General features: G+C 59.4%; 58 protein-coding genes (2 of these 58 only partly in view). 37 read left to right on the forward strand and 21 right to left on the reverse strand.

Annotation, left to right across the window (positions count from 1 at the left end; genetic code table 11):
• The 3 genes from gshA to J5M66_RS15485 all read right to left on the reverse strand — a co-directional run.
• A protein-coding gene (gene gshA / locus J5M66_RS15475) for a glutamate--cysteine ligase (protein WP_207808029.1) crosses the window boundary here: on the reverse strand, positions 1–542 show its beginning. 1,042 nt of this gene lie to the left of the window's left edge; only the first 542 of its 1,584 coding nucleotides appear in the window; it begins with the start codon at positions 540–542; its stop codon lies off the left edge, out of view.
• Positions 543–811: 269 nt separating this feature from the next.
• The gene (locus tag J5M66_RS15480) at positions 812–1,195 is read right to left on the reverse strand and encodes a PaaI family thioesterase (protein WP_122611138.1); all 384 of its coding nucleotides are present in this window, start codon (positions 1,193–1,195) and stop codon (positions 812–814) included.
• Entirely contained in the window at positions 1,195–3,519 is a 2,325-nt protein-coding gene (locus J5M66_RS15485) for a Tex family protein (RefSeq protein ID WP_207808028.1), read from the reverse strand. The genes J5M66_RS15480 and J5M66_RS15485 overlap by 1 nt, the downstream gene beginning before the upstream one ends.
• Positions 3,520–3,877: 358 nt before the next feature.
• Between J5M66_RS15485 and ompR the strand changes: the two genes are divergently transcribed.
• The gene (gene ompR, locus J5M66_RS15490; RefSeq protein ID WP_016772186.1) at positions 3,878–4,618 is read left to right on the forward strand and encodes a two-component system response regulator OmpR; all 741 of its coding nucleotides are present in this window, start codon (positions 3,878–3,880) and stop codon (positions 4,616–4,618) included.
• A 114-nt stretch (positions 4,619–4,732) separates the two neighbouring features.
• The gene (locus J5M66_RS15495) at positions 4,733–6,046 is read left to right on the forward strand and encodes an ATP-binding protein (protein ID WP_016770645.1); all 1,314 of its coding nucleotides are present in this window, start codon (positions 4,733–4,735) and stop codon (positions 6,044–6,046) included.
• 85 nt (positions 6,047–6,131) lie between these two features.
• Here J5M66_RS15495 and rimK read toward each other — a convergent pair whose 3' ends face one another.
• Genes rimK through J5M66_RS15510 form a run of 3 tightly spaced genes read right to left on the reverse strand, consistent with a single transcriptional unit; the run spans position 6,132 to position 8,309 of the window.
• Complete coding sequence (rimK, locus tag J5M66_RS15500; RefSeq protein WP_024011184.1) at positions 6,132–7,037, reverse strand: 30S ribosomal protein S6--L-glutamate ligase; 906 nt, start codon at positions 7,035–7,037, stop codon at positions 6,132–6,134.
• Complete coding sequence (locus J5M66_RS15505; protein WP_172667902.1) at positions 7,034–7,495, reverse strand: ATP-dependent zinc protease; 462 nt, start codon at positions 7,493–7,495, stop codon at positions 7,034–7,036. The genes rimK and J5M66_RS15505 overlap by 4 nt, the downstream gene beginning before the upstream one ends.
• Positions 7,496–7,529: 34 nt before the next feature.
• A complete protein-coding gene (locus tag J5M66_RS15510; protein WP_122698818.1) occupies positions 7,530–8,309 on the reverse strand; it encodes an EAL domain-containing protein in 780 nt (259 codons plus the stop codon).
• Positions 8,310–8,425: 116 nt separating this feature from the next.
• On the opposite strand from J5M66_RS15510, the gene J5M66_RS15515 reads away from it, so the two are divergent.
• The gene (locus J5M66_RS15515) at positions 8,426–8,833 is read left to right on the forward strand and encodes a S4 domain-containing protein (RefSeq protein WP_039756436.1); all 408 of its coding nucleotides are present in this window, start codon (positions 8,426–8,428) and stop codon (positions 8,831–8,833) included.
• Positions 8,834–8,930: 97 nt separating this feature from the next.
• On the opposite strand, the gene J5M66_RS15520 is transcribed toward J5M66_RS15515, so the two are convergent.
• Positions 8,931–9,731 carry a phosphatase PAP2 family protein gene (locus J5M66_RS15520; protein WP_207808026.1) on the reverse strand — a complete coding sequence of 267 codons (801 nt, stop codon included), beginning with the start codon at positions 9,729–9,731 and terminating at the stop codon, positions 8,931–8,933.
• A gap of 107 nt (positions 9,732–9,838) precedes the next feature.
• Between J5M66_RS15520 and hslO the strand changes: the two genes are divergently transcribed.
• Positions 9,839–10,741: an Hsp33 family molecular chaperone HslO gene (gene hslO / locus J5M66_RS15525; protein ID WP_016772180.1), complete on the forward strand. Its 903-nt coding sequence runs from the start codon at positions 9,839–9,841 to the stop codon at positions 10,739–10,741.
• 181 nt (positions 10,742–10,922) lie between these two features.
• The gene (locus J5M66_RS15530; protein ID WP_016772179.1) at positions 10,923–12,464 is read left to right on the forward strand and encodes a phosphoenolpyruvate carboxykinase; all 1,542 of its coding nucleotides are present in this window, start codon (positions 10,923–10,925) and stop codon (positions 12,462–12,464) included.
• Between the two features lie 107 nt (positions 12,465–12,571).
• On the opposite strand, the gene nadS is transcribed toward J5M66_RS15530, so the two are convergent.
• The 3 genes from nadS to J5M66_RS15545 form a co-directional block, all read right to left on the reverse strand.
• Positions 12,572–12,859 (reverse strand): NadS family protein, encoded by a 288-nt coding sequence (gene nadS / locus J5M66_RS15535; protein WP_016772178.1) that lies wholly within the window; start codon positions 12,857–12,859, stop codon positions 12,572–12,574.
• A gap of 2 nt (positions 12,860–12,861) precedes the next feature.
• Positions 12,862–13,176 (reverse strand): type II toxin-antitoxin system RelE/ParE family toxin, encoded by a 315-nt coding sequence (locus tag J5M66_RS15540; protein ID WP_130910162.1) that lies wholly within the window; start codon positions 13,174–13,176, stop codon positions 12,862–12,864.
• A gap of 336 nt (positions 13,177–13,512) precedes the next feature.
• Positions 13,513–14,655, reverse strand: coding sequence for a hypothetical protein (locus J5M66_RS15545; protein WP_207808025.1), 1,143 nt, complete (start codon positions 14,653–14,655; stop codon positions 13,513–13,515).
• A 273-nt stretch (positions 14,656–14,928) separates the two neighbouring features.
• On the opposite strand from J5M66_RS15545, the gene J5M66_RS15550 reads away from it, so the two are divergent.
• The 3 genes from J5M66_RS15550 to J5M66_RS15560 all read left to right on the forward strand — a co-directional run bounded on the left by J5M66_RS15550 (position 14,929) and on the right by J5M66_RS15560 (position 18,736).
• Positions 14,929–16,863: an ATP-dependent DNA helicase RecQ gene (locus tag J5M66_RS15550; RefSeq protein WP_207808023.1), complete on the forward strand. Its 1,935-nt coding sequence runs from the start codon at positions 14,929–14,931 to the stop codon at positions 16,861–16,863.
• A 124-nt stretch (positions 16,864–16,987) separates the two neighbouring features.
• Positions 16,988–18,214, forward strand: coding sequence for a 3-hydroxyacyl-CoA dehydrogenase (locus J5M66_RS15555; protein ID WP_207808021.1), 1,227 nt, complete (start codon positions 16,988–16,990; stop codon positions 18,212–18,214).
• A gap of 102 nt (positions 18,215–18,316) precedes the next feature.
• The gene (locus J5M66_RS15560) at positions 18,317–18,736 is read left to right on the forward strand and encodes a thioesterase family protein (protein WP_071174077.1); all 420 of its coding nucleotides are present in this window, start codon (positions 18,317–18,319) and stop codon (positions 18,734–18,736) included.
• Between the two features lie 55 nt (positions 18,737–18,791).
• On the opposite strand, the gene J5M66_RS15565 is transcribed toward J5M66_RS15560, so the two are convergent.
• The 4 genes from J5M66_RS15565 to J5M66_RS15580 all read right to left on the reverse strand — a co-directional run bounded on the left by J5M66_RS15565 (position 18,792) and on the right by J5M66_RS15580 (position 23,774).
• Positions 18,792–19,277: a glycine zipper domain-containing protein gene (locus J5M66_RS15565; RefSeq protein ID WP_039756448.1), complete on the reverse strand. Its 486-nt coding sequence runs from the start codon at positions 19,275–19,277 to the stop codon at positions 18,792–18,794.
• 332 nt (positions 19,278–19,609) lie between these two features.
• Positions 19,610–21,958 carry an FdhF/YdeP family oxidoreductase gene (locus J5M66_RS15570; RefSeq protein ID WP_207808019.1) on the reverse strand — a complete coding sequence of 783 codons (2,349 nt, stop codon included), beginning with the start codon at positions 21,956–21,958 and terminating at the stop codon, positions 19,610–19,612.
• Positions 21,955–22,794 (reverse strand): formate dehydrogenase accessory sulfurtransferase FdhD, encoded by an 840-nt coding sequence (gene fdhD / locus J5M66_RS15575; RefSeq protein ID WP_071174078.1) that lies wholly within the window; start codon positions 22,792–22,794, stop codon positions 21,955–21,957. The genes J5M66_RS15570 and fdhD overlap by 4 nt, the downstream gene beginning before the upstream one ends.
• A 92-nt stretch (positions 22,795–22,886) precedes the next feature.
• Positions 22,887–23,774, reverse strand: a complete 888-nt coding sequence (locus tag J5M66_RS15580; RefSeq protein WP_016772169.1) for a LysR family transcriptional regulator — start codon at positions 23,772–23,774, stop codon at positions 22,887–22,889.
• A 138-nt stretch (positions 23,775–23,912) separates the two neighbouring features.
• Here J5M66_RS15580 and lysM point away from each other — a divergent pair, with 138 nt between their 5' ends.
• Entirely contained in the window at positions 23,913–24,362 is a 450-nt protein-coding gene (lysM, locus tag J5M66_RS15585; protein ID WP_123444070.1) for a peptidoglycan-binding protein LysM, read from the forward strand.
• Positions 24,363–24,456: 94 nt separating this feature from the next.
• Here the strand turns inward: lysM and yrfG are convergent, their stop codons facing one another.
• On the reverse strand, positions 24,457–25,119 hold the full coding sequence (yrfG, locus tag J5M66_RS15590; RefSeq protein WP_071174081.1) for a GMP/IMP nucleotidase: 663 nt from the start codon (positions 25,117–25,119) through the stop codon (positions 24,457–24,459).
• Positions 25,120–25,207: 88 nt separating this feature from the next.
• Between yrfG and nudE the strand changes: the two genes are divergently transcribed.
• The gene (gene nudE, locus J5M66_RS15595; protein WP_207808018.1) at positions 25,208–25,777 is read left to right on the forward strand and encodes an ADP compounds hydrolase NudE; all 570 of its coding nucleotides are present in this window, start codon (positions 25,208–25,210) and stop codon (positions 25,775–25,777) included.
• A 7-nt stretch (positions 25,778–25,784) separates the two neighbouring features.
• A complete protein-coding gene (gene cysQ, locus J5M66_RS15600) occupies positions 25,785–26,612 on the forward strand; it encodes a 3'(2'),5'-bisphosphate nucleotidase CysQ (protein WP_024011192.1) in 828 nt (275 codons plus the stop codon).
• A gap of 203 nt (positions 26,613–26,815) precedes the next feature.
• Here cysQ and J5M66_RS15605 read toward each other — a convergent pair whose 3' ends face one another.
• From J5M66_RS15605 to rfbC, 4 genes are all read right to left on the reverse strand, one after another.
• Entirely contained in the window at positions 26,816–27,271 is a 456-nt protein-coding gene (locus J5M66_RS15605) for a YiiD C-terminal domain-containing protein (RefSeq protein ID WP_207808017.1), read from the reverse strand.
• The gene (locus tag J5M66_RS15610; RefSeq protein ID WP_207808016.1) at positions 27,268–28,650 is read right to left on the reverse strand and encodes a sigma-54 dependent transcriptional regulator; all 1,383 of its coding nucleotides are present in this window, start codon (positions 28,648–28,650) and stop codon (positions 27,268–27,270) included. Before J5M66_RS15610 ends, J5M66_RS15605 begins: the two co-directional genes overlap by 4 nt.
• Complete coding sequence (locus J5M66_RS15615; RefSeq protein WP_207808014.1) at positions 28,647–30,455, reverse strand: ATP-binding protein; 1,809 nt, start codon at positions 30,453–30,455, stop codon at positions 28,647–28,649. Before J5M66_RS15615 ends, J5M66_RS15610 begins: the two co-directional genes overlap by 4 nt.
• Before the next feature lie 184 nt (positions 30,456–30,639).
• On the reverse strand, positions 30,640–31,185 hold the full coding sequence (gene rfbC / locus J5M66_RS15620) for a dTDP-4-dehydrorhamnose 3,5-epimerase (protein ID WP_016772161.1): 546 nt from the start codon (positions 31,183–31,185) through the stop codon (positions 30,640–30,642).
• Positions 31,186–31,346: 161 nt separating this feature from the next.
• Between rfbC and J5M66_RS15625 the strand changes: the two genes are divergently transcribed.
• The 9 genes from J5M66_RS15625 (at position 31,347) to J5M66_RS15665 (ending at position 41,198) form a co-directional block, all read left to right on the forward strand.
• Positions 31,347–34,259, forward strand: coding sequence for an aminotransferase (locus J5M66_RS15625; protein ID WP_207808013.1), 2,913 nt, complete (start codon positions 31,347–31,349; stop codon positions 34,257–34,259).
• Positions 34,260–34,564: 305 nt separating this feature from the next.
• Positions 34,565–35,443, forward strand: a complete 879-nt coding sequence (aguB, locus tag J5M66_RS15630) for an N-carbamoylputrescine amidase (protein ID WP_016772158.1) — start codon at positions 34,565–34,567, stop codon at positions 35,441–35,443.
• Entirely contained in the window at positions 35,443–36,549 is a 1,107-nt protein-coding gene (gene aguA / locus J5M66_RS15635; protein ID WP_207808012.1) for an agmatine deiminase, read from the forward strand. The genes aguB and aguA overlap by 1 nt, the downstream gene beginning before the upstream one ends.
• 245 nt (positions 36,550–36,794) lie before the next feature.
• A complete protein-coding gene (locus tag J5M66_RS15640) occupies positions 36,795–37,007 on the forward strand; it encodes a hypothetical protein (protein ID WP_207808011.1) in 213 nt (70 codons plus the stop codon).
• Positions 37,008–37,467: 460 nt separating this feature from the next.
• Positions 37,468–38,754 (forward strand): OprD family porin, encoded by a 1,287-nt coding sequence (locus J5M66_RS15645; protein ID WP_207808010.1) that lies wholly within the window; start codon positions 37,468–37,470, stop codon positions 38,752–38,754.
• 231 nt (positions 38,755–38,985) lie between these two features.
• Positions 38,986–39,732: a 2OG-Fe dioxygenase family protein gene (locus tag J5M66_RS15650; RefSeq protein ID WP_016772154.1), complete on the forward strand. Its 747-nt coding sequence runs from the start codon at positions 38,986–38,988 to the stop codon at positions 39,730–39,732.
• A gap of 79 nt (positions 39,733–39,811) precedes the next feature.
• Positions 39,812–40,189, forward strand: coding sequence for a GNAT family N-acetyltransferase (locus tag J5M66_RS15655; protein WP_003220700.1), 378 nt, complete (start codon positions 39,812–39,814; stop codon positions 40,187–40,189).
• A complete protein-coding gene (locus tag J5M66_RS15660; protein WP_207808009.1) occupies positions 40,186–40,902 on the forward strand; it encodes an AzlC family ABC transporter permease in 717 nt (238 codons plus the stop codon). Before J5M66_RS15655 ends, J5M66_RS15660 begins: the two co-directional genes overlap by 4 nt.
• Positions 40,881–41,198: an AzlD domain-containing protein gene (locus tag J5M66_RS15665; RefSeq protein ID WP_041477503.1), complete on the forward strand. Its 318-nt coding sequence runs from the start codon at positions 40,881–40,883 to the stop codon at positions 41,196–41,198. Before J5M66_RS15660 ends, J5M66_RS15665 begins: the two co-directional genes overlap by 22 nt.
• Here J5M66_RS15665 and J5M66_RS15670 read toward each other — a convergent pair.
• Positions 41,115–42,041, reverse strand: a complete 927-nt coding sequence (locus J5M66_RS15670; protein WP_016772151.1) for a LysR family transcriptional regulator — start codon at positions 42,039–42,041, stop codon at positions 41,115–41,117. The two genes, J5M66_RS15665 and J5M66_RS15670, sit on opposite strands and share 84 nt — an antisense overlap.
• A 312-nt stretch (positions 42,042–42,353) precedes the next feature.
• Here J5M66_RS15670 and J5M66_RS15675 point away from each other — a divergent pair, with 312 nt between their 5' ends.
• From J5M66_RS15675 to J5M66_RS15760, 17 genes are all read left to right on the forward strand, one after another.
• Positions 42,354–42,761, forward strand: a complete 408-nt coding sequence (locus tag J5M66_RS15675; protein WP_123444060.1) for an MbcA/ParS/Xre antitoxin family protein — start codon at positions 42,354–42,356, stop codon at positions 42,759–42,761.
• Positions 42,758–43,438, forward strand: a complete 681-nt coding sequence (locus J5M66_RS15680) for an RES family NAD+ phosphorylase (protein ID WP_207808008.1) — start codon at positions 42,758–42,760, stop codon at positions 43,436–43,438. Before J5M66_RS15675 ends, J5M66_RS15680 begins: the two co-directional genes overlap by 4 nt.
• A gap of 317 nt (positions 43,439–43,755) precedes the next feature.
• The gene (locus J5M66_RS15685) at positions 43,756–45,180 is read left to right on the forward strand and encodes a tyrosine-type recombinase/integrase (RefSeq protein ID WP_207808007.1); all 1,425 of its coding nucleotides are present in this window, start codon (positions 43,756–43,758) and stop codon (positions 45,178–45,180) included.
• 1,313 nt (positions 45,181–46,493) lie between these two features.
• Positions 46,494–46,661 (forward strand): hypothetical protein, encoded by a 168-nt coding sequence (locus tag J5M66_RS15690; RefSeq protein ID WP_207808006.1) that lies wholly within the window; start codon positions 46,494–46,496, stop codon positions 46,659–46,661.
• 1 nt (position 46,662) lies between these two features.
• Positions 46,663–46,962 (forward strand): helix-turn-helix domain-containing protein, encoded by a 300-nt coding sequence (locus J5M66_RS15695; RefSeq protein WP_243432909.1) that lies wholly within the window; start codon positions 46,663–46,665, stop codon positions 46,960–46,962.
• Positions 46,959–47,477: a Rha family transcriptional regulator gene (locus J5M66_RS15700; RefSeq protein WP_207808005.1), complete on the forward strand. Its 519-nt coding sequence runs from the start codon at positions 46,959–46,961 to the stop codon at positions 47,475–47,477. Before J5M66_RS15695 ends, J5M66_RS15700 begins: the two co-directional genes overlap by 4 nt.
• 472 nt (positions 47,478–47,949) lie before the next feature.
• Positions 47,950–48,195, forward strand: coding sequence for a hypothetical protein (locus J5M66_RS15710; RefSeq protein WP_192559522.1), 246 nt, complete (start codon positions 47,950–47,952; stop codon positions 48,193–48,195).
• Complete coding sequence (locus J5M66_RS15715; protein ID WP_207808003.1) at positions 48,192–48,524, forward strand: hypothetical protein; 333 nt, start codon at positions 48,192–48,194, stop codon at positions 48,522–48,524. The genes J5M66_RS15710 and J5M66_RS15715 overlap by 4 nt, the downstream gene beginning before the upstream one ends.
• 3 nt (positions 48,525–48,527) lie before the next feature.
• The gene (locus J5M66_RS15720; RefSeq protein WP_207808002.1) at positions 48,528–48,815 is read left to right on the forward strand and encodes a hypothetical protein; all 288 of its coding nucleotides are present in this window, start codon (positions 48,528–48,530) and stop codon (positions 48,813–48,815) included.
• Positions 48,808–49,035: a hypothetical protein gene (locus J5M66_RS15725; RefSeq protein WP_207808001.1), complete on the forward strand. Its 228-nt coding sequence runs from the start codon at positions 48,808–48,810 to the stop codon at positions 49,033–49,035. The genes J5M66_RS15720 and J5M66_RS15725 overlap by 8 nt, the downstream gene beginning before the upstream one ends.
• Positions 49,032–49,913 (forward strand): toprim domain-containing protein, encoded by an 882-nt coding sequence (locus J5M66_RS15730; RefSeq protein ID WP_207808000.1) that lies wholly within the window; start codon positions 49,032–49,034, stop codon positions 49,911–49,913. The genes J5M66_RS15725 and J5M66_RS15730 overlap by 4 nt, the downstream gene beginning before the upstream one ends.
• Positions 49,900–51,693: a DUF927 domain-containing protein gene (locus J5M66_RS15735; protein ID WP_207807999.1), complete on the forward strand. Its 1,794-nt coding sequence runs from the start codon at positions 49,900–49,902 to the stop codon at positions 51,691–51,693. The genes J5M66_RS15730 and J5M66_RS15735 overlap by 14 nt, the downstream gene beginning before the upstream one ends.
• On the forward strand, positions 51,690–52,052 hold the full coding sequence (locus J5M66_RS15740) for a hypothetical protein (RefSeq protein ID WP_207807998.1): 363 nt from the start codon (positions 51,690–51,692) through the stop codon (positions 52,050–52,052). Before J5M66_RS15735 ends, J5M66_RS15740 begins: the two co-directional genes overlap by 4 nt.
• A 307-nt stretch (positions 52,053–52,359) precedes the next feature.
• Positions 52,360–52,965: a hypothetical protein gene (locus J5M66_RS15745; RefSeq protein ID WP_207807997.1), complete on the forward strand. Its 606-nt coding sequence runs from the start codon at positions 52,360–52,362 to the stop codon at positions 52,963–52,965.
• Between the two features lie 110 nt (positions 52,966–53,075).
• On the forward strand, positions 53,076–53,426 hold the full coding sequence (locus tag J5M66_RS15750; RefSeq protein ID WP_207807996.1) for a hypothetical protein: 351 nt from the start codon (positions 53,076–53,078) through the stop codon (positions 53,424–53,426).
• Between the two features lie 3 nt (positions 53,427–53,429).
• Positions 53,430–54,029: a tail assembly protein gene (locus J5M66_RS15755; protein WP_207807995.1), complete on the forward strand. Its 600-nt coding sequence runs from the start codon at positions 53,430–53,432 to the stop codon at positions 54,027–54,029.
• 65 nt (positions 54,030–54,094) lie between these two features.
• On the forward strand, positions 54,095–54,448 hold the full coding sequence (locus tag J5M66_RS15760; protein ID WP_207807994.1) for a hypothetical protein: 354 nt from the start codon (positions 54,095–54,097) through the stop codon (positions 54,446–54,448).
• A gap of 165 nt (positions 54,449–54,613) precedes the next feature.
• On the opposite strand, the gene J5M66_RS15765 is transcribed toward J5M66_RS15760, so the two are convergent.
• Positions 54,614–54,805 carry the 3' end of a hypothetical protein gene (locus tag J5M66_RS15765; RefSeq protein WP_207807993.1) on the reverse strand. Its footprint extends 216 nt past the window's final position, so only the last 192 of its 408 coding nucleotides appear in the window; its start codon lies beyond the right edge, outside the window; its stop codon occupies positions 54,614–54,616.

The following is a 54,805-nucleotide window of genomic DNA, read 5'->3' on the forward strand; positions in this document are numbered from 1 at the left end:
ACCGACTGGAAATCGCGATCGGTGCCGACGAAACCTTCGGCCTCGCGCAGCAATGGCCAGAGTTGTTCCGGCAGGGAAAAGTTGTAGTGAATCCCGGCAATGCACTGCATGGTCTTGCCGTAACGCAGGGCCAGGCCCTTGCGATAGACGTATTTGAGCTGACCGATGTTGGAGGTGCCGTAATAGGCAATCGGGATGTCTTCCTCGGCCGGCAACGGGCACGGCATCGATGGACTCCACAGGTACTCGTTGCCGAGTTTGCTGTAGGCAAAACGATGAATCTTGTCCAGGCTCGCCAGCGTGTCGGCAGGATCCGGCAGGGCGGGGGTGATGAATTCCAGCAGCGACTCGGAGTAATCGGTGGTGATCTGTTCGTTGGTCAGCGCGGAACCCAGGGCTTCGGGGTGCGGCGTTTGCGCCAGGCGACCTTCACTGGTCACGCGCAGGCATTCACGTTCGATACCGTGGAGGCACTGCTTGAGCAGAGAGAGGTTAGCGCGCTCGCCAAGCAGAGCCAGGCGGCGGTTGAGAAGTTCGCTCAATTTGGATTCCTTCACGCGTCAGTCGCCCCAATATGGGGGTGGGCAGGACGGTCTACAAGGGTGAAGTTGAAACTGGCGTTATCGCCTGGTTTGTAGCGGCAGGCCATTTGCCGGTCAGTCAAGAACTGCACAATCCCTGTGGGAGCGAGCCTGCTCGCGAAGAGGGTTTTGCAGTCAATATCATCGTCGACTGACACACCGTCTTCGCGAGCAGGCTCGCTCCCACAGGATTCATTGCGCCGAAATTAACTCAAAATGATGAGCAACATCTACAGGACAGCGAAGGTGCCTTGCGCTTTTGCGACCAGTTTGTCGCCCTGCATCACCTCGGCTTCGACCACCAGCGTGCGCCGGCCCGGGTGGATCACCCGCGCCGTGCACAGCACCTCGCCCTCGGAAACGGCGCGGATGTAGTTGATCTTGCATTCGATGGTCGCGCTCTGCTGATCGAAACCATGGCTGCTGGAACAAGCCAGGCCCATGGCAATGTCGACCAGACTGAACAGCGCGCCACCGTGCAGCTTGCCGCCACGGTTGCGCAGTTCGGGCTCAAGCGCCAGGGCGACTTGCGCCACCCCGGTTTCGAGACTGTGCAGGCGACAGCCCAACAGCTTGAAAAACGCGCTCTCGACGAGCCCGGCCGGCATTTCCATCAGCGTTTCTTCAACTGCTTGGCGTTGGCGAACAGCGAGGCCATCGCATTGTTTACCGGCGCGGCGGTGACGGTTTCCTTGCGTGGCGCATTGTTCGACGGCTGGCGTTGTGCCGAGCCCGGGCGCGAGCCACGGGCGCCATCGATTTTCTCGCCCGGGGTGTCGCCCATGCGCATCGACAGGCCGACGCGTTTGCGCGGGATATCGACTTCCATGACCTTCACTTTCACCACGTCACCGGCCTTGACTGCTTCGCGCGGGTCCTTGATGAACTTTTCCGACAGCGCCGAGATGTGCACCAGACCATCCTGATGCACGCCGATGTCGACGAACGCACCAAACGCCGTTACGTTGGTCACCACGCCTTCAAGGATCATCCCCAGTTGCAGATCCTTGAGGTCCTCGACGCCTTCCTGGAACTCGGCGGTCTTGAACTCCGGACGCGGATCGCGACCGGGTTTTTCCAGTTCTTGCAGGATGTCGGTGACGGTCGGCAGACCGAAGGTTTCGTCGGTGAATTTCTTCGGATCCAGACGCTTGAGAAACGCGGCATCGCCGATCAGCGAGCGAATGTCGCGGTCGGTTTCAGCGGCAATGCGCTGCACCAGCGGATAGGCTTCCGGGTGAACCGCCGACGAATCCAGCGGGTTGTCGCCGTTCATCACGCGCAAGAAACCGGCGGCCTGTTCGAAGGTTTTTTCGCCCAGACGCGCGACTTTCTTCAGCGCTGCACGGGTCTTGAACGCGCCATGTTCGTCACGGTGAGCAACGATGTTCTGCGCCAGCGTTGCATTGAGGCCGGAAATCCGCGCCAGCAATGCCACGGAGGCGGTGTTCACATCCACGCCCACGGCGTTCACGCAGTCCTCGACCACGGCATCCAGGCCGCTCGCCAGCTTCAGCTGCGAGACGTCGTGCTGGTACTGGCCGACACCGATGGATTTCGGATCGATCTTCACCAGCTCGGCCAGCGGATCCTGCAGGCGACGGGCGATCGATACGGCGCCACGGATCGACACGTCCAGATCCGGGAATTCCTTGGCCGCCAGTTCCGACGCCGAGTACACCGAGGCGCCGGCTTCGGACACCATGACCTTGGTCATTTTCATCGCTGGATATTTCTTGATCAGTTCGATCGCCAGCTTGTCGGTCTCGCGGCTGGCAGTGCCGTTGCCGATGGCGATCAGGTCCACTGAGTGCTTGGCACACAGGGCGGCCAAGATGGCGATGGTCTGATCCCACTTGTTGTGTGGCACGTGCGGGTAAACCGTGGCGTGGTCGAGCAGCTTGCCGGTGGAGTCGACTACGGCAACCTTGCAGCCGGTACGCAGGCCCGGGTCGAGGCCCAGGGTCGCGCGCGGGCCGGCCGGAGCGGCCAACAGCAGGTCGTGCAGGTTGTGTGCGAACACGTTGATCGCTTCGGTTTCGGCACCGTCGCGCAACTCGCCCAGCAGGTCGGTTTCCAGGTGGGTGTAGAGCTTGACCTTCCAGGTCCAGCGCACCACTTCACCGAGCCATTTGTCCGCCGGGCGGTTCTGGTTCTGGATGCCGAACTGCTGGCCGATCATGCCTTCGCACGGGTGCATGGTGCCGGGCAGCTCATCGCCGACTTTCAGCGCGGAGCTGAGAATGCCTTCGTTGCGGCCACGGAAAATCGCTAGGGCGCGGTGCGAGGGCATGCTTTTCAGCGGCTCGTCGTGTTCGAAATAATCACGGAACTTGGCGCCTTCCTCTTCCTTGCCAGCGATGACGCGGGCACTGAGGATCGCTTCCTGTTTGAGGAAATTGCGCAGCTTTTCCAGCAGGCTGGCGTCTTCGGCGAAGCGCTCCATGAGGATGTACTTGGCGCCTTCCAGCGCAGCCTTGACGTCGGCCACGCCTTTTTCGGCGTCGACGAAGCGCGCGGCTTCGGTTTCCGGCGACAGGTTCGGGTCGTTGAACAAGCCGTCGGCCAGTTCGCCGAGGCCGGCTTCGAGGGCGATCTGGCCCTTGGTGCGGCGCTTCTGCTTGTACGGCAGGTACAAGTCTTCGAGACGGGTCTTGGTGTCGGCGAGCTTGATGTCGCGCTCAAGGGCAGGGGTGAGTTTGCCTTGCTCCTCGATGCTGGCGAGGATGCTGATGCGCCGTTCGTCGAGTTCTCGCAGGTAGCGCAGGCGCTCTTCCAGATGACGCAACTGGGTGTCATCGAGGCTGCCGGTGACTTCTTTCCGGTAACGGGCGATAAAGGGGACGGTAGAACCTTCATCGAGTAGCGCGACGGCCGCTTCGACCTGTTGTGGGCGTACGCCGAGTTCCTCGGCGATGCGGCTGTTGATGCTGTCCATAAAACCACCTGACATAGTATGAAAGCAGGCTCGCAGGCACGCAGATAATGGCCTGGAGGCTGATTGAGCGGCTGGAAAATTGCCGCTGCCTGGATCAAGAAGCTGCCCATTGACCCGTGAAATCGAACAGTTACTGCACAGGGCCGGAAAAAATACCGGCCATTTACGGTAACGATTCAGACGTTGCCTGGCGCAAAACGCCGCGCATTATAACCAGCGTTCTGTCATTCGGGGGCGTTGCAGGCTGTAGGCATAAACCCCGGTTTTCTGGCAGTGAAGGAAAAATCTGCTAACAATGCACACGGTGCGTATAACGGCAGCTACGCCATAATGCGCGCCGAGCTAAAAGGAGCATCCAATGAGCAGCACTGCACAAACGGCTGAAGGCGAAAAAATTCTTATCGTTGATGACGATCCGGGGCTGAGCAGCCTGCTGGAGCGTTTCTTCGTCAGCAAGGGCTACCGTGCCCGTACCGTTCCGAACACCGAGCAGATGGATCGTCTGCTGGCGCGTGAAGTGTTCAATCTGGTCGTTCTCGACCTGATGCTGCCGGGCGAAGACGGCCTGACCGCGTGCCGCCGCCTGCGCAGCGCGAACAACCAGATTCCGATCATCATGCTCACCGCCAAGGGCGATGAGCTGAGCCGTATCAAGGGCCTTGAACTGGGCGCCGACGATTACCTGGCCAAGCCGTTCAACCCCGACGAGCTGATGGCGCGGGTCAAAGCGGTATTGCGCCGTCAGGCTGCCCCGGTACCGGGCGCGCCGGGCAGTGAAGACGAAAACGTCACCTTCGGTGATTACGTGTTGTCGCTGGCGACCCGCGAGCTCAAGCGTGGCGATGAAGTGCACATGCTCACCACCGGTGAGTTCGCGGTACTCAAGGCGCTGGTGATGAACGCGCGTCAGCCGCTGACCCGCGACAAGCTGATGAACCTCGCCCGTGGCCGTGAATGGGATGCGCTGGAGCGTTCCATCGACGTGCAGATCTCGCGTCTGCGCCGGATGATCGAACCCGATCCGTCGAAACCGCGCTACATCCAGACTGTCTGGGGCGTGGGTTACGTGTTCGTACCGGATGGCACCGCCACCAAGTGATCGGTGATTTGTAGGAGCGGGTCTGCAAGGCTCTGGCCGCACGGCCATTGCCACAGACTCGCAATCCGCAATATGCGAGCATTGCTCGCTCCTGCAAGTGTGTAGCGGTTAAAGATGAAAACCCCCGTCTGGTTCCCCCAAAGTTTTTTCTCCCGCACCCTCTGGCTGGTGCTGATCGTCGTGCTGTTTTCCAAGGCGCTGACCCTGGTTTATCTGTTGATGAACGAGGACGTGCTGGTGGACCGCCAATACAGCCATGGTGTCGCTCTGACGCTGCGCGCCTATTGGGCCGCCGACGAAGAAAACCGCGCAAAAATTGCCGATGCCGCGACCCTGATTCGTGTGGTCGGCGCCGGCGTGCCGGAAGGCGAGCAGCACTGGCCGTACAGCGAAATCTATCAGCGGCAGATGCAGGCGGAACTGGGTGCCGACACCGAGGTGCGTTTGCGCATGCACTCGCCGCCGGCATTGTGGGTGAGGGCACCGAGCCTGGGCGATGGCTGGCTGAAAGTGCCGTTGTATCCGCACCCGCTGCGCGGCCAGAAAATCTGGAACGTGCTCGGCTGGTTCCTCGCCATCGGCCTGTTGTCGACGGCGTCGGCATGGATTTTCGTCAGCCAGCTCAACCAGCCGTTGAAGCGCCTGGTGTATGCCGCGCGGCAACTCGGCCAGGGCCGCAGCGTGCGCCTGCCGATCAGTGATACGCCGAGCGAAATGACCGAGGTTTATCGCGCCTTCAACCAGATGGCCGAGGACGTTGAACAGGCCGGACGCGAGCGCGAGCTGATGCTGGCGGGGGTTTCTCACGACTTGCGTACACCGCTGACGCGCTTGCGCCTGTCGCTTGAATTGATGGGCGATCACACCGACCTCACCGACGACATGGTCCGCGACATCGAAGACATGGACGCGATTCTCGACCAGTTCCTCGCGTTCATCCGCGATGGTCGTGATGAGTCAGTGGAGGAGGTGGACCTCAGCGATCTGGTGCGTGAAGTCGCCGCGCCGTACAACCAGAACGAAGAGAAAGTGCGCCTGCGCCTGGAACCGATCCAGCCGTTCCCGCTACGTCGAGTGTCGATGAAGCGCCTGCTCAACAACCTGATCGGCAACGCCTTGAACCATGCCGGCACGGGTGTTGAGGTCGCGGCTTATGTGTCCGGAGATACCAGCGCGCCGTATGTAGTGCTGAGCGTGATGGACCGTGGCGCCGGGATTGATCCGTCCGAGCTTGAGGCAATCTTCAACCCGTTTACCCGAGGTGATCGGGCTCGCGGTGGCAAAGGCACCGGGCTGGGGCTGGCGATCGTGAAAAGGATTGCGGCGATGCATGGCGGCAACGTCGAATTGCGCAACCGGTCCGGGGGTGGACTGGAGGCGCGGGTGAGATTGCCGCTGGGGTTGATGTTGCCCCGAGATGCGGTTTAGAAGCAGCTGCAAGCTACAAGCTACAAGCTGCAAGCAAGAGCGCTTTTCACTTGCCGCTTGAGGCTTGCCGCTAGCAGCTGCTTCTCTAGCCCTTGCCCTTGGTGCGGGTCATATTCGGCCCGCCATTCTTTTCCAGATGCTCGATGATGATTCCGGCGACATTCTTGCCAGTGGTGGTTTCGATGCCTTCCAGTCCCGGTGACGAATTCACTTCCATCACCAGCGGCCCGTGATTGGAACGCAGGATATCCACACCCGCCACTGCCAGGCCCATGACCTTGGCCGCGCGCAATGCGGTCATGCGTTCTTCCGGGGTGATCTTGATCAGGCTGGCGCTGCCGCCGCGATGCAGGTTGGAACGAAATTCGCCCGGTTTGGCCTGGCGCTTCATTGCGGCGATCACCTTGTCGCCGACCACGAAGCAGCGGATATCCGCGCCGCCGGCTTCCTTGATGTATTCCTGAACCATGATGTTCTGCTTCAGGCCCATGAACGCTTCGATCACCGACTCTGCCGCCGTCGCGGTTTCGCACAGCACCACGCCGATGCCCTGAGTGCCTTCGAGCACCTTGATCACCAGCGGTGCGCCGTTGACCATGGCGATCAGATCGGGGATGTCGTCCGGCGAGTGGGCAAAGCCGGTGACCGGCAAACCGATGCCGCGCCGCGACAGCAGCTGCAGCGAACGCAATTTGTCCCTTGAGCGGGCAATGGCCACCGACTCGTTGAGCGGGAACACGCCCATCATTTCGAACTGACGCAATACCGCGCAGCCGTAGAACGTCACCGACGCGCCGATCCGCGGGATCACCGCGTCGAAACCTTCCAGCGGTTTGCCGCGGTAATGGATCTGCGGCTTGTGGCTGGCAATGTTCATGTAGGCGCGCAAGGTGTCGATCACCACCATTTCATGCCCGCGCTCGATTCCGGCTTCGACCAGACGGCGGGTGGAATACAGACGCGGATTACGCGACAGCACAGCGATCTTCATGCAACACCTGTGGAGGAGGTAGATACCGGGAACACCGGCTTGTCTTGTACATACTTGATGCCCGGATTGACCACCAACTGGCCATCGATCAGGGCTTTGGAACCGAGCAACAGGCGATAACGCATGGACTTGCGGCAGGCCAGGGTGAACTCCACCGGCCAGACCCGATCGCCCAGGGCCAGCGTGGTGCTGATCACATAGCGCACTTGCGCATGGCCGTTGGAGCTCTTGATGGTTTTGCGCGTGACCAGCGGCGCTTCGCAGCGCCGGTGACGCAACTGCACCACCGTGCCGAGATGCGCAGTGAAGCGCACCCATTTCTCGCCGTCGCGTTCGAACGGTTCGATATCGGTGGCGTGCAGGCTGGAGGTGCTGGCGCCAGTGTCGATTTTTGCGCGCAGGCCGGCGACTCCCAGGCCCGGGAGCGCCACCCACTCGCGCAGACCGACAACGGTCAAATGATCAAATGTCTTCAAAGAAAAAAACCAAGGGTTAACGCTTCCAGGCCTCGTCCGGCACCTGGGCCAACGCTTTGAATGCAGGTCTGGCGAACCAGTAGCCCTGCATCAGGAATATTCCACAGTCCGCGAGGAAATCCCGTTCCCCGGCGCTTTCTATGCCTTCGGCAATGACTGTAACGTCCAACTCCGCACACATTGTGACAATCCCCCGCACGATCACCTGACGGACACGGTCCTGGTCAACATCGCGGATTAGCGCCATGTCGAGTTTGATCAGGTCCGGTTGGAAATCAGCCAGCAGATTGAGCCCCGAATAACCGGCGCCGAAATCGTCGATGGCGGTCTTGAAGCCGAATTCGCGGTATTCACGCAGAATATTGGTCAAATGGCGATAATTATCTACGTGCTCGATTTCCAGGGTTTCGAAAATCAGTCGGTCGATCGGAAAGTTGTGTTTGCGTGCGGCCTCCAGTGTGCTGCGAATGCATAGCTCTGGACGGTAGACGGCGTTGGGCAAAAAGTTGATCGACAAGTGTGTCTGCATATTAAGGCTCGCCGCGCCTTCGATGGCGCGGGTCCGGCAGAGCTGGTCGAAACGGTAGCGGTTGTCTTCTGTAACCTGATTTAACACCGACAGTGCACCTTCCCCGGCCACGCCTCTTACCAACGCTTCGTGGGCAAACACCGATTCATCGCGCAGATCGACGATCGGCTGGTAGGCGAAGGCAAAATCGAAATCCAGCGGTTCGCTCTGCTGGCAGCCCTGGCAACCGCCCTTGGGTGAGGTCAACGAAGTTGGAAATTTAGTCACGCGGTCACTCCAGGCCGGTCAGGCGGCGAAGATCACAGTCTATCTGGAGGGCTGAGTTCTTGCGCCCGACAGAAACGGTAGTACAGTTCCGACTACTGGCTGAGCGAGGAATTCATATGGGACAGAAGCAGGAGGAGGACGACAAGGTCCGTCTCGATAAATGGCTATGGGCAGCGCGTTTCTACAAGACCCGTGCATTGGCCAAAGCCGCCATTGAAAGTGGCAAGGTGCATTGCCGTGGCGAGCGCTGCAAACCGGGCAAGGAGCCGCGCATCGGTGATGAGTTCGAGATTCGTACCGGCTTCGAAGTGCGCACGGTGAGGGTCGAGGCATTGTCGATCGTGCGTCGTGGCGCACCCGAGGCGCAGACCTTGTATGCCGAGACCGAAGCGAGTATTGCCAAGCGTGAAGCAGCTGCGGCGATGCGCAAGGCGGGATCGTTGGGCGTGAGCACCGATGGCAAACCGAGCAAGAAACAGCGGCGGGATCTATTCAAGTTTCGCGGTAGCAGCAACGAAGATTGAAACGTTGTGCCGGCCTCTTCGCGAGCAGGCTCGCTGCCACATTCGATCGAGTCGTCTGTGGCAGCGAGCCTGCTCGCGAATCGAGTACGACGCGGTATCAGGCGCTACGCACCACACTCATCCGCGACACCATCGGCAGCTTGCCCAGCAACGCGAAAACCGGCGCGGTCATCTTCAACCAGAAGTTCGCCGCGTGATAGGCAAACGGTGTGTAGTAACCCCAGCCCAACGCCCACACCGCCAGCAGCACGCCGCCGATGTAGTCGTCCTGACCCCAATGCGCGCCGGCCACCAGACGCGGCAGCATGAACAATACTGCCAGACCCCATACTGTTAGAAATTGTCCGACGGTGCGGCTGAACACGCCCATGAACAATGCCCAGATCAACAGCACTGAGGCATGATCACCGGGAAAACTCTGGCCGGAACGGTCCTTCAGCTCCCAGGTTTTTTCCAGATGCGGAAAGTAATCGCTGATGTGCACGGCGCCCTCAAGCACCATTGACGGGCTGCTGTGCTGCCAGCCCATGTGATCGGCGAATTTGGAAAACAGCGCGCGGATCACCACCATCAGCAGCAGGATCGAGAAAAAACCGAAGAACGCGCGACGCACGTCGATCGCCCTGAAGACCCAGTCGCCCTTGATCAGCAGCGTCAGCAGAATCAGTCCGACGACGATGTCGAACGGGCGCAGACTTGCAATTGCCCAGATGTGGAGCCATATCGGGTTGCTGGCCAGCGGCGCATTCAGCGAGCGGAACAGCCACTCGTCGAAAATCACACACAGCATCTGGCCGGTAGGCCATAACCAGAAAGCCAGCAGCGCCAACGGCACTACGTTACACAGAACCAGCCGGCCGAGGTTCCACCTTGATTGGAACAAACCCGGATTGTTCATAAAATGCCTCCCATGGCGAAAAAGCGCCGGCACCAAAAAAAGTGCCAGCAAGCGCAAATTTTCACGTTTTGTAATCATTTTGTCATCACATTCAGATACCCAGACCTATGACCGACCTAGCGGATACCGATTTCACTCAACGCTTCATCTTCGATGACAGCGACACTCGCGGCGAACTGGTAGCGCTGGAGCGCAGCTACGCCGAAGTCCTCGCCAAACACCCGTACCCGGAACCTGTCGCGCAGTTGCTCGGCGAACTGATGGCGGCCGCTTCGTTGCTGGTCGGCACGCTCAAGTTCGATGGCTTGCTGATTTTGCAGGCACGCTCGGAAGGGCCGATTCCGCTGCTGATGATCGAGTGCTCCAGCGAGCGTGAGATCCGTGGTCTGGCGCGTTACAACGCCGAGCAGATCGCCGCAGACGCCACCCTCAGCGATCTGATGCCGGACGGCGTTCTGGCCCTCACCGTCGACCCGACTGTTGGCCAGCGCTATCAGGGCATTGTCGATCTCGACGGCGAAACCCTGTCGGATTGCTTCACCAACTACTTCGTCATGTCGCAGCAGGTTGGCACGCGCTTCAAGCTGTTCGCCGACGGTCGTCGTGCCCGCGGCATGTTGCTGCAACAACTCCCCGCCGATCGCTTGAAAGACGAAGAGGACCGCGCCGCCAGCTGGCAGCATCTCACCGCGTTGGCCAGCACTCTGAGCGCCGATGAGCTGCTGAGCCTGGACAACGAAACCGTCCTGCATCGCCTGTACCACGAAGAACAAGTGCGCCTGTTCGATGTGCAGCATCTGCGCTTCAGTTGCAGTTGCTCGCGGGAACGCTCCGGCAATGCGCTGGTCAGTCTTGGGCTGGAAGATGCGCTGGCGCTGGCCGCCGAGCAGGGCGGCAAAGTCGAGATCGATTGCCAGTTCTGCAATCAGCAATACCTGTTCGACGCGGCCGATATTGCTCAATTGTTCGCTGGCGCAGGCGTCGATACGCCGTCAGATACCCGTCACTAAAACGGTTCAGCGCAGGTAAATTCACTGCGGAATGACGGAATATCGCCGTTACGACGGGAGGACCCTACTCTTTTTGGGCTTTTCTGGCATAATCCGGCCCACTTTTTTCGCGGTAGTAGTGCACGACTTTCTACTACAAAACGTTTGGAGCACACTCGGCCACTGGCCGACGGGGAACCTCATGACGCAAGCCAATAACGCCGTGTACACCGATCTGAGTGTTGATGATCTGGTAAAAGAAGCCTTGAATCGCGGTGAAGGCGAGCTTGCCGATACCGGCGCTCTGGTTGTTCGCACCGGTCACCGCACCGGCCGCTCGCCAGTCGACCGTTTCATCGTTGAAGAGCCTTCCACCCAGGCCGCTATTGCCTGGGGCCCGATCAACCGCAAGTTCCCGGCCGACAAGTTCGATGCCCTGTGGGCTCGCGTCGAGGCCTTCAACAACGCGCAAGAGCACTTCGTTTCCCACGTGCATGTAGGCGCGGCGGAAGATCACTACCTGGCCGTGAAAATGACCACGCAGACTGCCTGGCAGAACCTGTTCGGTCGTTGCCTGTTCATCAACCCGGCCCAGTACAACCCGGCTGGCCGTGAAGAATGGCAAGTGCTCAACGTCGCCAACTTCGAGTGCGTGCCTGAGCGTGACGGCACCAACTCCGATGGTTGCGTGATCATCAACTTCGCGCAGAAGAAAGTGCTGATCGCCGGCATGCGTTACGCCGGCGAGATGAAGAAAGCCATGTTCTCTGTGCAGAACTTCCTGCTGCCGGCCGCTGACGTGCTGCCAATGCACTGCGCTGCCAACATCGGCGAAGACGGCGACGTGACCCTGTTCTTCGGTCTGTCGGGCACCGGTAAAACCACCCTGTCGGCCGACGAAAGCCGTTACCTGATCGGTGACGACGAACACGGCTGGGGCGAAGGCGTGGTGTTCAATATCGAAGGCGGTTGCTATGCCAAGTGCATCGACCTCTCCGAGAAGAACGAGCCGGTCATCTGGAAAGCCATCAAGCACGGTGCGGTGCTGGAGAACGTCGTTATCGACGACGCCAAGCACGCCGACTACGCCGATGTCAGCCTGACCCAGAACAGCCGCGCCGCCTACCCGCTGGAGCACGTTGCCAAGCGTTCCGAGAAGAACCTGGGTGGCGAGCCAAACGCGGTGATCTTCCTGACCTGCGACCTGACCGGCGTGCTGCCGCCAGTGTCGATCCTCAACGAAGAGCAAGCGGCCTACCACTTCCTGTCCGGCTACACCGCACTGGTGGGCTCGACTGAAATGGGTTCGGGCAGCGGCATCAAGTCGACCTTCTCCACCTGCTTCGGCGCACCGTTCTTCCCGCGTCCGGCTGGCGAATACGCCGAACTGCTGATCAAGCGCATCCGCGGCTTCGGCTCCAAGGTCTACCTGGTCAACACCGGCTGGACCGGCGGCGGCTACGGCGTCGGCCAACGCTTCAACATCCCGACCACCCGCGCGGTGATCGCAGCGATCCAGAGCGGCGCGCTGATCGGTGCAGCCACCGAACACCTCGACACCATCAACCTCGACGTGCCTCTGGCGGTCCCGGGCGTCGACACCAACCTGCTCAATCCACGCAACACCTGGGCTGACAAGGCTGCGTACGACGAGGCAGCGAAAGCATTGGCCGGTCTGTTCATCGAGAACTTCAAGAAGTTCGAAGTGAGCGACGCGATCAAGGCGGCTGGGCCGAAGTTGTAAGCAGTAGTTTGCGGTGAATAAAAAACCGCCCTTTGGGGCGGTTTTTTATTTCCGATCTGAAATGCAGCTTGGTTGGACTCAAAGACGTGGCTTGCCCTGGCTATGTGTCAATCAGCCAGTGCACTCAGCACATGGACAGGATCGTTATGAATGGCCTTGAGTAGTGCTTTGGCCGGCCCAGTCGGCTGACGACGACCTTGCTCCCAATTGCGTAACGTTCCCAATTGGACATCGATCAAGGCTGCGAACTTTGCCTGCGTCATTCCCGTCGCTTTGCGAATCTGTTTAACCTGTAATGCATCCACATAGAATTCGCGGGACGGCTTTTTTTCACCCCGAAGAATCTCATCCATTTCCTGCACGCTTTCCATCAGCTCATCAAAAAACTTGCTCATGGTTACCTCCAGTTTCCAATCATGGCCTTCAGTGCTTTCCGTTCGTCATGGGTAAGATCCTGCTGCTCGTTTTTTGGATAAATCATCAACAACGCGATCTGTGATGCTGAAACGAAGTGGTAGTAGATAACCCGTGCGCCACCCCGTTTGCCATGGCCTTTGGAGGCGACTCGTGCTTTACGCACCCCGCCGGTTCCTTCTATTACATCGCCAATGGAGGGGTTTGCGACCAACTGCTTTTGAAAGGTGGCGTAGGCATCGTCGTCCAGTAACTCTCTTACTCGGCGGGTGAAGACTGAAGTCTCAATAAAAATCATGGTCAATGTACGCCAGTGACTTACTTTCAGGCAATGCTGAAGTGTTGATGACGATGACTGGTGCCTGGTCGCCGACAGATGATCGGCGGCGATCAGGCTGCTCGCCTTAGGCAGGGGCTTTCCAGTTGAGCATCTGTGTCTGCGCGACTTGCAGCAGCTCGCAGCCGACCTGTCAGCAGGTACAGAGCGTGGGTGATGTGGGTGTCACTGACCAAAGCAGCGACACCCAGGACTATAGGTTCGCACCACCACCTCGCGATAGCCGACAAGGCATCGCGTAAAGTAGGAACGGGACGAACAAAGCGCCAGACGTTGCTACCGATGCTTCAACGCCTTTCAACGCAGATGCTGGTAACCGGAAATATCCAGCAGGCTTGTGGTCAGTCCGGTTGCAGGGCGGTAGATCGTGCCTTTGACTGCTGAAAACGGCACGCCTTTGCTGCCCAGCGAGACATAGCGCTCGCCTTTGTCCAGTTCGGTGAAATAGGTGTAGGACTGGCTGTGCATCTTCTTGTAGCGGGCTTCGTCGCTGACGATGGCGCCGGTGAGGCGGCGCAGCTCGGTATCTGTCAGGTTGAGCGTTTTGCTCAGTGGCACGCCCCAGCGCTTGAGGCAGGTTTCCGCCAGATGGCGAACGATGCGGCCGGGCTCGATCAGCGCGTTGAGGTCGCCGCTGTTGGTGGGCTCGCCGCCGAGCGCCGTGGCGTTGCCAGCAAGGGTGGCGTGGCGACCGGCCATTGGATAGATCGAAGTCCTGGTGCCGGTAGCGGTTTGCGGGATCACGCAGCTGAAGCCTTTTGAGCGCTCGTCGCGGGCATAGAAGGCGATGTATTCCTTGACGTTGGATTCGAGTTTGACGCGGTTTTCCTGGAAGTTGCCAATTCCCGGGACTGGATCAATCGCAAAGATATTCACCGGAATATGTTTGAGCGCAGCGTCCCTGGACATTGCATTGGCAAGCATATGGCAACTGATACCACCCCGGCTCCAGCCGAGCAGATTGACACGCGTCGGAATAATGCCGTCCTTACGGAAAGTCTTGATGATCTGTTCCTGCAACTTCTGTTGCGTGATACTTCGGTCGCCATAGTTATACTGGCGCCAGAACCAGGAGCCTTCCTCTTTTACATCTTCAATAGGAATGCCTGCGGCTTTCAGACGATTATATTCTGCCTCGGTAAGTTGTTTACGCTGCCAATCGCATTTGCCTTTGATGATATTCAACGCATGCTGCACGTTTTCATCCCAGCCTTTACCGAACAGCGTGCCGGACAAGCCGTATTCAGAGGTTTTGGTGAACAGGTCGTCGGCTTGCAGATTGCCGCTGCCAGGGCCATCGACGACGATCCACTCGGCAAATTCGCGTCCGCTGTGGTGTGCAGCGAGCGTAGAAACGATTTCGCCGTCCCAGAAGCTTTTATGTTTGTCATCAAACTTGTTGGAGCCGGTGCCGCAGAAAAATATTGTTAAAGTTGTCATTTCGTTGCTCTTGCTTATGTATAGGAGCAGTCAAGTTAGTTTTAGGTGGTGTTAAAAATAAAGGGCGTTGTTGTGTCTGCGTTCGTAATGTGAAGTTTGTTATATATATGTAGCTGAGCTTTTCGAAAGTATGTCGAGGCGCTTCAATTGTTAAACGCTTGGTTTTCGCTTCCCATGTATCATTCAGTATCGAATCAACCCCGACCTTTTCTCGACTCGCTGCAATCGCCCGCTAGGCTTTGGGCATGGCAGCAGTCAAAGGAGTGACAGTAAATGCACCACACCCTGGAACAGGTTTTTGGTTATCCACAGTTTCGCCCCGGTCAGGAGGCCGCTGTCAGCGCGGTGCTGGCGGGGCGCTCCGCGGCGGCGATCTTTCCCACCGGCTCCGGCAAATCGCTTTGCTATCAGCTGCCGGCGCTTTTACTGCCACACCTGACATTGGTGGTTTCGCCGTTGCTGGCGTTGATGCAGGATCAACTGGCGTTTCTCAAGCGCCACGGTATCTCCGCAGGCAGTATCGATTCGGCGCAGAGCCGCGAGGATGCCAACGACGTCATGGCTCGTGCGCGGTCGGGGGAATTGAAGATTCTGATGATCTCCGTCGAACGCCTGAAAAATGAGCGCTTCCGCAACTTTCTGCAGCAGGTGCCGATCTCGTTGCTGGTGGTCGACGAGGCGCACTGCATTTCCGAATGGGGCCACAACTTTCGGCCGGACTACCTGAAATTGCCGGACTACCAACGTCAGTTCAACATCCCGCAGGCCTTGCTGCTCACCGCCACGGCGACACCAAAAGTCATCGCCGACATGCAGGCCAAATTCGCCATCGCCCCGGCAGATGTGGTGACCACCGGATTTTACCGGCCTAACCTCAACCTGCTGGTCGAGCCTGTACGCGGTCAGGACAAGCGCCGGCGTCTGGTCGAATGGATGAGCGAGCGTCCCGGGCAACCGAGCATTGTCTACGTGACGTTGCAGAAGACCGCCGAGCACATCGCCGAGCATCTTCAACACAATGGAATTCAGGCCGAGGCATACCACGCAGGTTTGCCCCACGATCAGCGTGAAGACATTCAACGCCGCTTCATGGCCGGGCAGTCCAATTGCATTGTTGCCACCATTGCCTTCGGCATGGGCATCGACAAGAGCGACATCCGTAACGTCGTGCATTTCGATCTGCCCAAATCCATCGAAAACTACAGCCAGGAAATCGGCCGCGCCGGGCGTGACGGGCAGCCCTCCGACTGCCTGGTACTAGCGAATCGCGACAGCCTCAATGTGCTGGAAAACTTCGTCTACGGTGATACGCCCGAGCGCGACGGGATTCGCTATGTGCTCAATGAACTCGAAGCCTCGGTCCCGGAAGGGCAATGGGAGTTTCTGCTTGGGCCATTGGCGGATCAGAGCAACATTCGCTCGTTGCCGTTGAAGACTTTGCTGGTGCAGCTGGAACTGCGAGGCCTGATCGCGCCGCGCTACGCTTATTACGCTGAATACCGCTTCAAATATCTGCTTGAGCCTGAAGCATTGCTCCAGCGCTTCGAAGGCGAGCGCAGGGATTTCGTTGCGGCGATCATCAGAACGTCCACGCGAGCACGCACCTGGGCCACAGTAGATTTCGAGGCGATGTATTCGCAGTATTCCGCCGAGCGCAATCGCGTAGTGACAGCGCTTGATTACTTCCAGGAAAAAGGCTGGGTCGAGCTTGAAAGCAAGCAAATGACCGAGGTTTACAGCCTGCTGCAAAGTGATTTTGCCAGCGACGCCCTGAGCGCTGAGCTGCACGAGTATTTCACTCGCCATGAACGGACTGAAGTGGCGCGAATTCACGCCATGCTTGAGGTGTTCGCCACCGAACGCTGCCTCGGCTATCGCCTGGCCGAGTATTTCGGTGACCAAAATGCCCCTGAACATTGCGGCCATTGTTCGGTATGTCACGGCCAGATCGCGCGGTTGCCCGAGCCGCCGCCATTGCCGCCGCTTGTGGATAAAAACTTCGCGCAGCTGTGTGGTGAATTTATCCACAGGCATGAGCAGCACACAGGCAGCCTACCGACGGCCGAACGCCTGACGCGGTTCCTGTGCGGAATCAGCGTGCCGTTGTTCACCAAACTCAAGGCGCGGGCGATACCGGGTTTTGCTGCGTTGGAAGAGTATCCCTACGCAAAGGTCCGCGAGTGGGCGGACAGTCACTTGCTCGATTGAGCAGAGAGTCTGTGGGCGCTGCATCCATCCGCTGAATGTCGACCATCACGCTAATAAACTTCAAAAAGCGTCGTGGCCTGACTAAGGTTGGAATCTGTCTTTGGGCCACCCACAAGAGAACAACATGAGCCAGACAAGCTTCGAGATTCAGCAGGCTGCCGTGATCGGCGCGGGCACCATGGGCCGTGGCATCGTTATGTGCCTGGCCAATGCTGGCGTGAACGTGCAATGGGTGGATAACAATCCACAGATGCTTGAGCAGGCGCTGACGACGGTCGCGCAAACTTATGCACACAACGTGCGCCAGGGCCGCATTGATCAGGCCGAGGCGGATGCGCGAATGGCTCGCGTATCTGCAGCGGCGGATTACGCGGCGATCCGCAACGTCGATCTGGTGATCGAAGCGGTGTACGAGAACCTCGAACTGAAGCAGAAGATTTTTCGCGAACTCGATGGTCTGCTCAAGCCTGAGGCCCTGCTGGCGAGCAACACCTCGGCGCTGGACATCGACGCCATCGCGGCTGCGACCCGGCGCCCGGCACAGGTGCTGGGTCTGCACTTCTTCAGCCCCGCGCACATCATGAAACTGCTGGAAATAGTGCGAGGTGCGCAAACCTCACCAGCGGCCCTGGAAGCAGCGCTGGCGCTCGGCAAGCGCATGGGCAAGGTCAGCGTGGTGTCGGGCAACTGTCACGGTTTTATCGGCAACCGCATGCTGCATCCGTATGTACTGGAAGCGCGCAAGATGCTTCTCGAAGGTGCTTATCCACAGCAGGTGGATACCGCGCTGCAAGGCTTCGGCTTCGCCATGGGGCCGTTTCGCATGTACGACGTGGTTGGCATCGATCTGGAATGGCGTGCTCGGGAGCTCGCTGGTAAAGGGCAGGATGCGCCGGAAGTTCAGATCGATAATCGTCTATGTGAAATGGGCCGGTTCGGGCAAAAGTCCGGTAACGGTTACTACCACTATGAGCCGGGGAGTCGCCAGGCCGAGCATGATCCGGAAGTGGACGCGCTGGTGCTGCGAGTCAGCGAAGAACTGGGTTTCCAGCGTCGCGATATCGGCGCCGAAGAAATTCTTGAGCGCTGTTTGCTGGCGCTGGTCAACGAAGGCGCGAAAATTCTGCAGGAAGGCATTGCCGGCTCGGCCCACGACATCGATCTGGTGTACTTGAACGGCTATGGTTTTCCAGCAGAAAAGGGTGGGCCGATGGCGTGGGCGGATCAGCAGGGGCTAGCGGATATCCATCAGCGCTTGCTGGCGCTGGAGACACGCCAGGGCGATCAGTGGAAGCCGGCGCGGCTGATTGGCGAGCTGGCGGCGCAGGGGAAGGGGTTTGCTGATCGTTGACACCGGTCGGCTGTGCTGACGCCTTCGCGAGCAGGCTCGCTCCCACAGGTAAAGTGTTCGTCATCATGATCAAATTCAAGTAAGAAAATGCGAGAACCCTGAATGAATCAACGCTGCGACTACCCCCACTTCCAGCCCATCACCACACGCTGGCACGACAACGATGCCTACGGTCACGTCAACAACGTTACCTACTACAGCTTCTTCGACACGGCGGTGAACACTTATCTGATTCAGGTCGGTGGCCTGGATATTCATGACGGCGAAGTGGTGGGATTCGTGGTCAGTTCCGCCTGCGATTACTTTGCCTCGATCGCTTTTCCCGATCTGATCGAGATCGGACTGCGGGTCGGCAAGCTGGGCAACAGTTCGGTGCAATACGAACTGGCTGTGTTCAAGGTTGGCGAAAGCGAGGCGTGTGCGGCGGGGCGGTTCGTGCATGTGTTCGTCGATCGGGCGAGCAATCAGCCGGTGCCGATTCCGGCAGGTTTGCGTGGGGCGCTGGAGCGGCTGGTGGTCTAGGCGCGCAAAAAAAATCGCAGCTAAAAAGCTGCGATTTTTTGTTCAGGCCTTCGCCTTAGTGGTGGCGATAGTACTTGTGATGCTTGCGGTGGCCGTAGGCATGGCCGCGACCTGGATGACCACGGTCGCGGTAGTAGCGACGGTCATCATGGCGACGGTCGTAGCGACGATCATCATCGTCGCTCTTGTTGCCCATGTAGTTACCCAGCGCGCCGCCTGCACCGCCACCAGCGGCGGAGCCGATCAGGCTGCCGGTGGTGCCGCCGAGACTGCGGCCAACCACGTTACCGCCGGCTGCACCCAGTGCACCACCAATGGCTGCTTCGCCACGGCTGCGCTTGTCTGCGCCGACCGCACTACCACCCGCGCCGCCCAGGGCTGCGCCGATGGTGGAACCTGTATTGCCGCCTAACGATTGACCGACGACCGAGCCAAGAACCCCGCCCAATGCGCCGCCCACACCTGCTTCGGTGGTGCCTCCGGCAGAAGCGAAGCCACTGACCAGGCCAAGGGACAACAAGAGAATCGAGGAGAACTTCATAGAGGATGAGCCTCAAAGGGATGACGGCGCCGATCCTGAAGCTCTGCAATGGGCGTGACAATCAAAATCCGACGAATAACACGACTTGTATACAATATTGCAAGTTACTGTTTTTTCACCGGAACTTAACCGATTTTCGCCGGTCTTTAGCTACTTCGGACAGGCCGTTTTCATGCAGAAACGGCCTTTTTTGTGAGCGGTCGAAAATCTTTGCCACGGCAGATCTGTTGAAAGATCGATGGCTTTCGCGAGCAGGCTCGCTCCCACATTTGAAATGCATTCCAACTGTGGGAGCGAGCCTGCTCGCGAAGGGGCCGGATCTGGCTCCGCGGTTAAGCGGATTTAGCCATGATCAACCCAGTCTCACTCGCCGCTTCCAGCCGGATCGCAATGAACTTCGACGTCGGCGTGTGGCTGCCATCCCCCGTACTTTCCAGCGGCACCAGCGGATTGACCTCCGGATAGTACGCCGCCGCCTGCCCCGCAGGAATATCGAACGCCAACAATGTAAAACCTTTCACCCGGCGCTCGCGACCATCGTCCCAGATCGACACGATGTCGGCCTTCTGTCCCGGACGGAAGCCCAGACGAATGATGTCGGCCTCGTTGGCGAACAGCACGTCACGCTGGCCCTTCACGCCACGGTAGCGGTCGTCGAGACCATAGATCGTCGTGTTGTACTGATCGTGGGAGCGCATCGATTGCAGGATCAGATCCGGCACCTGGCCGGTGGCGCGGGTGCGTTCGTGGACCAGATCTTTCGGCAACTGATTGGCGCGGAAGTTGGCGCGGCCTGACGGCGTGTTCCACTTGCGGGCGCCAGCCGAGTTGCCCAGATAGAAGCCGCCCGGGTTTTTGATCTTGTCGTTGAAGTCTTTGAAACTCGGGATGGTGTCGGCGATCAGTTCGCGAATGCGCCCGTAATCGGCTACCAGCCAGTTCCAGTCCACCGGTTGGCTGCCGAGAGTGGCGGCAGCGATGCCGGCGATGATCGACGGCTCCGAGCGCATCTGGTTCGACAGCGGCTGCAACTGGCCGTTGGACGCGTGGACCATGCTGAACGAGTCTTCCACGGTCACCGCTTGCGGGCCTTCGGTCTGGATGTCGATGTCGGTGCGGCCCAGGCACGGCAGGATCAACGCGTCTTTGCCGTGAGCGAGGTGGCTGCGGTTGAGCTTGGTGCTGATCTGCACGGTCAGGTCACAATTGCGCAGCGCTTCGAAGGTGCGCGAGCTGTCCGGCGTGGCCTGGGCAAAGTTGCCGCCCAAGCCGATGAACACCTTGGCGCGACCTTCGGCCATCGCATGAATCGCCTCGACCACGTTGTGGCCATTGTGGCGCGGCACCTTGAACTGGAAGCGACGCTCCAGCGAGTCGAGGAACGCCACCGGTGGACGCTCGTTGATGCCCATGGTGCGGTCGCCCTGCACGTTGCTGTGACCACGCACCGGGCACAGACCGGCGCCAGGTTTGCCGATATTGCCGCGCAGCAGTATCAGGTTGGCGATTTCCTGAATGGTCGGCACCGAATGACGGTGCTGGGTGATGCCCATGGCCCAGCACATGATCACGTTCTTGCCTTTGGCGTACATGCGCGCGGCTTGCTCGATCTCGACCAGGGTCAGCCCCGATTGCTCGACGATCTGCTCCCACGAGGTGTCGTCGACAGTGGCGAGGTACTCCAGCACGTTGGCGCTGTGGGCATTGAGGAAATCATGGTCGAACACCGCCGGCTCGCCAGCCTTCTGCGCATCGCGTTCCCATTGCAGGAGGAACTTGGCCATGCCGCGCAGCACCGCCATGTCACCGCCGAGGGCCGGACGGAAGTACGCGGTGTTGGTCGGCTTGTCGCCGTTGGTGAGCATTTCGATCGGGTGCTGGGGATGCTGGAAACGCTCCAGACCGCGCTCTTTCAGCGGATTGATGCACACCACCTGGGCGCCGCGTTTCACCGCTTCACGCAACGGTTCGAGCATGCGCGGATGGTTGGTGCCGGGGTTCTGGCCCCAGACGAAAATCGCGTCGGCGTGTTCGAAGTCGTCGAAGGTTACCGTGCCTTTGCCGACCCCGACACTCTGCGCCAACGCCACGCCGCTGGCCTCGTGGCACATGTTCGAGCAGTCAGGAAAATTGTTGGTGCCGTAAGCCCGCACGAACAGCTGATACAGATACGCTGCTTCGTTGCTGGCGCGGCCCGAGGTGTAGAACTCGGCCTGATCCGGGCTTGGCAGATTGCGCAGGTGCTTGCCGATCAGGGCGAAGGCATCTTCCCAAGAGATCGGCTTGTAGCGATCGGACTCGGCGTCGTAGGCCATCGGCTCGGTCAGGCGGCCCTGATATTCCAGCCAGTAATCGCTCTGCTCCAGCAGGGAAGTGACGCTGTGCTTGGCGAAAAACTTCGCATCGACGCGACGCTTGGTCGCTTCCCAGTTCACCGCTTTGGCGCCGTTCTCGCAGAACTTGACCATGCCGCTTTCCGGCGAATCACCCCAGGCGCAACCCGGGCAGTCGAAGCCGCCATTCTGGTTGGTCTTGAGCATCATGCGCAGGTTTTTCAGGGCGTTGTCGCTGGTCAGCCACGCCTGGGCCACACTTATCAGGGCGCCCCAGCCGCCAGCGGCACCTTTGTAAGGCTTGTAGCGCGGGACAGGTTTCTGGTCGGCTTGATGATGTTGGCTCACGCTTGATTCTCCATCGCGGGGCTGTACACCCGCGGCGCACTTTTCTGCGGCAGGTGGATGAGATTGAGGTTATGGCGCCGGGCCCATTGCACGGCCAGGCCGGTGGGTGCCGACAGGCTGACCAGGGTCTGGATCCCGGCACGCAAGACTTTCTGGATCAATTCGAGGCTGCAACGGCTGGTGACAATCGCCAGGCCGCCTTCGGTAGAAATCTTCTGGCGGATCAACCCGCCGATCAGCTTGTCGAGGGCGTTATGGCGGCCGATGTCTTCCCGTCCGAGCAGCAATTCGCCGCTGGCATTCATGAACACCGCAGCATGCACCGCGCCGCAGTGCTGGCCGAGCGGCTGGAACGCGCCGATGCGCTGGCGCAAACCGTCGAGCCATTCGATCGGTGGCAAGGCTGCGCCCGGCAACACTTTGAGCTCAGGCAGCGCCTGTTCGACGGCTTCGACGCCGCACAGTCCGCAGCCGCTGGTGCCGGCCAACTGCCGACGCTGCTGTTTGAGGTTCCAGAACGCGCGGTTGGCAATGGTCACTTGCGCGTATTGCGCCGAGCCTGCGCCCGTCAGTTGCAGATCGTAGATATCGCTGGCGTCTTCGATGATGCCGCTGCCGAGGCTGAAACCGACGATGAAATCTTCAAGATCGGTCGGGGTCACCAGCATCACCGCCTGGCTGATGCCGTTGTAGGCGATCGCCAACGCGACTTCCTCGGCCAGCGCGGTGCTGGCCGATGCCTCAAAGGGTAGATCGCTGTAGCTGTAGGTCTGGCTGGCGGCAGGCGCGGGCGTTTCAATTGCTGGCGCCGCGCAGGCTGGGCGCTTGGCGTTCATGGCATCACCGACGGTTTGATCTAGGTCAAGACTAGGCGCGGCAAGTTGTCGCGTCTAATCGCTATTACCGATCTACCGATAGATGCCGTCGATCAAGCGTCTTTTGGCGATTTCTGATAAAGCGCGAAACAGGCTTCCGCCAGCGCTGAACGCGGCGCGCCACGGCGCATGATCAGGCCCAGCGGCGCGAGGGTGTGGGCATTTTCGATCGGTTGCAGACGCAGGTGATCAGCAAGGGTTTCCGCGCCGCCATCGAGCGGCATGATCGCGCAGCAAAAACCGCCGTGTACTGCTTGCAGCAGTTGATGCACGGCGTCGGTTTGCAACAGCGGTTGCGGGGTCAGGCCACGGCTGTGGAAGTTGTGGTCGATGGACTGGCGAAAGTGCATGCCGCTGGTGAGCATGCACAGCGGCAGTTCGATCAGCGATTCCCAGCTCAGGGGTTCTTCGCCGAAGTTGAACGAGCGCTCGTCATAGAGCAGGCCCATGCGCGTCTCGTTGAAGGCCAGCGAATCGAAGCGCTCGCTGTCCAGGCGCTCCAGATACGACACGCCAATGTCGATGCGGTTGTTCGCCAGGTGTTCGAGCACCTGCTCGGAGCTCAGCGACGACAGTTCGAAGCGCAAGTCCGGGTGCGCCGCGTGCAGTCGTTGCATCAGCGGCAAGGGATCGAAGCTCGACAGCGGCACCACGCCCAGGCGCAGCGTACCGATCAGATTTCCGCGACAGGCCGCCGCTTCAGCCTGCAAGCCGTCGTAAGCTGCCAGCACCGTACGCGCCCACGCCAGCACGCGTTCGCCCGGTGCGGTGAAGCCTTCGAAGCGCTGGCCGCGATTGACCAATGGCAGGTCGAGTTCTTCCTCGAGGCTGCGCAAGCGCATCGACAGGGTCGGCTGGGTGATGTGGCAGCGCGCGGCGGCCTGGCCGAAATGGCGGGTTTCGTCGAGGGCGATGAGGAATTTCAGCTGCTTGATGTCCATCTTCGCTCCGGGCGGTTGGCGGGGTGTGGCGATTCTACCGCCTGCGGCGCGGCAGCGTCATTGGTCGGACTGGAACCGGGTTTGGCTGGGGTGGTCTAGGCTTGGACGACTGACCCTTTATTACATGGAGTGAATGCGATGAGCCTGTTCAGTTTTTTGAAAGAAGCCGGTGAAAAGATTCTCGATGCACTGACGCCGGACAAGGCCGAGGCCAACAGCGCAGCGCTGACCAAGCACGTGCAGGAAGCGCTGACCGGTATTGATACGTCGAAGATCCAGGTCAAGGTTGAGGGCGAGAAAGTCATCGCCACGGGTGAAGCGGCGAGTCAGGAAGAGAAAGAAAAGATTCTCTTGGCCCTGGGTAACGTCGCCGGCGTGAGTGGCGTGGACGATCAGATCACCGTGACGGGTGGCGTTGCCGCCGCTGCGAAATTTGTCACGGTCGAGAAGGGCGATACGCTGAGTGCGATTTCCAAGCGCGTGTATGGCGACGCCAACCAGTACAACAAGATTTTCGAGGCCAACGAACCTCAGCTCAAACATCCAGACAAGATCTACCCGGGACAAGTATTGCGTATTCCTGAATAACATTCGAAAGCGCTTTCGCGAGCAGGCTCGCTCCCACATTTGAAACGCATTTCGGTGTGGGAGCGAGCCTGCTCGCGATGGCAGCAACGCGACGTCAAAGCCCTGCAATCAAATCCCGGTAATCCTCGACGGCGGCAAACTCCGCTGTGTCCTTCGGTCCTTTGCGGCTGTCCGGTTCTTTCACCGCCAGCAAGTGCGCCACGCCAAAATCCCGTGCACTGCGCAGGATCGGCAAGGTGTCATCGATAAACAGGCTGCGCGCCGGATCAAAACCGATGTCCGCCTGCAAGGCATCCCAGAATTGCGGGTTCTCCTTGGGATAACCATAGTCGTGCGAGCTGATCAGCCGCTCGAAGTATGGTGCGAGTTCGATCCGTTCCAGTTTCAACGACAGCGAATCGCGGTGCGCATTGGTGATCATGATCACCCGTTTGCCGGCGCGTTTGATTGCATCGAGGAAGGTATCGGCATCGGCGCGCAGGGCGATCAAGTGGGCGGTTTCCTGTTTCAGTTCACGCACCGACAATTTCAGTTCCGCGCTCCAGAAATCCAGGCAGTACCACTGTAACTGGCCGGCGTGGCGCTCGAACAATGGCTGCAATTCCAGCTCGGCCATGGCCCGGCTGATGCCGTGCAGCTCGGCGTAGCGCTGGGGCAGGTGTTCGAGCCAGAAATGGTTGTCGAAGTGCAGATCCAGCAGCGTGCCGTCCATGTCGAGCAGGACGGTATCGATGTCGGACCACGGTAAAGAAGGCATGGCAACGTCTCGAACGGTGAAAAGATATCCGACGCAAACAATCGGGAAAGCCGCGTTATAGTAGCGCGTTCACGCCAAGGAGCTTTGCATGCGCCAGAAACCCACCGTACTCGCCCGCGAGATCGTCGCCACCAGTCGCCTGTTTCGCGTCGAAGAACTCAAGCTGCGATTTTCCAATGGCGTGGAGCGTACTTACGAGCGTTTGGTCGGCAAGGGCGCGGGTTATGGCGCGGTGATGATCGTCGCGATGCTTGACGCCGAACACGCAGTGTTAATCGAGGAATACTGCGGCGGCACCGACGAATACGAACTGTCTCTGCCCAAAGGCCTGATCGAGCCGGGCGAGGACGTGCTGGCGGCGGCCGAGCGGGAACTCAAGGAAGAGGCCGGTTATGGCGCGCGTCAACTGGAGCATCTGACCGAGCTGTCGCTGTCGCCCGGTTACATGAGCCAGAAAATCCAAGTGGTGTTGGCCACCGACCTGTATGAAGAGCGGCTGGAAGGTGATGAGCCGGAGCCGATGCGGGTCGACAGGGTCAACCTGCGCGAACTGTCGGCGCTGGCGCAGAATCCGCATTTTTCCGAGGGCCGCGCCTTGGCGGCACTGTATTTGACCCGTGACCTGCTGAGCCAGCGCGGGGTATTCAGCTATGAGTGAGACGTCGATGAATTTTCCCCATCCGCTGATGGCACCTGTGGTTGCGCTGGCTTTACAGGCTGGCGAGGCGATTCTGCCGTTCTGGCGTGCCGGCGTTGAAGTCACGGCCAAGTCCGATGATTCGCCGGTCACGGCTGCCGATCTGGCTGCGCATCACCTTATCGTTGCCGGGCTGACCGCGCTGGATCCGAGCATTCCGGTGCTCTCGGAAGAGGACGCCGATATCCCGCAGAGCGTGCGCGCCGGTTGGCAGCGCTGGTGGCTGGTGGATCCGCTGGACGGCACCAAGGAGTTCATCAGCGGTAGCGAGGAATTCACCGTCAACATCGCGCTGATCGAAAATGGCCGGGTGGTATTTGGCGTGGTGACGATGCCGACCAACGGTCGTTTTTACGTCGGCGGTGCCGGGCTCGGTGCATGGCGTGGCGACGAGGGCGCTACGCCGGTAGCGATTCGGGTGCGCGATGTGCCTGCGCCGGGCGAGGCGTTTACCGTGGTGGCCAGCCGTCGCCATTCAAGTCCCGAGCAAGAGCGTTTGCTGGCCGGGTTGAGCGCCAGTCTTGGTGAGCTGCAACTGGCCAATATCGGCAGTTCCTTGAAATTTTGCCTGCTGGCCGAGGGTGCTGCTGATTGCTATCCGCGACTGGCGCCGACTTCGCAGTGGGACACGGCGGCAGCGCAGGGCGTGCTGGAAGGCGCGGGGGGCGAGGTGCTGGATCTGAGCGGCGAGGCGTTCAGTTATCCGCCGCGAGAATCACTGTTGAACGAGTTCTTTCTGGCGCTGCCGGCGAAGGCTGCGTGGCGCGGACGGTTGTTGGAGTTGGCCCGAGGCTAACTGCCTGATCCGCAATTCCCCTCACCCCAGCCCTCTCCCCCAGGAGAGGGAGCCGACCGAGTTGTCTGGCGCTATGCATCGACCCGGAGAATCGAGTCGATTGTGGATTCGGCGAAACAGTTTCAGGTCGACGTAAATCTGTAGCATCCCCGTATCGGTTCCCTCTCCCTCGGGAGAGGGCTAGGGTGAGGGGCTGTTGATCTTCAACGGTGCAAAACGTACTGCCCGGTAAATCTCACCGCCTCGTCCTCGCTTCCCGCATTCAGGATCCGCGTATCCAGCGTCAACCGCGCCCGTCCGTATCGCCGATACATCGCCACAAAGCGCTTCCACACCGCGGCATCCGGTGCCGGGCAGATCGCCACGGCGTCCCCGGTCACCGGCAGCGGATAACTGATCTGTCCTTCCTGAATGACGATGTGTCCGTCGGTAATCCCTTCTTCCTGCAAACGCAGATGCAACCAGCCCCAGCCGGCCAGCACCGCGCCGCAGTAGAGGCTGCCGCCAAACATGGTGCTCTTGTGATTGACGTTGGGCGCAAGCGGCAGGTGCAGGCTCAATTGCTGCTCACGCCACTCAAGCACCTCAAGACCCATCTCGGCAGTCAGCGGAATGTCGTGATGCAGCACCGTTTGCAGGTATTCGCTTGCGCTGCTCATTCGTGGTCTTCCCCGTGGCTGCTGTCGCCGAAATTCAGACCGTGTTTGCGCAGCTTGTCATGCAGGGTCTTGCGCGGAATACCCAGAGCTTCGGCGAGGCTGCGCACCGAGCTGTGCGAGCGCGCCAGCTCGGCGGCGATCAGCGATTTCTCGAAGTTTTCCACTTGCTCGCTGAGGCCGCCACTGACCACTTCTACCGGCGTGCCACCGCTGCCATCAGCGCTGTTGTCCAGTGCCAGTTCAAGCCCGAGGGCGAAGCGTTCGGCGGCATTTTGCAGTTCACGCACATTGCCCGGCCAGGTGTGGCGCAGCAGCAGGGCGCGGTGTGCCGGTTGCAGTTCGTGGGGGGGCAAGCCGTGGCGGGCGCTGGCTTCATCGGCGTAGTGCTGAAACAGCACCAGTGCGTCTTCGCCCCTTTCGCGCAGCGGCGGGATGCGCAGCGGCGCGACGTTGAGGCGGTAATACAAGTCGGCGCGGAAGCGACCCTGATCCGCCGCTTGGCGCAGATCTTCCTTGGTCGCGGCGATGACGCGGATGTCCAGCGGGATCAACTGATTGCCGCCCAGGCGCTCGACGACTCGCTCCTGCAGCATGCGCAGCAGTTTCACTTGCACGTCCATGCTCATGCTTTCGATTTCGTCGAGGAACAGCGTGCCGCCGTTGGCGAATTCGAATTTGCCGATGCGGCGTTTCTGCGCGCCGGTGAAAGCGCCGGGTTCGTGACCGAACAGCTCGCTTTCCACCACCGATTCCGCCAGGGCGCCGGCATTGATCGCCACGAACGGGCCGTTGCGGCGGCTCGACAAGTCGTGCAGCGCGCGGGCCACCACCTCTTTGCCGGCACCGGTTTCGCCGAGGATCAGCACGTCAGCCTTGGTCGTCGCCACCGCACCGATCTGCTCACGCAGACGCAGCATTGGTGTCGAATGGCCGACCAGTCGCGCGCTCAATTCGTTGCGGTCGCTCAAGGCCAGACGCAGGCTGCGGTTGTCCAGCACCAGCCGCCGTAGCGCGAGGGCGCGACGGACGCTGTCGAGCAGCGCATCGCTGGCAAAGGGTTTTTCCAGAAAATCGTAAGCACCGGCGCGCATCGCCTGCACCGCCAGCGGTACGTCGCCATGGCCGGTGATCAGCAGCACCGGCAGCTCCGGATCCTGTGCATGCAACTCGCTCAACAGTTCGAGGCCGTCCATGCCCGGCATGCGGATGTCGCTGACCACCACCCCCGGCCAGTCACGCTCGAGTTGCGCGGCCAGGCCCTTGGCTTCGGACAGCGGCAGGATTTTCAGGCCGGCCAGGTCCAGCGTCTGGCCGAGGGCCTGGCGCAAGTGCGGATCGTCGTCGATCAACACTACCTGGATGCGATTGTCGATGGTCATGCACTTCGATCCTCGGACGGTTGCAGGCTGACTCCGGGCGCACCGGCGCGCAGGCGCAGGGTGATCAGGGCGCCGCCTTGCTTGTGGTTGGCGAACGACAGCTCGCCACCAAAGGCGCGCATCAGCGTTTCACAAATGGCCAGTCCCAGACCCAGACCCTGGGTGCGGGTCTTGGTGGTGTAAAAGGGCTCGCTGGCGCGGCCAAGAGCTTCCATGCAGAACCCGGGGCCGTTGTCGCGAATGTACAGATTGACGCCGTCGGCGGTGGCTTCGGCACTCAGCGACAATTTGCGCGGCGGGCCTTTTTCGGTCAGGGCATCGAGAGCATTGGCCAGCAGATTGCCCAGCACTTGGCGCAAGCGGGTTTCGCCGGCCTCGACCCAAAGCGTCGCGGCTGGCAGATCGCGGATCAGTTCGACTTCCATGCTGCGCCGACGTTTGGCCAGCAATGCCAGCGCATCGTCCAGCGCCGGTTGCAGGGCGACGCTTTCCGGTGCGTGGCGATCGCGGCGGGCGAAGGCGCGCAGGTGGGCGATGATCGAGGCCATGCGCCCGGTCAGTTCGCTGATCAGCTTGAGGTTGCCCCGGGCGTCCTCGGTGCGCTGATGATCGAGCAGCACTTCGGCGTTTTCCGCATAGCTGCGAATCGCCGCCAGCGGCTGATTGAGTTCGTGACTGATGCTCGCCGACATGGTCCCCAGCGCCGACAGTTTGCCGGCCTGGACCAGATCGTCCTGGGCGCGCACCAGCTCCTGCTGGGCCTGCTCACGCTCGAGCACTTCCTGTTTCAAACGCCGGTTGAGGCCCTCCAGATCGCTGGTACGTTCGGCCACCCGGCCTTCCAGTTCGCGGCGCGCCTTGGCCTCGAACGCGATGCGCTCCAGATAATGCCGGCGACGTTGCATCATCAAACCCACCAGCAGCATCACCACCAACAGCGTGGCGCCGCCGATCGCGACCACCGTGCGCACCGGACGATCGATCAGCGTGCGCGGGGCGAGGATGCTGACGCTCCAGCCGGTTTCGGCGATGTCGTGGGTCTGCGTCAGCCAGGCGTCGGCGCTCAGGTTAAGCGGTCGGGGTTCGCGGGTCGGGTAGGGCTGGATCGCAGTGATCGCGGCGCGCTCGGCATCGCTCAACTCGCGAGTGGAACGGAAACGCCATTCCGGGCGCGACGTCAGGATGACCACGCCGTTGTGGTCGGTCACCAGCAGTTGTTCCGGGGTTTTTCCCCACAGGCTTTCGGTGTGATCGAGGTCGACCTTGATCACCAGTACGCCGATGATTTTTTCGCCGTTGCGCACAGCAGCGGCGAAGAAGTAGCCGCGTTTGGCCGAAGTGGTGCCGAGGCCGAAGAAGCGTCCGAGGCGGCCGGCCATGGCTTCGCTGAAATACGGGCGGAAGGCGAAGTTGCGGCCGACGAAGCTGTCGCGTTTGTCCCAGTTCGACGCCGCCAGCGTCTGGCCGGACGTGTCCATCAGGTACATCACTTCAGCGCCGGTCTGCGCGGCGATGTTTTTCAGCAGGCGATTGGCGTTGCCTTGGGTAACGCCGTCGTCCGGCGCACCGAGCACCGCGCGCAGGGCCGGCAGATCGCCGAGAATCTGCGGCAACACTTCATAGCGATGCAGGGTGCCGAGCAGGTTGGCGACGTACAGATCGAGGGTCTGGCGATTCTGCCCGGCGAGTTCGCTGCGGTAATAGCGCTCGGCGAGGTGTTCCAGCGGCCACAGCAGCGGCGCCAGGCATATGGCCAACAGTGCGAGGCTGCGCCAGCGGGGTCTGCGGGGAAGCGGTGGTTTCATGTGCCGGATACGCCTGAGGTGACAGGCGCATTATGCCTTTGCTCTGTACGAAAACTGCCTGTGCGTCGATCATGCTGCGTTAAAAACAGGCTCGGAATGCTCATTTAGGGACCTAGACTCCGCTTCCTCGCCTGTTTTTGCCTTGCCTGATCACCGCTCGGCGAGTTTTTGTACAGACCTGGCCTCAGGCGAAGACGTCAGCGTCCTTGAGCAGCGCAGCCGCCTGGTCCTTGGCCGACAGCTTCGGCGCTTCGTCCAGTTGCCAGTCGATGCCCAGCGCCGGGTCGTCCCAGCGAATGCTGCGCTCGGAAGACGGGTCGTAATAGTTGGTGGTCTTGTAGAGGAATTCGGCGAACTCGCTCAGCACCACGAAACCGTGAGCGAAACCTTCCGGTACCCATAGCTGACGATGGTTTTCCGCCGACAGGCGCACCGCCACCGATTTGCCGAAATGCGGCGAGCTGCGACGGATGTCCACCGCCACATCGAGCACTTCACCCGCGGTCACGCGAACCAGTTTGCCCTGGGTGTTCTGCAACTGGTAATGCAGACCACGCAGCACGCCTTTTTGCGAGCGCGAATGGTTGTCCTGCACAAACTGCGTTTCCAGACCGGTAGCGTCCTGAAACGCCTTGGCATTGAAACTCTCGTAGAAAAAACCACGCTCGTCGCCGAACACCTTGGGTTCGATGATCAGAACACCGGGCAGATCGGTGGTGATGACATTCATGAGGATTTCCATAGACAGGTTTGAATGGGCGACATTCTTGCGCAAAGCGCTGCGGGGCGCGAGTGTTGGGTTTGAATTGGAGCGTTCATTGAAGCCGGGGGTTGCGTAACCGCCAAGGCAATGGCGATATAAGCGCCTAATAAAATTTCAGGGGTCGTTTCATGCCGCTCGCCACGTTGATTCATCGCGCCAGTTTGCCCGGTCCGCAGGTTTCAGAGGCGCAGGCGCTGCAATGGCTGGCCGAATATTACGGGTTCAGCGGCACGTTGCTGGCGCTGGGCAGCCAGCAGGATCTGAATTATCGCGTCGACAGCGAGCGTGGACGCTTCGTGCTGAAAGTCTGTCGTGGCGACTACGCTCTTGTGGAGTTGCAAGCCCAGCACGCCGGGCTCAAATACTTGGCCGAGCATTCGGCGATCAAGGTGCCGCGCGTCATCGCAGCCAATAACGGTGCCGATCTGTTGTCGTTGCAAGCCAATGGCGAAACGGTGCATGTGCGCTTGCTGGAGTACATCGACGGCCAACCATTGACCGATTTCGATCATCTTGGCAAAGACGTGGTCGCCGGATTTGGCCGACTCTGTGGCGAGATGGATCTGGCCCTGGCAGGCTTCGATCACCCGGGCCTTGAACGCACCTTGCAGTGGGACGCGCGTCACGCCAACGCTTTGATCAGTCATCTGTTGCCGGTGATCACCGACGCGCAGCAGGGTGCGGTGATCAGCGCTGCCGCCGAGCAGGCCGAGCGCCGTTTGCAATCGTTGCTGGACAAACTGCCGGTGCAGGCGATTCACATGGATATCACCGATGACAACGTCGTCTGGGCGCGTGATGCCCAGCGGCATTGGCAGTTGCAGGGTGTGATCGACTTCGGTGATCTGGTGCGCACCTGGCGTATCACCGATCTGTCGGTGACCTGTGCGGCTTTGCTGCATCACGCCGATGGCGATCCGTTTGTCATCCTGCCGGCGGTCCAGGCTTATCACGCGGTCAATCCGTTGCAGTACGCTGAGCTGCAAGCGCTGTGGCCATTGATCGTGGCGCGGGCGGCGGTGCTGGTGCTCAGTGGCGAGCAGCAGGTGAGCATCGACCCCACCAATACGTATAGCCGCGACAATCTCGGTCACGAGTGGGAAATCTTTCGCGTCGCGACCTCGGTGCCACAGGCGCTGATGGAAGCGGCAATTCTCACCGCCGTGGGCCAGACCGTGCCGAAGGTCGAAAAACCGGAATTTGCGCCATTGCTGCCCGGATTGGTCGGGCGCGAATTCGCCCTGATCGATCTGGGCGTGTTGAGCCCGCACTTCGAGGCGGGTAATTGGGAGCAGCCGGGCATTGATCAGCGCTTGCTGACAGAAGCCGCAGCGGTCCATGGGCTGGCGGCGACGCGTTATGGCCAGTACCGCTTGTCACGCACCCGCCCGGACAGTGCGACTGAACCGGATACGTTCCCGTTGCATGTCGAATTGCGTGTGCCGACCGGAACCGAAGTGCAAGCACCGTTCGCCGGCATTCTGAAGCAAGCGGCAAACGGTGCGCTGCAACTCGATGGCCCACAGTTCAGCGTTCGCCTGTGGGGCGTGACGCCTGTTCTTGAACATGGGGTGGCAGTGGATAGAGGCCAGAAACTCGGTGAAGTCACTGGGCCGCTGATTGTGCAGTTGTGCCGAGAAGCAGAACTCGACGCGCCGCTGTTCTGCACGCCGTCCCGTGCATCGGCGTGGCAGGCGTTGTGCCCGTCACCGGCGATGCTGCTCGGGCTGGCCTGCGACGCCGAGCCTGAGCTGGACGCGAAAACCCTGCTCGAACGCCGCGATGCCAGTTTTGCCCGCACGCAAAAACACTATTACGTTGACCCGCCGCGCATTGAACGCGGCTGGCGCAATCACCTGATTGATATGCAGGGCCGCTCGTATCTGGACATGCTCAATAACGTCGCCGTGCTCGGCCACGGTCACCCTCGGATGGCGGCGGTCGCGGCGCGGCAGTGGTCTTTGCTCAATACCAATTCACGTTTCAACTACGCGGCGGTCGCCGAATTTTCCGAACGCTTGCTCAAGCTGGCGCCGGAGGGCATGGATCGCGTGTTCCTGGTCAACAGCGGCAGCGAGGCCAATGACCTGGCGATTCGCCTGGCCTGGGCCTACAGCGGCGGGCGCGACATGATCAGCGTGCTCGAGGCGTATCACGGCTGGACGATCGGCGCCGATGCGGTATCGACGTCGATTGCCGACAACCCGAAGGCCCTGGAAAGTCGCCCGGACTGGGTGCACCCAGTGCCAGCGCCGAACACTTATCGCGGCGAATTCCGTGGCGCCGATTCGGCGCCGGATTACGTGCGCAGCGTCGAGCATCATCTGCAAAAACTGGCCGAGCAAAAGCGGCAACTGGCCGGTTTCATCTGCGAGCCGGTCTACGGCAATGCCGGGGGTATTTCTTTACCGCCGGGCTATTTGCCGCAGGTGTATGAAAAGGTCCGCGCGCAGGGCGGGGTGTGCATCGCGGACGAAGTGCAGGTCGGTTACGGGCGCATGGGCCATTTTTTCTGGGGCTTCGAAGAGCAGGGCGTGGTGCCGGACATCATCACCATGGCCAAGGGCATGGGTAACGGTCAGCCACTTGGCGCGGTGATCACTCGCCGGGAAATCGCCGAGGCGCTGGAGGCCGAAGGCTATTTCTTCTCGTCGGCGGGCGGCAGTCCGGTCAGTTGCCAGATCGGCATGGCGGTGCTCGATGTGATGGAGGAAGAAAAGCTCTGGGAAAACGCTCAGGTCGTCGGTGGCCACTTCAAGGCGCGCCTGGAAGCGTTGATCGATAAACATCCGCTGGTCGGCGCGGTGCACGGCTCCGGGTTTTATCTCGGGCTGGAACTGATCCGCAATCGGCAGACGCTGGAGCCGGCGACCGCCGAAACTGCGTTCCTGTGTGATCGCTTGCGTGAGCTGGGGATCTTCATGCAGCCGACCGGCGACGATTTGAACATTCTCAAGATCAAGCCACCGATGGTGACGTCGCGCCAAAGCGTGGATTTCTTTGTCGATATGCTGGATCGGGTGTTGAGCGAAGGACTGTAAGCAAGGCACATCCCCTGTGGGAGCGAGCCTGCTCGCGAAAGCTGCGTATCAGTCGCCACATGCGGTGACTGATACAGCGCATTCGCGAGCGGGCTCGCTCCCACATTTGTTTTCGGTCTGAAGTCCGATTTGTATCGATTTAATTGGCGTTCAAACAGAGATATTCCTTCTTTACAGCTTTTAAAGCCGATATTTATCGGTTATAAAGTCGCCGTTGCTCCGGCATGGCGATCTTTTGTCCGGTGCGCGCGTTTTCTTTTCGGTCGAATTCTTCGACCGTCAAAGCACTAGCCCGGAGATGATTCATGAGCCGTATCGTTACCGTCGCCGCCACGCAGATGGCCTGTTCGTGGGACCTGGAAGCCAACCTCGAAACCGCTGAAAGACTGGTCCGCGAAGCCGCCGCTAAAGGCGCGCAGATCATCCTCATCCAGGAACTGTTCGAGGCGCCGTACTTTTGCCAGAAGCCCAATCCGGATTACCTGCAACTGGCAACGACGGTTGAAGAAAACGTGGCCATCAAGCATTTCCGGAAAATCGCCAAAGAGCTGCAAGTGGTGCTGCCGATCAGCTTCTACGAACTGGCAGGGCGTGCACGCTTCAACAGCATCGCGATCATCGACGCCGACGGCAGCAACCTCGGGATTTATCGCAAGAGCCACATCCCCGACGGCCCGGGCTATCACGAAAAGTATTACTTCAACCCGGGCGACACCGGCTTCAAGGTATGGAACACCCGTTACGCGAAAATCGGCGTTGGCATCTGCTGGGACCAGTGGTTCCCGGAAGCGGCGCGCAGCATGGCCCTGCAAGGCGCGGAAATTCTCTTTTATCCAACCGCGATCGGCAGCGAGCCGCACGACAAGACCATCTCTTCACGCGATCACTGGCAGCGGGTGCAGCAGGGCCATGCCGGCGCCAACCTGATGCCGCTGATTGCCAGCAACCGCATCGGCAATGAAGAGCAGGACGGCTACGACATCACCTTCTACGGCTCGTCGTTCATCGCCAATCAGTTCGGCGAAAAAGTGCAGGAGCTGAATAAAACCGAAGAAGGTATTCTTGTGCACACGTTCAACCTCGACGAGCTGGAACATATTCGCAGCGCGTGGGGTTCATTCCGCGACCGCCGGCCGAATCTGTACGGCGCGTTGAAAACCCTCGACGGTTCCCTGGAGTCCTGATGACCACATTGAAAAGTACCCCACGCGCCGATGGCTTCTACATGCCGGCCGAGTGGGCGCCACAAACCCAGACCTGGATGATCTGGCCCGAGCGCCCGGACAACTGGCGTCTGGGCGGCAAACCGGCGCAGGCCGCGCACGCCACGGTGGCCAAGGCCATCGCCCGTTTCGAGCCGGTCACCGTTGCCGTCTCCGCCGGCCAATACGAAAACGCCCGCGCGCGCCTCGATGTGCCGAATATCCGCGTGGTGGAAATGTCCAGCGACGACGCCTGGGTTCGTGACAGCGGCCCGACCTTTGTTATCAATAACCATGGTGAAGTGCGCGGTGTGAACTGGGATTTCAACGCCTGGGGCGGTTTCGATGGTGGCCTGTATGCACCGTGGAACCGTGATTCGCAGGTCGGCGGCAAGATCCTCGAGATCGAGCGCAGCCCGCGTTACCGCACCGAAGGTTTCGTGCTCGAAGGCGGTTCGATTCATGTCGACGGCGAAGGCACGCTGATCACCACCGAAGAATGCCTGCTCAACCGCAATCGCAACCCGCACCTGAGCCGCGGAGAAATCGAAGCCGTACTCAGCGACAATCTGTCTGTGGACAAGATCATCTGGTTGCCGGATGGCTTGTTCAACGATGAAACCGACGGCCATGTGGATAACTTCTGCTGCTACGTGCGTCCGGGCGAAGTGCTGCTGGCGTGGACCGATGATCCGCAGGATCCGAACTACCCGCGCTGCCAGGCCGCAATGAAAGTGCTGCAAAGCAGCACCGACGCCAAGGGCCGCCCGTTCACGGTGCACAAAATGCCGATTCCGGGGCCGCTGTACGCGACCGAAGAAGAGTGTGCCGGCGTCGATGCGGTGGACGGTTCGCAGGAGCGCAATCCTTCCGTGCGTCTGGCTGGTTCCTACGTGAACTTCCTGATCGTCAACGGCGGTATCATCGCGCCGAGCTTCGACGACCCGATGGATGCCCCGGCCAGGGAAATCCTGCAGAAGCTGTTTCCGCAGCACGAAGTCGTGATGGTGCCGGGCCGTGAACTGTTACTGGGTGGCGGCAATATTCACTGCCTTACCCAACAGCAGCCAGCGCCGTACAAAGAGTGAGTTGAGTCGTAACAGCTTGAGTTGATTCACAAATCAGCCAGGCAATGATTAGCTCGCTCAGCATCAAAGCAAGCCCGCGGCCCGTCAGGACCGCGGGCTTGTTTGTATCCGCCGGTCGACATTCGGGTCGCCTTGGCATACCTCTTGTATTGCTCCTGATGCACTAGGGAGGGCGGGGAACTTCAACAGTTCTGTCACAAACCTTGGATAACGTAGCCGCTCACGAACGGGGAGAGAGCGCTGAAATGAACGCCGAAGTGAACGTAATCAGCGAGCGGACTCTGCATCCCATGGCCGTCAACGGCGAATCGCTCCAGCTTGTCGCGCACTGGTTGAAGTCCAATGGAACGCGTCAGATCAGACAACCTGATCCGCGCCGGATGATGATCGAGCGTTACCCCGCTGGCCTGTTCAGCGAGGCCGAGCTGGAAGCATTGTGGGATGTGATGGAAGGATAAGAACAATAGGGATTGGTAAAAGCGCTGCCGGGATGGCGGCGCTTTTTTTGCCTGATTTTTATCCACAGGTATTCAAAAGTGGGAGCGAGCCTGCTCGCGAAGGCGTCAGCACTGCCAGTGACTTTGTTGACTGATCCAGCGCTTCGCGAGCAGGCTCGCTCCCACAGTTCAAACTCCCTGTTTAATCCGTTTTTTCTGCAACCGCCCAGCAAAAAAATTACGTTTCTTAGACGTTTTTCGCCTATTTAAAGACGATTCTTGAAATTGACACACAGTTCAGGGCGCGGCTACGATTCGGCCCAACGCCTGTGGCTAACCGCCATGACTCAAAATAAGGAGCAGGCCCGCCATGACGTTAACGTCGGCGGGCTTTTTTGTTTCGGGGTGAATACAAGAGTGCAGAAAGCGCCGTTTCAGCCGTTCGACACAGCGCGTTTCAACCCGTAATAAGGAAAACAAAATGTTGAACAAGCGAATCAGTCTGATCGCACTGGGGATGTTGAGTGCTACACAGGCCATGGCTAACGACCAGGCCGAATCCAAGGGTTTCGTTGAAGACAGCAGCCTGAAAGTGCTGCTGCGCAACGCCTACATCAATCGTGATTACAAAGACGGTAACAAGGACAAGGCCGAATGGGGCCAAGCGGCCATCGGTACGTTCTCGTCGGGCTTCACTCAAGGCACCGTCGGTGTCGGCGTGGACGCTTTCGGTCTGTACGCATTGCGCCTGGACGGCGGCAAGGGCCGTAGCGGCGCTGGCGGCATCGACTTCTTCAAACAGGAAAATGACGGTCGTGCGAACCACGACATCGCCAAGGGCGGCGCAGCGGTCAAATTCCGTGTTTCCAACACCGTGTTGACCTACGGCGACCAGATGCCGGCCCTGCCGGTGCTGAGCTACGACAACGTGCGTCTGCTGCCGGAAAGCTATACCGGTACGTTGATCACTTCCCGTGAAATCCAAGGCCTGGAATTGAATGCCGGTCGTTTCACCGCCGAGTCGCGCAAGAGCGATGAAGGCCGCGACAGCGGCGGTCTCAAGTCGATCAACGTGTTGGGCGGCAGCTATCAGTTCACCGAACACTTCAAAGGCGCGCTGTATGCGTCCGACGTTGAAGGCGTCTTGAAGAAACAGTACGTGAACGCCAACTACGTGATCCCGTTCAACAAGGATCAGTCCCTGACCCTGGATTTCAACGGCTATCGCACCAAGCTGGACAACTCCTATGTCCGCGAAAACGGTGTAACTGGCGACGACAACAAAATCTGGAGCCTGGCAGCCACTTTCGCCACCGGCCCGCACTCGTTCACCGTGGCGCATCAGCGTTCCACTGGCGACAGCAACCTGGGCTACGCCTATGGCGGCTACCAGAAAGATCAGGGCCGTGTTGGCGACGGTGGTAACTCCATCTATCTGGCCAACTCCTACTGGTCCGACTTCAACGCCGAAGACGAGCGCAGCTGGCAGCTGGGTTACGGCCTGGACTTTGGTTCGTTCGGCGTTCCGGGTCTGAGCTACAACTTCGCTTACGTGCGCGGCGACAACATCACCACGTCTACAAGCGAAGGCGGCACCGAGCGCGAGATCTTCAACCAGTTCAAGTACGTCGTGCAAAGTGGCCCGGCCAAAGACCTGAGCGTGAAGTTGCGCAGTTCGATCCTGCGCGTGTCGCAGAAATCCAGCGAGTACAACGTCAGCGGTAACGAACTGCGTGTATTCGTGGACTATCCGATCAACATCTTCTGATGATCGATCCGCTGTAAGAAAAATGAGAAAACCCCGATTCGTTCGGGGTTTTTTTTCGGCGTTTTTTCAGCGCAAACCGCAAATAACCGGTGTTCTTGTCATGTAAAAGTCGTTTTTCAAGCGCTGCAGATTCCGCTTCAAGCAGTGCTTCAAATGCCTGAAATTCTTTCTCATGGACGCAAATTCTCCACCCAATAGATTAGGGCGTTCAACGCAGCGGAGAATTTGGTAATGATCGTTTTGAACAGAGAAGTGGGCGAATCGCTACGGCGCGACAAGTTTGTCAACGTCCAGGGTGGTGACTTCAATCTCTACGGTCATTTTGCCGACTTCGTCAGACTGACCAAAAGTTGGGAAAACATGGAGCCTGACAGCTACTACGGTCAGGCCGAAGCCGGCATGCGCTACCGTCGTTACAGCGACTTTGAATACAACCCGAAAACCCGTGAGCTCAAGCAACTTGAGCACCGCGCTTACGTGCAATCGAAAGAGAACAACGCTTACGTCGGTGGCGTGGTACGACACTTTCAGGACTTCTCCGAAGAAGTGATCTCTTCGCCGGTGATGCGCAGCCTGATCGACACTGATTTCGAAGTGTACAAAAGTGTGCTTCCGGAAGAGTTGCACGATGAAATCTGGCAGTGCCAGATCCATCAGATCCGCATTGAGATCAAACCCGGCAAGCAGCTGGAAATCACCCCTGAAGGCATTCATTGCGACGGCTATCCGTTCAGCGGCGTGCACTTCTGGGGGCGCAATAATGTCGAGGGCGCTGAGAGTCGTTTGTATGACATTCATCAGCAACAGCTGGCGGCGACCACCTACGAGGAAATTCTCGATACCACCTACTTCCTCGATCGCGACATGCGCCATTACGTGACCCCGGCGCGCAACACCCACACCCATGCCATGGCGTACCGGCAGATTCTGGCGATTTCCTTCTCGCGGCCCGGGACCGCTTTCGACATTGTTCGCTAATCAGATCACCCCAATCGACGGCGTCGAGTGCTCGACGCCAGTGGTACTGCGCCGCGCAACTGCCAAGGATGCACAACGCATGGAGCGCTTCTTCCGCCAGTTCGACGAAGTGTCGTTCTGCGAATGGCAGGACGCCAAATGCCTGCGCGGCGTGTTGATCCAGAAAACCACCACGGCGTACCTGGCTTTCGATGTCGAGGGCGAGATCGTCGGCGCGGTGCTCGGCGGCATGCTCGGCAGTCGCGGCACGATCAACCATCTGGCCGTGAGCCCGCGTTACCGCAGCCAGGGCGTGGGCCAGCGTTTGGTCGAAGCAGCGTCGTCCGACATGAAACGGGTCGGGGTGCTGCGGATGTTTCTGTTCGTCGACGATGCTAACCTCGCGGGCAAGCGATTCTGGACCGCCCAGGGTTTTTGCGAGCCTCACGGCGAACGAACATTTGAGAGGGATCTATGAATGAAAGGTCCGGCAGCGCGCCGCTGATGGCGAATCATCAGCCGTCGCGCACGTTTGCCGAAGCCAGCCCGGTGGTCGCCGGGTATTTCACCGTGTCATTTGTCTTCGGGCTGATGGCGGTCAACGCCGGCCTGCCGATGTGGCTGCCGGTGGCGATGTGCTTGTTTGTCTATGCCGGCGCCTCGCAGTTCGCCGCGCTGGCGCTGATCTCCAGCGGCGCATCGCTGACCACCATTGTGCTGACCACTTTCCTGATCAATGCGCGGCACATGCTGATGTCGGTGTACATGGCCAAGGCTCTGCGCGCGCTGGGTTTGAGTCGCATGGAGCGTTGGGCTTACGCCGGTGGCCTGACGGATGAATCCTTCGCCTTTCACAGCGTCAAGCTCGGTACAGGCGCGCCGGTCAACGTGCGCTACCTGATCGGTTTCAACCTGTTCTGCCACACTTCGTGGGTGCTCGGCGGTTTGCTCGGTGCGGTCTGCGCGCAGTACGCGGCGCACTTGATCAAATATCAGCTCGATTACGCGCTGACGGCGATGATGCTCTACGTGCTGGTCTCGCTGTGCAACACGCGTAACAAATTGATTGCGGCCGCTGCTGCCGTGGTGTGCATGGGTGCGCTGAGCCTGATCGGCAGTTCGCCCTTCAACGTATTTATCGCCACGTTTGTGGGCTGCGGAGTGGGTGTATGCCTGACCAAACGTTCCTGATTCTGGTGGTGGTGCTGATGATGGCGGTGACCTTCTTGCCGCGCGCCTTGCCGCTGCAGATCAACACCGACCACTGGCCGCCCTTCGTGGCGCGGGCGCTGGAATATCTGCCGGTGGCGATCGTCGCTGCGATCAGCCTCACGCCCTTGTTGATCAAGGACCGGCAGATCCAGCTCGATCGCCCGGAATTCTATGCTGCGATTCCGACGTTGCTATGTGCGTATTTCAGCAAAAACCTCTTTCTCAGTGTGGCGGTGGGGACGGCTGCGTACATTGCGCTCGGCTCGTTCATGTAGGGGCAGATCAACGACGTCGTTCAGCGCCTGGTGCGACAGCTCCGGATTGTTTACCGCCAGGCGCACTTCGAGGAAATCCTCGAAACCGGGAAAAATCGTCAGTCCGTTCTTCTGCGCCGCTTCACGCGAGACCATGCCGACCGCATCCATCTGCGTGATCAACGACAGCGTCAGGGTTTCGCTGCAGGAATAGACCATGCGCTGGCCGTTCTCGTGGTTGCCAAGCCCGGCGTCGAGAAAACGCAAAAAGCTGTGGGAATACGGACAATCTTCCGCAGGACGCACCTGAAACTTGTTGCCCAGCAAGGTCAGCGGATCGTTTTCCTGACCGCAATGCGCACCGACCACCTGCACCTGCACATCCGGCAGGACGATGCTCGGCAGCCCCGGCCGCTGCGGGCCGATCAGCACGGCAAGGTCGAAATCTTCGTTCTTCAGCTTGCTGAGGTTTTCCATCGACTCGGCGTAGCTGAACTCCATCTGATAATCGGGAAACACCTCGATCAGGCGTCCGATCATGCGTCGGTTGAAATCAGGCGACAGGGTGTTGTTCAACGCCACCTTCAACGTCCGCTGCCCTGGCACCTTCAGCGCTTCGACCTTTTCTTCCATCTGTCGCGTGGCGATCAACACTTTGTCGATGTAGGGCGTGAGCTCCGTGCCTTGCGGCGTCAGCGTCAGGCCTTTGTTGGAACGGCGAAACAAGCGGAAACCGAACTGCTCTTCGACCTTGTTCAACTGTGCGGCCAACGCCTGCACGGTCAGGCACGAATGCTCGGCTGCAGCCGACAACGAGCCGGTCTGCACGATGCGCATGAGGTTGCGTAAGGTTCTGCTATCCATGGGTAATGCCCTCTGAAGTGGGCTGGGTATTGTTGTTTACGAAACGACCGAAACGGCGCCATATGCCGGCTATATTCCTGCACCTGAGCATAGTTGTCGCGGATTTAGTAGCGAATTGATTTCCCCGCCGATGGCTGGAGGCTGACAGAGGATCGGGGTTTTTGGTCGGATGGGGGTGATGGAGATCAAAAAATGTGTGCAAGCAGTATGGATTTTTCAGTCTGCACGGTTGTTCATCAGTGTATTAATTTTGAGTAAATGTACAGATATGTACTAACCTCAAGGCATGATGATTTCTCTGGAGGCGGCCAAATGCCAACTTCATCTACTGCGTTAAACCCACGCGAACAACTCGACGCCCCCGAAGCCGGCCGCGTTGCGCTGAAGTTCTTCTTCAACCTCATGGAGCACTGGGGCTGCAATGCCGAGCAACAACGCACCCTGCTCGGTGGAGTCGGCAACACCACATTCTATAAATACAAACACCTGCCAAACACACGCTTGCCCCATGACACCCTCGAGCGCATCTCTTATCTGATGGGCATTCACAAGGCGCTGAGCATCATCTTCAGCAATAGCCGCGAGCGCGCCTACGATTGGGTCAGCAGCCCCAACACGGCGGCACCGTTCAACGGCAAAACCGCGCTGGATTACATGCTGGCAGGCCGGGTGGTCGATATCGCCGATGTACGCCGCTACCTCGACGGAGTGCGCGGTTGAAAGCGCCGGCGCCGGTGGATGTGCCATGGCCGCGGGCGTATCGCATCGTCAACAGCAGCTTCCCGCCGATTGCACTGTTCGAAGACGTGCTCGACGCCGAGGACCTCGAAGTTGCCTACGCCATCGAAGCACTGACCAATGATCGGCTGGTCGAACAGGCCGGCGTCCTTGCCCGCGTACGTCCCGAAGATCGCCTGTCCGGCCCCGGTTCCAGCCCGGTGATGGCCGCGTTCACTCACGTCGGCAAACGCAGCCGTTTCAGTGACGGCACCTTCGGCGTCTATTACGCCGCCAGCAGCCAGAGTGCGGCCATCGCTGAAACCTGTTTTCATCAGGAACGTTTCCTCGCCGCGACCCAGGAAGCCGATCTCGAATTGACCATGCGCACTTACGTCAATCAGGTGGTCAAGCCGCTGCATGACGTTCGCCAAGGTTTCGAATATTTGCATCAGCCCGATCCGGAAGCCTATGGGCCATCACAGGTATTTGCGCGACAGTTGCGCGACGCCGAGTCGTGGGGCTTGCTCTATAACAGCGTGCGATTGCCCGGGCATGAATGCGTTGCGGCGTTCCGTCCGCCTGCGGTATCGATTCCGAAGCAGGGCAAGCATTTGCGCTATGTTTGGAGCGCAAACGAGCAGAGGATTTCGTATGTGCTCGAGATCAGTCAGGTATGAAACGCAAAAAGCCCTCGCATCCGCGAGGGCCTTGTGAGCTCCAAACGACAGAAACAACAAAGCCCCGGCATTTCTGCAGGGGCTTTATTTTGTATGGTGCCGGCACCAGGAGTCGAACCCGGGAACTACTGATTACAAGCCGTTTGCTCTGAGGCTTCGTACCGCTTCATCGAATATCACAAGTTTTGCTCTGTCTAGTGTTTACGTGGTCTGTAGCCAATTTGGTATCTTTCTATGTTTCACATGTTAGCGTACCTTTGCATGAGAAACGGGGAACGGATGGGGAAAACGGGGAAAGAATGGCTAAGCGTACGCGAATGACCGAGATGGAAGCCTATGCGGTAAAGACTCGTCAGTCGGAGCCGGTCGGCTCTCGCGGAAAGGGGACTTTGTTGCTCGAGCGTAAAGCTTCCGGAGCGATTCAGGCCTACTACCGTGAACGCACCTCGGATAGCGACAAGCGTCTGCCTCTCGGGACGCTGGCGAAGAAGCCGCGTGTGGGTACAGACGAGCAAAGCTTGGATGGCATTCGCGCGCAGGCGATGCGCATTTCAGTTGAGGTCGCAGTTGCGGGCGGTATAGCGAAGTACTTGGAGAGCATATCTGAACAGCAGGCCGCGGCCGCGGCTAGTCGAGAAGCTGCAGCTGCATTAGAGGAAGCGGACCGGCTGGAGCGTCTACGCCTGGCGGAAATTGAGGCGTCCCGCGGAAGTTTTCACGATCTGTTTCAAGACTACATTGAATCGCGTCGGATCAAGGCAACACCAGGCGTCGTGAAGGAGTTAGAGCGTCTTCTCAAGACCAACATGCAGGAGCCTCACCCGGAGATGATGAGGATGAAGGCTCGGGATATTAGGGCTGATCATATCCTCAACATCCTCAATCCGATTTGGGAGCGTGGCTCCAAAGTGCAGGCGGATCGTATGCGTTCGTTCTTGGTTGCGGCATTCAATCATGGGCTCACGGCGGAGAGCGTGGTCGGCCGCTCCAATGCAAAAATTTATAGTCTCGAAATCAACCCAGCAGCAATGGTGAAGGTCGATAAAGTCTCGGCTCCTGTCGAACGTGCATTATCAGACGCTGAGCTGAAGCGATTCTGGGATACGGTTGAGAGCACGGCCGGTATCGGTCCGGTTATGGGGCTGCTATTTAAATTTGTCATATCGACTGGCGGCCAGCGTATCAAGAATCTGATCGAAACCACCTGGGCAGACTATGATCTGGATGCTGGCACGGTGCTATTGATTCACCGCAAGGGAAGAGGGGGGCAGACCATGAGTCGGCCGCACCTAGTCCCGCTATCTGACCGTGCCATCACCATCATGCGCCAAGTGCGGGAAATTAATGGTGACCATCCATGGCCTTGGACGACACATGGTAAACAGCCCTTCGTAATTAGCAGTCCTACTCATGCCGTAGCAGATTGGCTTGATTCCAAGCATTCCCTAATCGATGGTGTGAAGATCCCTGCATTCTCTCCAAGGGACCTGCGCCGGACCTGCACACAGCTTATGCAAAAGCACGGTGTTGACGATCGGTTGTCGGATCTCCTTCAGGCTCATGGCCAGACAGGCGTTGTATCTCGGCACTACCGAAACAATCCTGAAGCGGCGCTGCCAGAGAAGCGTCGAGCTATCGAGCTATTCGACCAAGCATTGGCTAAAGCGTTAGGAGAATCCAAGGACGTTGGGACTGTCCTTTCGATCTCGCGTCGGAAAAAGAAATCCAACTCAATGTCCTGATGGCTCGACGGCTGAAAGCCTTTTAGGCAGGATCAGCAGCCTAAGCCATCGTCAAAAGCGGCAGCTCAACGTCCGAATCCGCGCCTGTGAAGCTATAGGACACCACCGTCAGTCCTCCGCCCATTCCCCAGAATACGCGGGGTGCAGCGATTTTCCGTTCCACAACTCTGGCTTAAAAGGCGCAGAAACTGCGTATAAGTGGGAATAACAGCAAATAAGCGCAAATAAACAGGGAAACTGTTCATAACAGAGCTAAGTACACTTTAAGTGTAAGTTTCCACTTTGAGTGGAAGTCCACGCCGCGCACTTCAGTGTCACCATCTATCAAGGTCGCGACACGTTTTCGTAATTCTCAAAACGTGTCGCGGCTGGTTAAACATTAGCGAAACCATGTATAAAAATTCTCAGCTACGAAAGGCGCATGATTCGTGCTAGGGACTAAGGAGGGCCTCATCAGTCCCCCCTTAGTCCCTCTGAAACCCGCGGCCCTAGGGCGTTTTGCTGAATTCCGACGAACGGTTGGTGGGTTGGAACTGGGGGTTCCAAGGTGTGTGTGGGTATGTGTGGGTACAGGTGAGACCGTCTGGGACAGTAAGTAAGGCTCTGAAAATGTCCGGGGATAACTATTGCGTACAGGAGATCGTAAATAATCTTCTTGGTTTTTTTATTCAGTGCGCTTTAGAATCTGCTGCATAACCCAGCAACGTGCTTTGACCATATGAAACAACTGGTTGACGTTTGCTGTTGGGATCGCTGACAGCTGGAATTGCAGACAAAGAAAAGCCCCTGGTGGTCGAAGACCAGGGGCTCATTCGGGAAAGGACGTTGGAGCGTCCTCTGCATACCAGCTAGGCCAGCACACAACCCCGAGGGGGAGAAGCATTTGAGACGGCTTCTGGATGTACGAATAGGCACATGTGCCTATTCGTACACGGGCGGACTGTATTACCGATAATGGTAATACGCAATACTGGTGTATTAGCCAGTGGCGTATTTTCCGACGGCGCGCACTCTGATTCTGTTGCAGGATCTGGTGGGCTCAGTACGACTCGATCTCCTCGGTATTCCAGCAATGATTGGAGTTACCGCAAATGGCACAAACCGCCACCCGCATTACCGATGTACCAAACCTGCCCATCCCCGGCACACGCGCTACCGCCGCGCAGCTCTGCGCCAAGTATCAAGTCAGCCGCGCTACCTGGTGGCGCTGGTCCAAAACTCCCGGCTTTCCAGCACCCATCCGCTTCGGCCGCTCCGTCCGTTGGGAACCCGAGTCTGTGGAATCCTTTCTGCTCAGTCAGGAGGCTTAACCCATGATGACCAATCAACTCTGCGCTGGCGCGGGGACAGGTTCGCTTTGCCTGGAAAAAGCGGCTGTATCCCTTTCTGTACCCTTAAACGCATTGGTGCCCAATCGTTTTCTCGTTTGCCGCTCTCAATTCGTCGTTGCCGAAGTTAACGCTGACGATGGGGTGGCCTGACATGGAAAAGATCCTTCCTTCCGAGATGAGTTGCTCAGCGCAAACCAATAACGACACCAGTGGTAGCGCCCAGCGCATGCGCCTCTTGGCGTATCTGAGCCAGCATGGCTCGATCAATACCTTCCAAGCCATCGCGCTATTGAACATTCTGCGACCGGGAGCGCGCATTGCTGAGTTGCGTGCGCAGGGGCATGGCATCGTTACCCACCTGAGTACGCTGAAAGATGACCACGGTCGCGATCACCAGAAGGTTGCAACCTATTACCTGAGCTCTGGCCCGGTGCAGAAGGTGGCGTCATGACGGCGAAGATCTTCAAAACGACGGGAGAGGGTAGTACGGGAAATCCCCGCATTATCCTCGCTGCGTATCAGGGTGAACCTCGCGTCGACAGCCGCGTGCTGGCCGAGCAGTTGGACAACAAACACAAGAACTCCATCGCGCTGATCGAGCGCTACCTGATTAAGTTCAAAGAGTTCGGCTTGCTGGCGTTTCAAACGGAGGCAAGACCGGTGGGCCAGCATGGCGGTGGAGATGTTAGGTTCGCCCTGCTCAATGAGGATCAAGCATTCTTCCTGCTGTCACTGTCCCGCAATACGGGCCGCGTCGTGGAACTGAAAGCGAGCCTCATCGTGGCTTTTCGCGAAGCCCGATATGGGCACGCCTCTCAGACGCTCATAGCACGCAGGAACGAAGCCAGCGTCAGTGGTCGCCGGCTGGCGCACTGGCGCTATGACAAACCAGGCGTATACGCCCACGTCGCCCACTTGAGAGAACAGCTGAAGCTGCCGATTGACGTGGAGGACTTGCGCCCATGAACGCCTTGCTCATTATTGGGGATGAACAGTCGATAACTTTTCTTGCCAGCAGTCGCACCCGTAGGTATGGTTTGTCTGTCGCTGCAAATTCAGCGACCGGGCGTAGGAACCCGAGAAGCAAAAGGCGCAACAGCGCCCAGATCACTTCTGCAGGCGTTTTTTTTCGCTTGCAGTTCCGTGTTATGGCGGCTGTGTGCGGGCAGGCTTCGGCCTGGCCGGGCTCCTTTTGCCCCGGTATTCCTACCCCGCGCACAGCTGCCACCCAATCCCGTAGGAAGGATCGTGGCAGCTCCTCGTTAGCAGAAGGAGCTTTACAGATGCCGGCCCTCATTCCGTCCGCAATTCGCGCCCTTGCTCACCGCCGTATGGCCCTGAGTGCTCTCCGCGCAAACTCGTCCCTCTCCGTTCGACTCGCTCGCTACAACGCTCACATGACCATCGTCCGCAGATTGGAAACCTCAGGGGGCGTGCAATGAGCCAGCCAATCGCTCGCCTCGCCGACGAAGCCCTTGAGCTGCTGCGCGCCACACACGAACGCATCAGCAATATGCGGGTGTTGTTCAACGCGATCACAAAGGACCTGAAGCACGGCAAGTCGCACGATATCGAAGAGCTGGCCAGCCTTGGCAGCTTCCTCGGGTACGACTGGGCGAACTATGTCGACAGCGAAGTCGAACAGATGCAGAAGGCGCTGGATGCCGCGGAGGTGGCCAAATGAGCGCCTCTATCCGATCACGGGAGCACCTGAGCTTCACGAAGCGCGATCCTGAAGGGCGACTGATCAACTGGCCTCGGAACAATCCCGGCGTAGCGGCTGACTGGCAGAAGGGTATCGAGTTCTTCGAAGGCGAAGTATTCGAGCTAGCCGCCCACGATGAAACCGAAGCGTTCAACGCTATTCAATTTGCCATTGCCGGAATGGGCGGGCGCACCACCAACCTTGAAATCGGATTTATAGATCGCGTGGCACGTGCTGCGGTGCTTGGTTTGCGCGTGATTCGCGGCGGCGCAGCACGGTTCGAACCCAAAGACATCGAAGAGATTTAAAACATGAAAATTCGAAACGGCGCATCAGCGTCGACGGGATCGGCTTGCCTGAAGAAAGCCACCGAACTGTTTTACGTCACACACCCAAAGTTGCCAAAGGCGCTGCTGGGACCGTTCTTGACCAAGGCCGACGCTGAGTGCGGGCGCGTAGTTATGCGTAGTGCTGATGCGCAGGTGACTGCATGTCTTGTTGACTCTATCGACGACATCACCCACTGGCACGGTGTGAACAACGGTCACGTTTGCCGGGCGTTTGCTGGTGTTGATCGCCGGGAGGTCAGCCATGGGTGACGTGACGCCAATCAAGCGCAAAGGAAGTGGTGGCCCTCCCGCTGCTGGCGCTCATATCGACAGCGCCAGCTATGTGCTGCTGGTGGAAACGCTGGTCGGCTTTCTGGAACTGCGAATCTCGGAAGGCGACAAAGGCCGCCACTGCGAAGAGCTCGAGCGACTGACTCAGAAACTGGAGAACTTGGCCAAGCGGTTTACCCCGCCGAAGGGGGCCGCATGACTGACGCCGCGATTCTTTTCCGTGATGCGCTTCAGGCTGTCTATGGCCAGCTCGACTGGCTTCCTGTAGCCGACGGCACTATCCACCGGTTCCGTGTACCGGAAGATAAGCCCGGCTCCCTCAACGGCTGGTACGTGCTGTATCTGGATGGCATCGCGTCCGGAGCATTCGGCAGTTGGAAGGCGGGCAGCGCCAGCACCTGGTGTAGTCGCGAACCGGTGGACGCTCGCGAAGCGGCCCAGATCCGCGAACGTGTTGAGCTGGCCAGGCGCCAGCGAGAGGCCGACCAGCGCCAGCGCCATGAGCGAGCGGCGGCAAAGGCCAATCACTGGTGGCGCAACGCGCGCCGCGCATCACCAGACCATTCGTATCTGGTGGCGAAGGGCGTTCGCTCCTACGGCTTGCGCCAGCGTGGGGCTGAACTACTCGTTCCGCTGTATCAGGACGGTCAGTTGGTCAACCTGCAACGAATTGCTCCGGACGGCGAAAAGCGCTTCCTGTTCGGCGGCCGGATCAAGGGCACCTATTCGCCGCTGGGCATCATCGAGCCAGATTCTGTGCTTTGCATCTGCGAAGGGTGGGCGACGGCCGCCAGCCTCCACCAGCACGTCGGCTATGGCGTTGCTGCGGCTATGAACGCGGGTAACTTGCTCCCGGCGGCGACGGCCCTTCGTGCTCGCTACCCGAACCACCCAATCGTAATCGCCGGCGACGACGACCGACTCACCGATGGCAACCCGGGGCGCGCAGCGGCAAACGCAGCGGCGGCAGCCGTGGGTGGTCAAGTGGCTTTTCCTGAGTGGCCGGAAGGCGCCCCCGATGACCTCACCGACTTCAACGACCTCGCCAACTGGAAGCTCGCCCATGTCCAAGCCTGACACCAACGTGATCAACCTTCGGCCGGACGCCGCGACCATTGCGCCAGATCGCCCCTGCTGGGCGGTGTATGAGCATTGGGTGATCAACGAGAAGGGCCGCAAGCTTCGCCCAGGCGTTTACTGGCATAGCTTCAAGCGCGCTGCCGCTGACCAGGACGACGCCGAGAGCGATACCGGCGACCGGCCTATCACCGATGAGTGGATATCCAGCCCCGTCACAGTCATCGCTCGCACCACAAACAGCGACGATGGCAGCGAAGGTCGATTGCTGCGTCTGGTCACCGAGGGCGGCATCAAGGAGTGGATCATCGCCATGGAGGTGTTCGGCGGCAGCGGCGAGGACGCCCGGCGCGCCTTGTTCGGGATGGGCGTCATTATTGCCCTCAAGAAGCGCGGCACGTTTATGGAGTACCTGCTCGACCAGCATCCTGCAGAAGTGTTCGCCACCACTAGCCGGCCGGGTTGGCATGAATCGGGCGCGTTCGTGCTGCCCGGGAGGACAATCGGCAGCGACAAAGTGCGATACCAGGCCAGCAACAAGGCGCAGGTTCTTTTCAGCCGCCGCGGTGAGCTGGCTCTATGGCAAACAGAGGTAGCCGCGAAGTGTGCCGGCAACCCGGTGCTGACACTGGCGATCGGCTGCTCGTTGGCCGGCCCGCTGCTGAGTCTGGTCGGCGTGCTGGGTGGGGGCGTTCACCTGGTGGGCGACAGCTCGAGCGGCAAGTCCTTGGCGCAGTTGATTGGCTCGTCGGTGTGGGGTGACCCGGGCGTGTTCGCCGCCAGTTGGGACATGACCAAGGGCGGCCTTGAGATCGAGGCGTCGAGCCGTAACGACACCATCCTGCCGCTGGACGAGATCAAGCGCGCCGACCCGAAACGGGTACAGGAAATGGCCTACTCCCTCGCCAACGGCCAAGGCAAAGGCACCATGACCCGTGAGCGTGAAGGCCGTGCCAAATTGAGCTGGCGTCTGCTGACCCTTTCCAGCGGTGAGCGCTCACTCTCTGAGCACGCGGCCATATCCGGCAATGCCGCCCACGCCGGCGCTGAGTTGCGCATGGTCGACGTTAACGCCGGCACCCGCACGCATCGTGCCTTTGACGAATTGCACGGGCTTGAGGGTGCGGACTTTCACCGCCAGCTCACCGTGGCCGTCGGCGCCCACCATGGCCACCTCGGGCCAGCGTTCGTCGAGAAGCTGCTCGCCAGTGACGACCGTACCGGACTGCTGGAAGACTTCGCCGGAGTGCGAGCCAGCTTTGTGGAGGACAACGCCCAAGCGGGACGCGTGGCCGATCGGTTCGCCGTTATTGCCTTGGCGGGTGAGATGGCCATCGCCTACGGGCTGCTCCCATGGAAGCCGGGTACTGCTCTTGCCGACTGCCGTTTGCTCTATGGCGAATGGCTTAGTCGGGTGGGTAGCGGTAATGCAGAAGACCGCCAGATCCTCGCCGGCATTCTCGACTTCATCGATCGCCATGGCAGTAGCCGCTTTTCCGATGTCGATGACGTGGCGCCTGACACCAAGGTATTCAATCGCGCCGGCTATTGGGAGCTGACGGGCAATAACCGCCTGTACCTGTTCAACAAGCCGGCACTGATCGAGGCCGCCCACGGCTTCGGCCTGTCTCGCATCATCAAAGCGCTGGAGGGCGCGAACGTCCTCGCCCGCCGCGACAACGAACGCAAAACCAAAAACTACCGGCTCCCAGGCGGTGGCCAGGCGCGCCTGTACGTGGTCGATCCTGAGGCAATGGACCGCGAAGGGGGTGGCGCATGAACGGCACCAAAACGTCACCTACCCGAATTGCCCAAGTTCACAGGAACCTAGAATCACTGGCAACAGTGGCAACGCCGGCAACGGCCTTGTGGGACGCGGCTTGCAGCCGTTGCCACCCTATAAAAAAAGTGGCAACAACTGGCAACACACATCTCATTTTCAACACAAGAGGCCGGTTCGCCCCCTCAGTTTGGTTATCACTGTTGCCGGTAAAAATCCGGTGGCAACAATTTGGAAGCATCGGCAACACCTGGAGCCCACGGTTCAAAGGGCTGTTGCCATTGTTGCCGCTGTTGCCGGTGTTTTTGAAATCACAGGAACATTGGATTAGAAGCAATCAGGGCGAGGGGGCCTTATGAGCCTCCTGTCCTTCCTGCTCGATCACATGCCGCCGGCCATTGCTGGCGCTGACTCCGCAAAAGTGTGGAGTCGTCCTCAACCTCGCCCCCACCTAGTGCTGGCGAACCGTATTGAGCGCCCTGCCCAGTTCGTTACTGGCCCCCATGCCAACGCCGCCACTGCCACACCTGAGTGGCGACAGGCCCGCGACCAGTACCTCAACCACATCATGGTTTGCCGTTCCTGCTACGCGCCCACTGGCCGCCACTGCTCGGCTGGCGCTGATCTGCGCGCCGCTTACGACTCAACGCCCATGGAGAAAGCCCAATGAGCACAAGCCTCGTCATTTCCCTGGTCGACATCGCCAGGAAGCCTAGCGCCAGCATGAGCACTAGTTTGATCACCACCCGGCGTATCTGCCGCGTCTTCGGTGAACGGCTTGATTACATCCGCGACGAGCGCAGGGCCATACGCCGCAAGGCCGGCAAACTTCGCCAATATCTACCATTTACCGCTGGCACCATCGCCGAACTCGAACGGCAGGCCACCGACCACCGCCGTGTGGAGTCTGAAGACCTTCGCACGGTGCTCGCCGGTTTCGGGCGGTCGTTGGTACTGGACACCGAGGGACTGGCCAACAGCCTGGGGTTTGATCGTCTGTGCGATCTGCTCGCAATCAACAACGTGGAGCGTGAGACGGCGCGCAGGGAAGGCTTGGCCAGCCTGGCTGACTTGGTGTTTGCCTACGCACTCGAGGACAGCGCCGCCCGCCGCGGCCAGGAATGGATCGACGCACCGCTGTTCAACGCCTGCCGCCTCGCAACCATGAATTTCATTAGGGAATGCCCGGAGCACCTGCTGCCCGACCCGTTCGCGCCTGGCGCTCCGTTCGGCCCGAAACTCCCGCCCAACCTGAGCATCGTCGGCAAGTAGGCATCCCATTGCGCGACACGTTTTGCGAATCACCAAAACGTGTCGCGACACCGAGCAACACAGCAGGCATCGGCCCATCAATGGCACCAAGGCGCCGTAGGAGGAAACACATGTCACACCACATCCGCTTCGCCGAAGCGTGTAAGGACACAGATTTCACCACTGACCCCAGCACGATCGGCGGGTACATCGTCTGGACCGTCCAGCATGTGCGCGACGGGGAGCGGGTAGAGATCGAGGGGCCTTTCTTCACCGAGGAAGAGGCCAGGATCTCAGCCGAACTGATGCGCATCGAATACCGGGGAGCCCGGGCGTACAAATCGACTCACTGTTCGGCCTGGAATCCAGACGTGAAACGCGAGATCGCGATTCGAAACGACGCAATGGCCGCACGCATGATCCTCGCCGACCAGCTCGGCATGGAAATTCCAAAACATAGCGCTCAAGGCGCTCAGGAGTAAAACATGGCAATGGCAGTGAATTACGGCAACAAAACACGAATTCTCCTCGGCGGATCTGCGGGTAAGAAATTCGGGCGCGAGCACATATACGAACTCGACACTGGCCACGTTCGCGAAGCGGTCAAGGCAGTCGACGTCAATTTCCCGGGGTTTGCAAAATACTTGGCTGACGCAAAAAGCAAAGGCCTGGAGTTTGCAGTTTTCCGCAACGGGAAGAACATCGGCGAGCAAGATTTGAAACTGGGCGGGGCGCAGGAGATCCGAATCGTTCCAGTGATCGCTGGCAGCAAACGAGCGGGTGTTCTGCAGACCGTAATCGGAGTGGCTCTCATAGTTGTAGCGTCGTTCATGACGGCTGGCGCTGCGGCGACAGCGGTGATGGGCGCGGGGATTGGCACAGCGGCCGGCGGCGTGATCCAAATGCTCAGCCCACAGCTTGGCGGACTATCGCAAAGCTCCTCGCCGGAGAACTCACCGAGCTACAGCTTCGGGTCTGCGCGGAACACCACGGCAAGCGGCAACCCGGTGCCGATCTGCATCGGCCATCGCCGGTGGGGTGGAATGATCATCTCGGCCTCGATCTACGCCGAAGATAAGGCGTAACGCGATTGGGCTTTCATTGAGCGCATGGTAGCGTCACGGCTTTATCAGTTACGGATAACGCCACCATGCGCTTTCTAGAAGCCGCCGTCCTCGCCACTTCTACCCTTATTTTGGCTGGGTGCTACTCACCGAGTGCCCTTGTTGAAAAAGGGCCGGTGCTTTCGGCATCCTCCAGCAAAACCCCTAAGAACTACGCCTTATGCGTCTTTCCACAATGGCAGGAGCATCGACCAGACGCCACTATGTCCGCAACAGAAACAGGCTATCGGATAATCAGCGGCAACGACATGAACACCAATGAGATCCTGAGCATCAGCAAAACCGCCCCAGGCAGCTCGGTGAAATTTTACCAACGCGCCTACCTCGACTTCGGTTCAGGCAAAGAGAGCGCATTGCGATCGACAAAAGCGTGTCTTTGAATAGATGCTCGGACGCGAACATAGACCAGACTGCCGCACTGGAAACATATGGTCTGTCTCGCCCGGTGGTAACCAAGCGTGGTAACCACCATTGGTAACCATCCCAAGGAGTCGCCTCACGGACCTTTCGTGTCCGGTGACTCGTCGGCGCGATGTCAGGTTTTGTTAGGTTCCTGACTGCTCTTCTTCGAGGATATGAGCCTCGAGGTTGTGAAGCGTATACGAGAGATCCCCAGCGGGGTCGTAGAGCTCGCGAACCCATTTGTCATTCGTTGGATTTGCATTAACGGCTAGCCTGAAATTGGCCGACGCGGAACGGAGCCCTGGCCCAAAGTACATTTCCTCCAAACGGGTTTG

The organism is Pseudomonas sp. 67(2021) (genome assembly GCF_017491835.1).
Lineage (GTDB): Bacteria > Pseudomonadota > Gammaproteobacteria > Pseudomonadales > Pseudomonadaceae > Aquipseudomonas > Aquipseudomonas atacamensis.

Excerpts from the sequence above, each read along its gene's own strand:
- J5M66_RS15480 (WP_122611138.1), bottom strand. The coding sequence starts at position 1,195 with ATGGAAATGCCGGCCGGGCTCGTCGAGAGCGCGTTTTTCAAGCTGTTG.
- J5M66_RS15485 (WP_207808028.1), bottom strand. The coding sequence starts at position 3,519 with ATGGACAGCATCAACAGCCGCATCGCCGAGGAACTCGGCGTACGCCCA.
- ompR (WP_016772186.1), top strand. The coding sequence starts at position 3,878 with ATGAGCAGCACTGCACAAACGGCTGAAGGCGAAAAAATTCTTATCGTT.
- J5M66_RS15495 (WP_016770645.1), top strand. The coding sequence starts at position 4,733 with ATGAAAACCCCCGTCTGGTTCCCCCAAAGTTTTTTCTCCCGCACCCTC.
- rimK (WP_024011184.1), bottom strand. The coding sequence starts at position 7,037 with ATGAAGATCGCTGTGCTGTCGCGTAATCCGCGTCTGTATTCCACCCGC.
- J5M66_RS15515 (WP_039756436.1), top strand. The coding sequence starts at position 8,426 with ATGGGACAGAAGCAGGAGGAGGACGACAAGGTCCGTCTCGATAAATGG.
- J5M66_RS15520 (WP_207808026.1), bottom strand. The coding sequence starts at position 9,731 with ATGAACAATCCGGGTTTGTTCCAATCAAGGTGGAACCTCGGCCGGCTG.
- hslO (WP_016772180.1), top strand. The coding sequence starts at position 9,839 with ATGACCGACCTAGCGGATACCGATTTCACTCAACGCTTCATCTTCGAT.
- J5M66_RS15530 (WP_016772179.1), top strand. The coding sequence starts at position 10,923 with ATGACGCAAGCCAATAACGCCGTGTACACCGATCTGAGTGTTGATGAT.
- nadS (WP_016772178.1), bottom strand. The coding sequence starts at position 12,859 with ATGAGCAAGTTTTTTGATGAGCTGATGGAAAGCGTGCAGGAAATGGAT.
- J5M66_RS15540 (WP_130910162.1), bottom strand. The coding sequence starts at position 13,176 with ATGATTTTTATTGAGACTTCAGTCTTCACCCGCCGAGTAAGAGAGTTA.
- J5M66_RS15545 (WP_207808025.1), bottom strand. The coding sequence starts at position 14,655 with ATGACAACTTTAACAATATTTTTCTGCGGCACCGGCTCCAACAAGTTT.
- J5M66_RS15550 (WP_207808023.1), top strand. The coding sequence starts at position 14,929 with ATGCACCACACCCTGGAACAGGTTTTTGGTTATCCACAGTTTCGCCCC.
- J5M66_RS15555 (WP_207808021.1), top strand. The coding sequence starts at position 16,988 with ATGAGCCAGACAAGCTTCGAGATTCAGCAGGCTGCCGTGATCGGCGCG.
- J5M66_RS15560 (WP_071174077.1), top strand. The coding sequence starts at position 18,317 with ATGAATCAACGCTGCGACTACCCCCACTTCCAGCCCATCACCACACGC.
- J5M66_RS15565 (WP_039756448.1), bottom strand. The coding sequence starts at position 19,277 with ATGAAGTTCTCCTCGATTCTCTTGTTGTCCCTTGGCCTGGTCAGTGGC.
- fdhD (WP_071174078.1), bottom strand. The coding sequence starts at position 22,794 with ATGAACGCCAAGCGCCCAGCCTGCGCGGCGCCAGCAATTGAAACGCCC.
- J5M66_RS15580 (WP_016772169.1), bottom strand. The coding sequence starts at position 23,774 with ATGGACATCAAGCAGCTGAAATTCCTCATCGCCCTCGACGAAACCCGC.
- lysM (WP_123444070.1), top strand. The coding sequence starts at position 23,913 with ATGAGCCTGTTCAGTTTTTTGAAAGAAGCCGGTGAAAAGATTCTCGAT.
- yrfG (WP_071174081.1), bottom strand. The coding sequence starts at position 25,119 with ATGCCTTCTTTACCGTGGTCCGACATCGATACCGTCCTGCTCGACATG.
- nudE (WP_207808018.1), top strand. The coding sequence starts at position 25,208 with ATGCGCCAGAAACCCACCGTACTCGCCCGCGAGATCGTCGCCACCAGT.
- cysQ (WP_024011192.1), top strand. The coding sequence starts at position 25,785 with ATGAATTTTCCCCATCCGCTGATGGCACCTGTGGTTGCGCTGGCTTTA.
- J5M66_RS15605 (WP_207808017.1), bottom strand. The coding sequence starts at position 27,271 with ATGAGCAGCGCAAGCGAATACCTGCAAACGGTGCTGCATCACGACATT.
- J5M66_RS15610 (WP_207808016.1), bottom strand. The coding sequence starts at position 28,650 with ATGACCATCGACAATCGCATCCAGGTAGTGTTGATCGACGACGATCCG.
- J5M66_RS15615 (WP_207808014.1), bottom strand. The coding sequence starts at position 30,455 with ATGAAACCACCGCTTCCCCGCAGACCCCGCTGGCGCAGCCTCGCACTG.
- rfbC (WP_016772161.1), bottom strand. The coding sequence starts at position 31,185 with ATGAATGTCATCACCACCGATCTGCCCGGTGTTCTGATCATCGAACCC.
- J5M66_RS15625 (WP_207808013.1), top strand. The coding sequence starts at position 31,347 with ATGCCGCTCGCCACGTTGATTCATCGCGCCAGTTTGCCCGGTCCGCAG.
- aguB (WP_016772158.1), top strand. The coding sequence starts at position 34,565 with ATGAGCCGTATCGTTACCGTCGCCGCCACGCAGATGGCCTGTTCGTGG.
- aguA (WP_207808012.1), top strand. The coding sequence starts at position 35,443 with ATGACCACATTGAAAAGTACCCCACGCGCCGATGGCTTCTACATGCCG.
- J5M66_RS15640 (WP_207808011.1), top strand. The coding sequence starts at position 36,795 with ATGAACGCCGAAGTGAACGTAATCAGCGAGCGGACTCTGCATCCCATG.
- J5M66_RS15645 (WP_207808010.1), top strand. The coding sequence starts at position 37,468 with ATGTTGAACAAGCGAATCAGTCTGATCGCACTGGGGATGTTGAGTGCT.
- J5M66_RS15650 (WP_016772154.1), top strand. The coding sequence starts at position 38,986 with ATGATCGTTTTGAACAGAGAAGTGGGCGAATCGCTACGGCGCGACAAG.
- J5M66_RS15655 (WP_003220700.1), top strand. The coding sequence starts at position 39,812 with ATGGAGCGCTTCTTCCGCCAGTTCGACGAAGTGTCGTTCTGCGAATGG.
- J5M66_RS15660 (WP_207808009.1), top strand. The coding sequence starts at position 40,186 with ATGAATGAAAGGTCCGGCAGCGCGCCGCTGATGGCGAATCATCAGCCG.
- J5M66_RS15665 (WP_041477503.1), top strand. The coding sequence starts at position 40,881 with ATGCCTGACCAAACGTTCCTGATTCTGGTGGTGGTGCTGATGATGGCG.
- J5M66_RS15670 (WP_016772151.1), bottom strand. The coding sequence starts at position 42,041 with ATGGATAGCAGAACCTTACGCAACCTCATGCGCATCGTGCAGACCGGC.
- J5M66_RS15675 (WP_123444060.1), top strand. The coding sequence starts at position 42,354 with ATGCCAACTTCATCTACTGCGTTAAACCCACGCGAACAACTCGACGCC.
- J5M66_RS15685 (WP_207808007.1), top strand. The coding sequence starts at position 43,756 with ATGACCGAGATGGAAGCCTATGCGGTAAAGACTCGTCAGTCGGAGCCG.
- J5M66_RS15690 (WP_207808006.1), top strand. The coding sequence starts at position 46,494 with ATGATGACCAATCAACTCTGCGCTGGCGCGGGGACAGGTTCGCTTTGC.
- J5M66_RS15695 (WP_243432909.1), top strand. The coding sequence starts at position 46,663 with ATGGAAAAGATCCTTCCTTCCGAGATGAGTTGCTCAGCGCAAACCAAT.
- J5M66_RS15700 (WP_207808005.1), top strand. The coding sequence starts at position 46,959 with ATGACGGCGAAGATCTTCAAAACGACGGGAGAGGGTAGTACGGGAAAT.
- J5M66_RS15710 (WP_192559522.1), top strand. The coding sequence starts at position 47,950 with ATGAGCCAGCCAATCGCTCGCCTCGCCGACGAAGCCCTTGAGCTGCTG.
- J5M66_RS15715 (WP_207808003.1), top strand. The coding sequence starts at position 48,192 with ATGAGCGCCTCTATCCGATCACGGGAGCACCTGAGCTTCACGAAGCGC.
- J5M66_RS15720 (WP_207808002.1), top strand. The coding sequence starts at position 48,528 with ATGAAAATTCGAAACGGCGCATCAGCGTCGACGGGATCGGCTTGCCTG.
- J5M66_RS15725 (WP_207808001.1), top strand. The coding sequence starts at position 48,808 with ATGGGTGACGTGACGCCAATCAAGCGCAAAGGAAGTGGTGGCCCTCCC.
- J5M66_RS15730 (WP_207808000.1), top strand. The coding sequence starts at position 49,032 with ATGACTGACGCCGCGATTCTTTTCCGTGATGCGCTTCAGGCTGTCTAT.
- J5M66_RS15735 (WP_207807999.1), top strand. The coding sequence starts at position 49,900 with ATGTCCAAGCCTGACACCAACGTGATCAACCTTCGGCCGGACGCCGCG.
- J5M66_RS15740 (WP_207807998.1), top strand. The coding sequence starts at position 51,690 with ATGAACGGCACCAAAACGTCACCTACCCGAATTGCCCAAGTTCACAGG.
- J5M66_RS15745 (WP_207807997.1), top strand. The coding sequence starts at position 52,360 with ATGAGCACAAGCCTCGTCATTTCCCTGGTCGACATCGCCAGGAAGCCT.
- J5M66_RS15750 (WP_207807996.1), top strand. The coding sequence starts at position 53,076 with ATGTCACACCACATCCGCTTCGCCGAAGCGTGTAAGGACACAGATTTC.
- J5M66_RS15755 (WP_207807995.1), top strand. The coding sequence starts at position 53,430 with ATGGCAATGGCAGTGAATTACGGCAACAAAACACGAATTCTCCTCGGC.
- J5M66_RS15760 (WP_207807994.1), top strand. The coding sequence starts at position 54,095 with ATGCGCTTTCTAGAAGCCGCCGTCCTCGCCACTTCTACCCTTATTTTG.